The sequence below is a fragment of the Saccharopolyspora halophila genome (genome assembly GCF_039531955.1).
In the GTDB taxonomy this organism is placed as follows: domain Bacteria; phylum Actinomycetota; class Actinomycetes; order Mycobacteriales; family Pseudonocardiaceae; genus Saccharopolyspora; species Saccharopolyspora halophila.
In genome coordinates this window covers 57,672-114,741 of record NZ_BAAARA010000009.1, presented here as the reverse complement: position 1 = coordinate 114,741, position 57,070 = coordinate 57,672, and the positions used below count along the sequence as shown (strand labels likewise).

At 70.3% G+C, this 57,070-nt stretch carries 48 protein-coding genes (2 of these 48 only partly in view); 27 read left to right on the top strand and 21 right to left on the bottom strand.

The annotated features are described in order from the left end of the window. The 3 genes from ABD289_RS15580 to ABD289_RS15570 all read right to left on the bottom strand — a co-directional run. Positions 1-559 carry the 5' portion of a VOC family protein gene (locus ABD289_RS15580; RefSeq protein ID WP_344132389.1) on the bottom strand. It extends 269 nt beyond the left edge of the window, so the window shows 559 of its 828 coding nt (coding positions 1-559); its start codon is at positions 557-559; its stop codon lies off the left edge, out of view. 319 nt (positions 560-878) lie between these two features. Next, positions 879-2,270 (bottom strand): GH1 family beta-glucosidase, encoded by a 1,392-nt coding sequence (locus ABD289_RS15575; RefSeq protein WP_344132386.1) that lies wholly within the window; start codon positions 2,268-2,270, stop codon positions 879-881. A gap of 21 nt (positions 2,271-2,291) precedes the next feature. Beyond that, complete coding sequence (locus ABD289_RS15570; protein WP_344132383.1) at positions 2,292-3,239, bottom strand: aldo/keto reductase; 948 nt, start codon at positions 3,237-3,239, stop codon at positions 2,292-2,294. A gap of 349 nt (positions 3,240-3,588) precedes the next feature. On the opposite strand from ABD289_RS15570, the gene ABD289_RS15565 reads away from it, so the two are divergent. The 4 genes from ABD289_RS15565 (at position 3,589) to ABD289_RS15550 (ending at position 8,669) form a co-directional block, all read left to right on the top strand. Next, positions 3,589-4,860: an ROK family protein gene (locus ABD289_RS15565; protein WP_344132380.1), complete on the top strand. Its 1,272-nt coding sequence runs from the start codon at positions 3,589-3,591 to the stop codon at positions 4,858-4,860. A 65-nt stretch (positions 4,861-4,925) separates the two neighbouring features. Further along, positions 4,926-6,086 (top strand): xylose isomerase, encoded by a 1,161-nt coding sequence (gene xylA, locus ABD289_RS15560; RefSeq protein WP_344132377.1) that lies wholly within the window; start codon positions 4,926-4,928, stop codon positions 6,084-6,086. A 147-nt stretch (positions 6,087-6,233) separates the two neighbouring features. Beyond that, on the top strand, positions 6,234-7,643 hold the full coding sequence (xylB, locus tag ABD289_RS15555; RefSeq protein WP_344132374.1) for a xylulokinase: 1,410 nt from the start codon (positions 6,234-6,236) through the stop codon (positions 7,641-7,643). A gap of 126 nt (positions 7,644-7,769) precedes the next feature. After that, positions 7,770-8,669 carry a hypothetical protein gene (locus tag ABD289_RS15550; RefSeq protein ID WP_344132371.1) on the top strand — a complete coding sequence of 300 codons (900 nt, stop codon included), beginning with the start codon at positions 7,770-7,772 and terminating at the stop codon, positions 8,667-8,669. A gap of 228 nt (positions 8,670-8,897) precedes the next feature. Here the strand turns inward: ABD289_RS15550 and ABD289_RS15545 are convergent, their stop codons facing one another. Then, positions 8,898-10,130, bottom strand: a complete 1,233-nt coding sequence (locus ABD289_RS15545; protein ID WP_344132368.1) for an MFS transporter — start codon at positions 10,128-10,130, stop codon at positions 8,898-8,900. A gap of 220 nt (positions 10,131-10,350) precedes the next feature. Between ABD289_RS15545 and ABD289_RS15540 the strand changes: the two genes are divergently transcribed. The 6 genes from ABD289_RS15540 (at position 10,351) to ABD289_RS15515 (ending at position 18,325) form a co-directional block, all read left to right on the top strand. Beyond that, a complete protein-coding gene (locus ABD289_RS15540; protein ID WP_344132365.1) occupies positions 10,351-11,190 on the top strand; it encodes a potassium channel family protein in 840 nt (279 codons plus the stop codon). 657 nt (positions 11,191-11,847) lie between these two features. Continuing rightward, entirely contained in the window at positions 11,848-12,942 is a 1,095-nt protein-coding gene (locus tag ABD289_RS15535) for an endo-1,4-beta-xylanase (RefSeq protein ID WP_344132362.1), read from the top strand. A gap of 189 nt (positions 12,943-13,131) precedes the next feature. Further along, on the top strand, positions 13,132-14,484 hold the full coding sequence (locus ABD289_RS15530) for a sigma-70 family RNA polymerase sigma factor (protein ID WP_344132359.1): 1,353 nt from the start codon (positions 13,132-13,134) through the stop codon (positions 14,482-14,484). A gap of 680 nt (positions 14,485-15,164) precedes the next feature. Further along, positions 15,165-16,520, top strand: a complete 1,356-nt coding sequence (locus tag ABD289_RS15525; RefSeq protein ID WP_344132356.1) for a Gfo/Idh/MocA family oxidoreductase — start codon at positions 15,165-15,167, stop codon at positions 16,518-16,520. Next, positions 16,504-17,442 carry a carbohydrate ABC transporter permease gene (locus ABD289_RS15520; RefSeq protein ID WP_344132353.1) on the top strand — a complete coding sequence of 313 codons (939 nt, stop codon included), beginning with the start codon at positions 16,504-16,506 and terminating at the stop codon, positions 17,440-17,442. The genes ABD289_RS15525 and ABD289_RS15520 overlap by 17 nt, the downstream gene beginning before the upstream one ends. After that, the gene (locus ABD289_RS15515) at positions 17,432-18,325 is read left to right on the top strand and encodes a carbohydrate ABC transporter permease (protein WP_344132350.1); all 894 of its coding nucleotides are present in this window, start codon (positions 17,432-17,434) and stop codon (positions 18,323-18,325) included. Before ABD289_RS15520 ends, ABD289_RS15515 begins: the two co-directional genes overlap by 11 nt. A 389-nt stretch (positions 18,326-18,714) precedes the next feature. On the opposite strand, the gene ABD289_RS15510 is transcribed toward ABD289_RS15515, so the two are convergent. Then, complete coding sequence (locus tag ABD289_RS15510) at positions 18,715-19,671, bottom strand: AraC-like ligand-binding domain-containing protein (protein ID WP_344132346.1); 957 nt, start codon at positions 19,669-19,671, stop codon at positions 18,715-18,717. A 198-nt stretch (positions 19,672-19,869) separates the two neighbouring features. On the opposite strand from ABD289_RS15510, the gene ABD289_RS15505 reads away from it, so the two are divergent. Genes ABD289_RS15505 through ABD289_RS15490 form a run of 4 tightly spaced genes read left to right on the top strand, consistent with a single transcriptional unit; the run spans position 19,870 to position 23,651 of the window. Next, positions 19,870-20,823, top strand: a complete 954-nt coding sequence (locus ABD289_RS15505) for a VOC family protein (RefSeq protein ID WP_344132343.1) — start codon at positions 19,870-19,872, stop codon at positions 20,821-20,823. A gap of 36 nt (positions 20,824-20,859) precedes the next feature. Then, positions 20,860-21,843, top strand: a complete 984-nt coding sequence (locus ABD289_RS15500) for an alpha/beta fold hydrolase (protein WP_344132339.1) — start codon at positions 20,860-20,862, stop codon at positions 21,841-21,843. 18 nt (positions 21,844-21,861) lie between these two features. Continuing rightward, complete coding sequence (locus tag ABD289_RS15495) at positions 21,862-23,037, top strand: acyl-CoA dehydrogenase family protein (protein WP_344132336.1); 1,176 nt, start codon at positions 21,862-21,864, stop codon at positions 23,035-23,037. Positions 23,038-23,039: 2 nt separating this feature from the next. Continuing rightward, a complete protein-coding gene (locus ABD289_RS15490) occupies positions 23,040-23,651 on the top strand; it encodes an alpha/beta hydrolase (protein ID WP_344132333.1) in 612 nt (203 codons plus the stop codon). A 349-nt stretch (positions 23,652-24,000) separates the two neighbouring features. Here the strand turns inward: ABD289_RS15490 and ABD289_RS15485 are convergent, their stop codons facing one another. The 3 genes from ABD289_RS15485 to ABD289_RS15475 all read right to left on the bottom strand — a co-directional run bounded on the left by ABD289_RS15485 (position 24,001) and on the right by ABD289_RS15475 (position 27,426). Further along, positions 24,001-24,996, bottom strand: a complete 996-nt coding sequence (locus ABD289_RS15485; RefSeq protein WP_344132330.1) for a LacI family DNA-binding transcriptional regulator — start codon at positions 24,994-24,996, stop codon at positions 24,001-24,003. A 134-nt stretch (positions 24,997-25,130) separates the two neighbouring features. Next, positions 25,131-26,624, bottom strand: coding sequence for a long-chain-fatty-acid--CoA ligase (locus ABD289_RS15480; protein WP_344132327.1), 1,494 nt, complete (start codon positions 26,622-26,624; stop codon positions 25,131-25,133). 328 nt (positions 26,625-26,952) lie between these two features. Continuing rightward, complete coding sequence (locus tag ABD289_RS15475; RefSeq protein ID WP_344132324.1) at positions 26,953-27,426, bottom strand: Lrp/AsnC family transcriptional regulator; 474 nt, start codon at positions 27,424-27,426, stop codon at positions 26,953-26,955. Between the two features lie 159 nt (positions 27,427-27,585). Between ABD289_RS15475 and ABD289_RS15470 the strand changes: the two genes are divergently transcribed. Next, on the top strand, positions 27,586-28,233 hold the full coding sequence (locus ABD289_RS15470; RefSeq protein WP_344132321.1) for a YitT family protein: 648 nt from the start codon (positions 27,586-27,588) through the stop codon (positions 28,231-28,233). 36 nt (positions 28,234-28,269) lie between these two features. Here the strand turns inward: ABD289_RS15470 and ABD289_RS15465 are convergent, their stop codons facing one another. From ABD289_RS15465 to ABD289_RS15445, 5 genes are read right to left on the bottom strand one after another with little or no spacing between them, the layout of a single operon-like run. Then, the gene (locus tag ABD289_RS15465; RefSeq protein WP_344132318.1) at positions 28,270-29,238 is read right to left on the bottom strand and encodes a cyclase family protein; all 969 of its coding nucleotides are present in this window, start codon (positions 29,236-29,238) and stop codon (positions 28,270-28,272) included. Then, complete coding sequence (locus ABD289_RS15460; protein ID WP_344132315.1) at positions 29,235-30,389, bottom strand: alpha/beta hydrolase family protein; 1,155 nt, start codon at positions 30,387-30,389, stop codon at positions 29,235-29,237. Before ABD289_RS15460 ends, ABD289_RS15465 begins: the two co-directional genes overlap by 4 nt. A 39-nt stretch (positions 30,390-30,428) precedes the next feature. Further along, positions 30,429-31,382: a fumarylacetoacetate hydrolase family protein gene (locus ABD289_RS15455; protein WP_344132312.1), complete on the bottom strand. Its 954-nt coding sequence runs from the start codon at positions 31,380-31,382 to the stop codon at positions 30,429-30,431. An 11-nt stretch (positions 31,383-31,393) separates the two neighbouring features. Beyond that, positions 31,394-32,332, bottom strand: coding sequence for a VOC family protein (locus tag ABD289_RS15450; protein ID WP_344132309.1), 939 nt, complete (start codon positions 32,330-32,332; stop codon positions 31,394-31,396). 17 nt (positions 32,333-32,349) lie between these two features. Then, on the bottom strand, positions 32,350-33,468 hold the full coding sequence (locus tag ABD289_RS15445) for an FAD-dependent monooxygenase (protein ID WP_344132306.1): 1,119 nt from the start codon (positions 33,466-33,468) through the stop codon (positions 32,350-32,352). Between the two features lie 114 nt (positions 33,469-33,582). Here ABD289_RS15445 and ABD289_RS15440 point away from each other — a divergent pair, with 114 nt between their 5' ends. From ABD289_RS15440 to ABD289_RS15420, 5 genes are all read left to right on the top strand, one after another. Next, complete coding sequence (locus ABD289_RS15440) at positions 33,583-34,524, top strand: LysR family transcriptional regulator (protein WP_344132303.1); 942 nt, start codon at positions 33,583-33,585, stop codon at positions 34,522-34,524. Positions 34,525-34,786: 262 nt separating this feature from the next. Next, positions 34,787-35,548, top strand: coding sequence for an IclR family transcriptional regulator (locus tag ABD289_RS15435; protein WP_344132300.1), 762 nt, complete (start codon positions 34,787-34,789; stop codon positions 35,546-35,548). Positions 35,549-35,612: 64 nt separating this feature from the next. Then, positions 35,613-36,554: a PDR/VanB family oxidoreductase gene (locus tag ABD289_RS15430; protein ID WP_344132297.1), complete on the top strand. Its 942-nt coding sequence runs from the start codon at positions 35,613-35,615 to the stop codon at positions 36,552-36,554. Positions 36,555-36,565: 11 nt separating this feature from the next. Further along, the gene (locus ABD289_RS15425) at positions 36,566-37,765 is read left to right on the top strand and encodes a cytochrome P450 (RefSeq protein WP_344132294.1); all 1,200 of its coding nucleotides are present in this window, start codon (positions 36,566-36,568) and stop codon (positions 37,763-37,765) included. Between the two features lie 44 nt (positions 37,766-37,809). Next, positions 37,810-38,460, top strand: coding sequence for a class I SAM-dependent methyltransferase (locus tag ABD289_RS15420; protein ID WP_344132290.1), 651 nt, complete (start codon positions 37,810-37,812; stop codon positions 38,458-38,460). 50 nt (positions 38,461-38,510) lie between these two features. Here the strand turns inward: ABD289_RS15420 and ABD289_RS15415 are convergent, their stop codons facing one another. The 3 genes from ABD289_RS15415 to ABD289_RS15405 form a co-directional block, all read right to left on the bottom strand. Next, positions 38,511-39,758 (bottom strand): PrsW family intramembrane metalloprotease, encoded by a 1,248-nt coding sequence (locus ABD289_RS15415; RefSeq protein ID WP_344132287.1) that lies wholly within the window; start codon positions 39,756-39,758, stop codon positions 38,511-38,513. A 63-nt stretch (positions 39,759-39,821) separates the two neighbouring features. Beyond that, positions 39,822-41,315, bottom strand: a complete 1,494-nt coding sequence (locus ABD289_RS15410) for a CoA-acylating methylmalonate-semialdehyde dehydrogenase (protein ID WP_344132284.1) — start codon at positions 41,313-41,315, stop codon at positions 39,822-39,824. Between the two features lies 1 nt (position 41,316). Beyond that, positions 41,317-42,612: an aspartate aminotransferase family protein gene (locus tag ABD289_RS15405; RefSeq protein ID WP_344132281.1), complete on the bottom strand. Its 1,296-nt coding sequence runs from the start codon at positions 42,610-42,612 to the stop codon at positions 41,317-41,319. A 462-nt stretch (positions 42,613-43,074) separates the two neighbouring features. Here ABD289_RS15405 and ABD289_RS15400 point away from each other — a divergent pair, with 462 nt between their 5' ends. Then, on the top strand, positions 43,075-43,311 hold the full coding sequence (locus tag ABD289_RS15400) for a hypothetical protein (RefSeq protein ID WP_344132278.1): 237 nt from the start codon (positions 43,075-43,077) through the stop codon (positions 43,309-43,311). Here ABD289_RS15400 and egtD read toward each other — a convergent pair whose 3' ends face one another. The 4 genes from egtD to egtA are packed head-to-tail and all read right to left on the bottom strand — an operon-like array spanning position 43,312 to position 47,565. Beyond that, positions 43,312-44,319 carry an L-histidine N(alpha)-methyltransferase gene (egtD, locus tag ABD289_RS15395; RefSeq protein ID WP_425564692.1) on the bottom strand — a complete coding sequence of 336 codons (1,008 nt, stop codon included), beginning with the start codon at positions 44,317-44,319 and terminating at the stop codon, positions 43,312-43,314. Beyond that, positions 44,259-45,005, bottom strand: coding sequence for an ergothioneine biosynthesis protein EgtC (egtC, locus tag ABD289_RS15390; RefSeq protein ID WP_344132272.1), 747 nt, complete (start codon positions 45,003-45,005; stop codon positions 44,259-44,261). The genes egtD and egtC overlap by 61 nt, the downstream gene beginning before the upstream one ends. Then, positions 45,005-46,327, bottom strand: coding sequence for an ergothioneine biosynthesis protein EgtB (gene egtB / locus ABD289_RS15385; protein WP_344132269.1), 1,323 nt, complete (start codon positions 46,325-46,327; stop codon positions 45,005-45,007). Before egtB ends, egtC begins: the two co-directional genes overlap by 1 nt. Next, positions 46,324-47,565, bottom strand: coding sequence for an ergothioneine biosynthesis glutamate--cysteine ligase EgtA (gene egtA / locus ABD289_RS15380; protein ID WP_344132266.1), 1,242 nt, complete (start codon positions 47,563-47,565; stop codon positions 46,324-46,326). Before egtA ends, egtB begins: the two co-directional genes overlap by 4 nt. 182 nt (positions 47,566-47,747) lie before the next feature. Here egtA and ABD289_RS15375 point away from each other — a divergent pair, with 182 nt between their 5' ends. The 3 genes from ABD289_RS15375 to ABD289_RS15365 all read left to right on the top strand — a co-directional run bounded on the left by ABD289_RS15375 (position 47,748) and on the right by ABD289_RS15365 (position 52,101). Further along, a complete protein-coding gene (locus tag ABD289_RS15375; protein WP_344132263.1) occupies positions 47,748-48,341 on the top strand; it encodes a TetR/AcrR family transcriptional regulator in 594 nt (197 codons plus the stop codon). 71 nt (positions 48,342-48,412) lie between these two features. After that, positions 48,413-50,506, top strand: coding sequence for an FUSC family protein (locus ABD289_RS15370; RefSeq protein WP_344132259.1), 2,094 nt, complete (start codon positions 48,413-48,415; stop codon positions 50,504-50,506). Positions 50,507-50,613: 107 nt separating this feature from the next. After that, positions 50,614-52,101: an alpha/beta hydrolase gene (locus ABD289_RS15365; RefSeq protein ID WP_344132256.1), complete on the top strand. Its 1,488-nt coding sequence runs from the start codon at positions 50,614-50,616 to the stop codon at positions 52,099-52,101. A 306-nt stretch (positions 52,102-52,407) separates the two neighbouring features. On the opposite strand, the gene ABD289_RS15360 is transcribed toward ABD289_RS15365, so the two are convergent. Beyond that, on the bottom strand, positions 52,408-53,883 hold the full coding sequence (locus tag ABD289_RS15360) for a peptide MFS transporter (protein WP_344132253.1): 1,476 nt from the start codon (positions 53,881-53,883) through the stop codon (positions 52,408-52,410). 441 nt (positions 53,884-54,324) lie between these two features. On the opposite strand from ABD289_RS15360, the gene ABD289_RS15355 reads away from it, so the two are divergent. The 3 genes from ABD289_RS15355 to ABD289_RS15345 all read left to right on the top strand — a co-directional run. Continuing rightward, entirely contained in the window at positions 54,325-55,662 is a 1,338-nt protein-coding gene (locus ABD289_RS15355) for a hemolysin family protein (RefSeq protein ID WP_425564695.1), read from the top strand. Continuing rightward, on the top strand, positions 55,659-56,699 hold the full coding sequence (locus tag ABD289_RS15350; RefSeq protein WP_344132247.1) for a hemolysin family protein: 1,041 nt from the start codon (positions 55,659-55,661) through the stop codon (positions 56,697-56,699). The genes ABD289_RS15355 and ABD289_RS15350 overlap by 4 nt, the downstream gene beginning before the upstream one ends. 67 nt (positions 56,700-56,766) lie before the next feature. Then, on the top strand, positions 56,767-57,070 hold the 5' end (the start) of the coding sequence (locus ABD289_RS15345) for a protein kinase domain-containing protein (protein WP_344132244.1). 1,346 nt of this gene lie beyond the right edge of the window; only the first 304 of its 1,650 coding nucleotides appear in the window; its start codon is at positions 56,767-56,769; its stop codon lies off the right edge, out of view.

Sequence of the window (57,070 nt, the reverse complement as noted above, 5' to 3'; positions counted from 1 at the left end):
CGAACCGGAGCCGTCCGATCACCTCGGCTCCCGCGGCGCGCACGTAGAAGTCCAGGGCCTGCTCCATATCCGGTGCCGTGACGGCCACGTGGTCGAAGACCGGATCCGACTCGGGCGTCAGCGAGGCGTGCAACGCCCGGTCGCGCTCGACCAGCTCGGGTGCGCACACCTCGTCGTGCTCGACCGAACCGGCCACGAGCTCCAGCAGCGCACCATCCGGGTCGGTGAAGAACGCGATGCGCACGCCGCCGTGCGCATCGCGCGGCTCGGTGGTGAACGCGACGCCCGCTTCGCGCAACCGGGCGGCATGCGCGTCGACGTCGCCGACGCGCATGCCGAAATGCCTCATGCCGCACTGCAGATCGTCCGCGGCCCAGCCGCCCAGATCACCGGTGGGCACCTCGACGAGCTTCAGCATGGCCTTGCCCGCGTCCAGCCAGCACACCCCCGGTTCCTCGGCGACCGGCCGAAAACCCAGCAACCCCCGGTAGAAGTCCAGCGATCTCGAAATGCTCCGGCACCCGATCTCCAGGAACCGGATCGCGGCGGCCTCGGTCATGCGCCGCATCCCCTGCTCAATCCCCACGACTTCCCCCATCGAAACTTCAGGCGTCAGTAGGGCTGACGCACCGCACCCGGAGAAAGGTTGCTTCACGTCACCTAAGCGGCGTAAGCATCCAGCGACTCGCCACGAATCGGACGCCTTTCTGCTACAGGACGCGAAGGCGCGTCGCCCGGAGCTTCGTCAGATCCGGGCGACGCGCCGCAACAGCGCTCTCGGCAACCGAGAGCACGCGCCTCGCGGGATGGACGCCGGTTCCGGTCGAGGAGATGTTTCCGTTCGCTGCTCGCGTGGCGGTGCGGGCGGCGGACGGCTGCTAGTCGGGCTCGACCGCGTTCGCCGCCGCAGCAGCGCGGAACCAGTGGCCGCTGTCCTTGACGGTGCGCCGCTGCGTCTCGTAATCGCAGTGGACCAGGCCGAACCGCTTCGAGTAGCCCAGCGCCCACTCGAAGTTGTCCAGCAAGGACCACACGAAGTACCCGCGCAGATCGACGCCGTCGGCGATGGCTCGATGCGCGGTCCGGAAGTGCCGCTGGAGGTAGTCGACCCGGTCGGCGTCGTGCACCCCGCCGTCCTCGTCCACCTCGTCCGGGCAGGCCATGCCGTTCTCCGTGACGTAGAGCGGGATCGGGCCGTAGTCGCGCTGCAGGCGCCTCAGCACCTCGCCGAGGCCCGCCGGGTCGATCTCCCAGCCCATCTCGGTCGTCGGCCACCCGCGGCTGACCGAGATCATGTCCGAGCTCCCCGGCCACGGGCTCGGCTCATCGCCCGGCTGCCAGACCCGTTGCTGCTCGCCGACCGAGAGCACGTGGCGGAAGTAGTAGTTGACGCCGAGGAAGTCCAGCGGCTGGTTGATCGTCTTCTCGTCGCCGTCCTGGATGTGCGCGAGGTCGGTGACCGGCCGGACGTCGTCGAGCAGATCGTCCGGGTAGCGTCCGCGCAGCAGCGGATCGAGCCACTGCCGGTTCATCAGCCCGTCGATGCGCCGCGCCAGGTCCTCGTCGGCCGCGCTGTCGGTGGCAGGATCGACCGGGAACAGGTTGAGCGTGATGCCGTAATCGGCGTCCGGATCGCTCCTGCGCATCTCGGCGACGGCGAGCCCGTGGCCGAGCATCAGGTGGTGCGCCGCGCGCAGCGCCGCGGGGTGGTCCTGCCTGCCCGGCGCGTGCCGCCCTTCGGCGTAGCCCAGGAACGCCGAGCACCACGGCTCGTTCAGGGTCGTCCAGTGCCGGATGCGGTCGGACAGCGCGGAGTGGACCTTCGTGGCGTAGTCGGCGAAGCGGTACGCGATGTCGCGCTCCGGCCAGCCGCCCTGCTCCTCCAGCACCTGCGGGAGGTCCCAGTGGTAGAGCGTCACCCAGGGTGTGATCCCGTTGGTGAGCAGTTCGTCGACCAGCCTGGAGTAGAAGTCCAGGCCCGCCGGGTTGAGCTGCCCGCTGCCGTCCGGCTGCAGGCGCGGCCAGGCCATCGAGAACCGGTAGTGCGTGACCCCGAGGTCGGCCATCAGCGCCACGTCCTCGGGATAGCGGTGGAAGTGGTCGCAGGCCACGTCCCCGTTCTGCCCTTCGAACACGTTTCCTTCGGTGTGGGAGAAGCGGTCCCAGATCGATTCACCCCGACCGCCCTCGAACGCGCCGCCCTCGATCTGGTAGCTCGCCGTGGCCACGCCCCACGCGAATCCGTCCGGGAACCGCATCGACTCGCCCATTCACTTCCTTTCGGGTTGTGCTCACCACTGCCAGCACTCGGGTGGTGCGGCCAGCGGCAATAGCTCCGCCCAGAGTTCCTCCGGGACGGGGTGTTCGGCCAACCGGATGGTTTCGGCCACGCGTTCCGGGCGGGAGGTCCCGACGATCGTCGAAGCGATCCTGCTGTCGCGCACCGAGAACTGCAGCGCCGCCGCCGCGAGCGGAACCTCGTGGCGCTCGCACGCCTCGTGCATCCTGCGCGCGCGGTCCAGGATCTCCTCGTCGGCCTCCCGGTAGGCGTACTTGCCGGATTCGCCCGGTCCTCTGGCGAGCATCCCGCCGCCGAAGACCGCTCCGTTGAGCACCGCCACGCCGCGTTCGACCGCCTCGTCGACGAGGTCGTCGGCGCTGCGGTCCAGCAGGCTCCAGCGGTTGTGCGTGAGCAGCACCTCGAAGGGGGCCTCCCGCAAGAACCTCGACATCAGCCCCACCGGGCCACCGGCCAGGCCGATGTGGTCGGCGATCCCCTCGGCTCGAAGCTCGAAGAGGGCTTCCACGGCACCGCCCGGTGCCATGGCCTCCTCGAAGGAGATGTGCTCGGGATCGTGCAGGTGCAGCAGCGGGACCCGGTCCACGCCGAGCCGCTCGAGGCTCTCCTCGGCCGAACGGCGCACGCGGTCACCGGAGAAGTTCCCCTCCGCGTCTCGATCCACTTTGGTCGCCAGCACGAAATCATCCGGTGGCCCGCCGATTTCGGCCAGCGCAGCACCGATGCGCCGCTCGCTTCCGCCGTCGGCGTAGATGTTCGCGGTGTCCAGGAAGTTGATGCCGCTGTCGAGCACCGCGCGCACGGTGGCGATCCCGCGCTCGGCGGGGGTTCGGTAGCCGAACTGCTGCGGCATGCTTCCCAGCGGAGCACCACCCGCGCACAGCGGGGCGACCGCGAGGCCGGTGCCGCCGAGCGGGCGGCGGGACAACATCGAGCTCATCGGGAGCTCCCCATCCTCGACGGCAGTGGTGCGGGTCGACGATCGACGCGGATCGTCGCCCGCGGGTCGATCGCGGTGGTGCGGGCACCGGCCGATGATCACGTGGCGGGACCGATGCTGCCGCCCCGCGCGCACCTGGGCAACGAGGCATCGGCGATGCGAATCCCCCCTATCCGCCTTGCCCGAAGCGTCCGGACATTCGTAAACAAGTTCAACTAATAGGGTCGTGACGTTGTGCCGCGCGCCACTAGTAATGCGGCCGCGCACGGACCTCGCACCGCATCGACCCACTCTTGCGCACCCCATCCCGAGGTATTAGTTTGTCGACTGAACTTATTGGGAGGTGAACGTGGCCGACCGGGGACACGCGGACGCCGGGCGACTCGGCGGCCCATCGGGCGTCGACCAGACCGCCGTGCGGCGGGCCAACCTGGCGCGCGTGCTCGACGAGGTGCGCCGCGGTGAGGTGGTCTCGCGAGCCGAGATCGCCGCGCGGAGCGGGCTGACCAAGGCCACCGTCTCGAGCCTGGCCGGCGAGCTCATCGACCGCGGCCTGATCCGCGAGACCGGGCTGCGCCGCGAAGGCGCGGTCGGCCGACCAGGTCGCTCGCTCGAGCTCGACGGCAGCGGGATCACCGCGCTCGGGCTCGAGATCAACTCCAAGTACCTCGCCGCGCGCGGCACCGATCTCGCCGGCCGGGTCATCGTGGAGCGCCGCCTCGGTTTCGACGCGATGCACACCCGCCCCGAGGACACCCTCGACCGGCTGGCCGGACTGGCTCGCGAGGCCATCGCCGAGCTGTCCGACCAGGGCAGTGCGCACTCCTTCCTCGCGGGCATCGCCGTGGCCGTGCCCGGTCTCGTCGACGCCGACACCGGCCGCGTCCGCTACGCCCCCAACCTGGAGTGGCACGGGGTGGCGGTCACCGAGTCGCTGCGCGACCGGCTGGGCAACGACGTGCCGATCGCGGTGGACAACGAGGCCAACCTCTCCGCGCTGGCCGAGCTGCACGCGATGGAGAAACCGGCGGCCGATCTCGTCTACCTGACCGGCGAGGTCGGCGTGGGCGCCGGACTGATCACCGGGGGCCGCTTGCTGCGCGGTTCGAGCGGGTTCTCCGGCGAGGTCGGGCACGTTCCGGTGGACCTGGACGGCGGGTTGTGCGGCTGCGGGAGGCGCGGCTGCCTGGAGACCAAGATCGGACTGCCCGCGGTGCTGCGCGCCGCCGCACCCGATCTGATCGCCGCCGATGCCGACCCGCAGGACCAGGCGCACGCGCTGCGACGTCGCGCCGAGGACGGCGGGCCGGAGGCGCTGGCCGGCTTCGACGAGATCGGCAGATGGCTGGGCATCGGAGCCTCGATGCTGGTCAACCTGCTCAACCCGGAGGCCGTCGTGCTGGGCGGCTACCTGGGCACGGTAGCTCCGTACGTGGTGCCCTCGGCGATGCGGCAGCTGCGCGAACGCGCGGTGGCCGGGGATGCGGCGACCTGCCGGATCACCGCATCGGCCTTCGGCTTCTCCGCCGCGGTTCGGGGTGCCGCCAGCATCGTGGTCGAAGAGGTCTTCACCGACCCGCTGCGCATCCCCTCCGGCGACGAGCCCTCCACCGCCGACTGAAATCCCGTCGGCACGAACGGTTCCGAACGATCCCCGTGGGAACACGACGAAGTGAAAGGAAAGTCATGACCGACTTCACCCCGAAGCGCGAGGACAAGTTCTCCTTCGGTCTGTGGACCGTGGGCTGGCTCGGACGCGACCCGTTCGGCGAGGCCACCCGCAGCCCGCTCGACCCGGTCGAGGCCGTCAAGCGGCTCTCCGATCTGGGTGCTTGGGGCGTCACCTTCCACGACGACGACCTCATCCCGTTCGGCTCCAGCGCCACCGAGCGCGAGTCGATCGTCAGCCGCTTCCGCGGTGCGCTCGACGAGACCGGCATGACGGTCCCGATGGTCACCACCAACCTGTTCGCCCACCCGGTGTTCAAGGACGGCGCGATGACCGCCAACGACCGCGACGTCCGCCGGTTCGCGCTGCGCAAGGTGCTGCGCAACGTCGAGCTGGCCGCCGACCTGGGCGCCAAGACCTTCGTCGCATGGGGCGGTCGCGAGGGCGCCGAGTCCGGTGCTGCCAAGGACGTGCGGGCCGCGCTGGACCGCTACCGCGAGGGCATCGACACGGTGTGCTCGTTCATCAAGGAGCGCGGCTACGACCTGAAGCTGGCCCTGGAGCCCAAGCCGAACGAGCCCCGCGGCGACATCTTGCTGCCGACCGTCGGCCACGCGCTGTCGTTCATCAACGAGCTCGAGCACTCCGAGATGGTCGGCGTGAACCCGGAGACCGGCCACGAGCAGATGGCCGGGCTGAACTTCGCGCACGGCATCGCGCAGGCGATGTGGGCGAACAAGCTCTTCCACATCGACCTCAACGGCCAGAACGGCATCAAGTACGACCAGGACCTGCGCTTCGGCGCCGGCGATCTGCGCAACGCGTTCTTCCTGGTCGACCTGCTGGAGACCGGTGGTTATCAGGGTCCGCGGCACTTCGACTTCAAGCCGCCGCGCACCGAGGACTACGACGGCGTCTGGGCCTCGGCCGCGGGCTGCATGCGCAACTACCTGATCCTCAAGGAGCGGGCCGCGTCCTTCCGCGCCGACCCGCGGGTCCAGGAGGCCTTGAAGGCATCCCGCCTGCACGAGCTGTCCACCCCGACCCTGGGCTCGGGCGAGTCGGTCTCCGACCTGCTGGCCGAGGACGGGTTCGACGTGGACGCCGCCGCGGCCCGCGGAATGCACTTCGAGCGCCTCGACCAGCTGGCCATGGACCACCTGCTGGGCGTCTCCTGAGCCGACCCGGTCCGATCCCCGCGGCTGGGTCCGATCGAGCACAATCGGAGCCAGCCACGATCGAATCCGGCGTTGGCACGCCGCAAATCCCCGGCCCGGGCGGCTGCGCAGTCGCCCGGGCCGCGCGAGCATGAAGGATGATCCGCAATGCTGGTGCTAGGCATCGACTCGTCGACCCAGTCCACCAAGGCGCTGGTCGTCGACGCCGACAACGGCGCCGTGGTCGCCGAGGCCAAGGCGTCGCACCCGGAGGGCACCGAGGTGAATCCGGCCGCCTGGTGGGAGGCCGCTCAGAGCGCCATCGCCGAAGCCGTCGAACGGGCGCCCGGCCGCATCGAGGCGGTCTCGGTGGGCGGCCAGCAGCACGGCATGGTCGCACTGGACTCGTCCGGGGAACCGGTCCGCGACGCCCTGCTGTGGAACGACACCCGCTCCGCGCCGCAGGCCGACGAGCTCATCGAGCGGCACGGCGCCGAGCAGCTGGCCTCGCGCACCGGACTCGTTCCGGTCGCCAGCTTCACCATCACCAAGCTCGCCTGGCTGACCCAGAACGAGCCGCACAACGCCGACCGCGTGGAACAGGTGCTGCTGCCGCACGACTGGCTCGGCTGGCAGCTGGCCGGACGCCCGGAGCAGGCCTGGACCGACCACGGTGACGCCTCCGGAACCGGCTACTACTCCCCCGCCACCGGCGAGTGGATCCCGGAGCTGCTCGCCGAGGCGATGGGCGGGCGCACCCCGAAACTGCCGAAACTCCTGGCCCCCAACGCCAAGGCCGCGGAAGCGACGCTGCCCGGCATCGAGGGCGCCACGATCGGCGCGGGCACCGGCGACAACATGGCCGCCGCGCTCGGTTTGGGCCTCAAGCCGGGTGACGTGGTGGTCTCGCTGGGGACCTCGGGTGCGGTCTTCGCGCCCGCCGAGCAGCCCAGCGCGGACCCGAGCGGCATCGTCGCGGGCTTCTGCGACGCCACCGGCCGCTACCTGCCGCTGGTGTGCACGCTCAACGCCGCGCGCGTGCTCAGCTCCACCGCGCAGATGCTCGAGACCGACCTCGAGGGCCTGTCCGAACTCGCGCTCGCCGCCGAGCCGGGCGCGGCCGGGCTGAGCCTGCTTCCCTACCTGGAAGGCGAACGCACGCCCAACCTTCCGGACGCCACCGGCACGCTGACCGGGCTCAGCGGCGCGAACATGACGCCGCAGAACCTGGCCCGCGCCGCGGTGGAGGGAATGCTCTGCGGCATGGCCGACGCCATCGACGCGATCCGCGACACCGGCGCCGAGGTCCGCCGCGTCCTGCTGATCGGCGGCGCCGCGCGTTCGGAAGCCGTGCAGGCCATCGCCCCGGGGCTCTTCGGCGTCGACGTGGACATCCCGGATCCGGCGGAGTACGTGGCCCTCGGCGCGGCCAAGCAGGCGGCGTGGGCGCACTCCGGTTCGGCTGCCCCACCGGAGTGGGAGGTCGCGGGCACCCGCAAGGCGGTCGGCGCGGACACCAGCCACGAAGTGGTACGCACCGCCTACACCCTGGCCCGCAAGCAGGTCCACGGCATCTGATCGAGCCGGTGGTGACGCGAGAGCGGTTCTCGCAGGAGCCTCCCTCGCGTCACCGCGTGTTGGGCTCATCGGGGGATTCGGGCGAATCCTCCGGTCGTGGTGATCTTCGGCTGCGAGACTGGTCGGGTGGCCGCACATCCGCTTCGCCAGGTCCTCGGAGTGCGCGGGCCGTTGCTCGGCGGACCCGCGCTGCTCGTGCGGTGCTGGTGGCTGGTCCCGGTGGCGCTGTCGCTCGTGGCGCCCTTCCAGCTCGCCGCGTGGTCGGTGACCTGCCACCTCGGTTCCTGCGCCGAGTCGCTCTCCGTGATCGAGCTGCTCCGGGTTCCCGATTCGCTGGTCGGCAAGATCAGCGCCCACGTGTACCGCGGTGTCATCCAGGCCCCGCCGCTGATCCTGATCGTCGCCGCCACCTCCGCCGCGCTGACCGCGGCCGCCGCGCACCGGCCGTCCGGCCCGCGCCTCGCCTGGCGCCGCGTCATCGAGCGCGCTCGCCCGCTGAGTGCGCTGATCGCGCTCGCCGTGGCCATCCCGGTGATCGCCCTGCTGGTGCCGGTCCTGCTGTGGCGCGCGATCTTCGGGCCGCTCTCGGAGAACCTGGCCACGAGCAGCCCCGACGTCATCGCGATCAGCGCGCTGCTGCTCGTCATGCTCGGCGGTGCACTGGCCGCCTTCGCCGCGACGATCGCGACGCTGGTCTCGGCCGTGCCCGTCCTATTGGAGCGGTGCTCGGCCCCGATGGCCCTGCGGCGGACCCTGTCGCTGGCGCTCAAGCGGGTGTTCCCAACGCTCGGAACCGTGCTGCTGGTGATGGTGCTGACGGAGTTCGTCGACGTGGCCGTGGACGTGCTCTGGACCGCGGCGAGCCTCGAAGCACTGCCCTCGTGGCTCAGCGCCGCGCTCAACACCGGCCTCAGCGATGCCATCTCGCTGCCCCTGACGGCGGCGATGTACTACGTGCGCTACATCGACCTGCGGACCCGCGAGGGATTCGCTCGCGGCGACCTCGTGCGCCTGGCGCGTCGGTGACGAGGGCCGCTCCCGGTACCGCACCGGGAGCGGCCCTCGTTCGCACCGCCCAAGGGGCCCTTTCGGCGCGCGGCGGTAGCCGCACGCGGTGCGGCCGCACGCCGCGGGTACTCGGACTTCGTCGGACGAGGAGAGCCGCAGCGCCGCGCTTCGAGGTGCTCGAGTCGCGGACGGCGTCCGAGATTCCGCCACCCGCAGCGCAACGCGCACCGCGCACTGATTCATCCCCTAATCCCGCGCGGGTTCCGCGGTCTTGCCGGCGAAGGTGATCGCGACCAGCGCCACGAGCGCCACCGCGGCGAAGGCGTAGAAGCCCCACGGGTAGGCCAGCCCCGCGCTCAGCAGCGCGCCCCCGAGCAGCGGTCCGGAGATCGCACCGAGCCGGCCGATCCCGCTCGAGGCGCCCAGCGCGGTCGCGCGGGCCTGCGCCGGGTAGTGGTGGCTGACGTAGGCGTAGACCACGACCTGGCTGCTGAACACGAAAACGCCTGCCAGCAGCACGCTCACGTACACGCCGAAGCCCGGCAGCTTGACGCTGAGCAGTGCCAGGAACACCGCGGCCGCGCCGAACCAGATCAGCACGCAGTTGCGCACGCCGATCCGGTCCGAGACCCGCCCGGCCAGCAGCAACCCCAGCACCGCGCCGACGTTGAGCGTGAGCAGCAGCGCCAGCGCCGCGCCGAGCTCGTAACCGGCCTCGCGCATGATCTCCGGCAACCAGGTGTTGAGGCCGTAGACCAGCAGCAGACCCATGAACGAGGTCACCCAGAACGCGAGCGACGAGCGAAGGTAGCCGCCGCGCACCAAGGTCGACAGCGGATTGCCCCGGGCGGCGCGCTGTTCCGGCGTGATCGGCATGGACTCCGGCAACCGCTTGGCCAGCAGGGGAACCAGCACCACCGCGGGCAGCGCGCCGATGACGAACATGGCGCGCCAGCTCAGCGCCGGGATCACCACGATGCCCAGCAACGCGGTCAGCACCGCTCCGGCGTGATACCCGGTCATCAGGGTCGTGGTCGCGCTACCGCCCGCGGTCCGCTTCGCCTCGTTGACCATCGCGATGGACACCGGCAGCACACCCCCGAGCCCCAGTCCCGCGAGGAAGCGCAGCACGCCGAAGACCAGCGGACCGGTCGCCACCGCGCACAGCAGGGTCAGCACCGAGAACATCGTGACGGTTCCGATCATCATGGTGCGGCGGCCGAACCGGTCGGTCAGCGGGCCCACCCCGAGGGCGCCGATCATCACGCCCACCAGACCTGCCGAGGAGATCACCGAGGCGGTGGCCGGATCGAGCCCCCAGCTCGGGTCGTCGAGGAGCTCGGGCAGGACCACGCCGAGCACCACCAGGTCGTAACCTTCCAGCGCCACGACGGCCCAGCACAGCGCGGCCACCCAGCCCGCCGATCTCGCGGCCGGGGGTTCCGGGCCGGTGGACGAGTGCTCTGACGCCGTTGTCATCCGCGTTCACCTCTTCGCGCTCGGTGTTCATCGATGGCGCGCATCATGCGGCCACGCGGGCAGTTGCCGACCAGCGATGGTTTCCGCCCAGCGGGAGCCAATGCGGCTTCGTGACCTGCCGGACCCGACACCCCCGGCCCGGGCGTTCCGGTGATTCCCGACACGTCGGCCGGGCCCTTGCCCGCACGCGCGCGCAAGGCGGAAGGCATGATGGGTCGCCGTGGGACACCGACCTGATGCCGCTCCGCCCGAGCCCGTGACCGCCGAGGCCGCCGAGGCACGCGCGGAACCGGGGCTGTACCGGTGGGAGCGACGCACCGAATGGCCGATGGTGACCCTGTCCGTGCTCTTCCTGGCGCTCTACGCGTGGAACGTGCTGCAGCCGGACATGCCCGACTCGCTGAACCGGGCCATCTCCACGGGCATGTGGGTCACCTGGGTCGCGTTCGCCATCGACTACGTCGTCAAGTTCGCGCTCGCGCGCGAGCGTGGCCGGTTCTTCGTCCGGCACCTGTTCGACCTGGCCGTGCTGGTGCTGCCGCTGTTGCGCCAGCTGCGCGTGCTGCGCGTGGTCATGGTGCTGCTGATGCTCAACCGCAAGTCCCAGGGCCAGGTGCGCGGTCGCGTCGTGCTCTACGTCTCCGGCGCGGTGGCGCTGCTCGGCTTCAGCGCCGCGCTGGCCGTCCTGGAGGTCGAGCGCCGCGCCCCGGACTCGACGATCAAGACCTTCGGCGACGCGGTGTGGTGGACGATGACCACGATCACCACCGTGGGCTACGGCGACTACTCCCCCGTCACCGACCGGGGCAAGTTCATCGCGGCCGGTCTGATGATCGCAGGCATCGCCATGCTCGGTGTGGTGACCGGTTCCATCGCCTCCTGGTTCGTCGACCGCTTCGGCGGCATCGAGCGACAGCTGGAGCAGACCAGCTCGGACTCCCGGCGCCTGGACGACGACAGCGAGGCGCTGCGCGCGGAGATCGGCGTGCTTCGCGAGGAGATCGCCAGCCTGCGCCAGGAGCTCACCGCGAGCAAGGCCGAGACCCGCGGCCACGACTGACCCGCGCCGTCCGCTCGCCCGGCCCGCGGGTCAGGACGGCGCACCGGCCGGGAGCGCGAATCGCCGGCTCCCGCGCGACCGCGGGACGAGCCGGTCCACCGCCGCCACCGCGGCCCGCGAGCGGTCACCCCCGCACCTGTGGCCGCGCAGCACGTGCCGTAGGGCTGCGATCCAGCACACCGGCTCCGGACTCTTCCGGACGTGTCGCCCCAACAGGCGGAGCACCGAGTCGCCCCCGCTGCCGTCGCAGCACCCCGAGCAATGCGGGCGGCCTGTTGGGGCCCGTGACGTCCTCGAATGTCAGCGCCACCGTTCCGCCCGTCGTCCGGGCGGACGACGATCTCCGATGCGGTCGCGGCGGGGCTGGTCGTGCCGGGATCACCAGGTCCGCGATCGAAGAACGAACCGGAACTCGACGCGCCAGCCTCCGCCGACTCGGGCACCTGGACCCCGCAACTTTTCAGAAAGCAAAACTAGAGACCTGCCGGTCAGCTTTCCACATCGTCGCGCTGCACCCAAAGTGCGATCTGCGCGAAAGCTTTCGGGGTACTCCGATCGTCCTGCGAGCCTTGACTCCTCACGTGCAGCGGCAATAGCCTTCTGACTCATCCGAGGAACGAAACTTTCCGAAATGTTCGGCAAACCTGGGAGTCAGCGATGAAGCCGATTCGCCTTGCCACCACCGCCGCCATGGCGCTGACCGTGTTCGCCGGCCCCGCCGCCCACGCCACACCGCCCGCACAAGCCGACACGTTGCGCGACGCCGCCCCCGGCGGGCTGGCGATCGGATCCGCCGTCGCCGGCGGCGGGCATCACGAGGACGCGCAGTACCCGGACCCGTTCACCTCCGACCAGCCCTACCGCGATGTGCTCTCCAGCGAGTTCAGCTCGCTGTCGCCGGAGAACCAGATGAAGTGGGAGTACATCCACCCGCAGCGGGACACCTACGACTTCGAGGCCGCCGACCGGATCGTCGATTTCGCCGAACGGAACGTGCAGGAGGTGCGCGGGCACACCCTGCTGTGGCACAGCCAGAACCCGGACTGGCTGGAGAACGGCGACTTCACCCCCGAACAGCTGCGCGACATCCTGCACGAGCACATCAGCACGGTCGTGGGCCGCTACGCGGGCCGGATCGAGCAGTGGGACGTGGCCAACGAGATCTTCGACGGCAACGGGCAGCTGCGCACCCAGGACAACATCTGGATCCGCGAGCTCGGGCCCGGCATCATCGCCGACGCCTTCCGCTGGGCGCACGAGGCCGACCCGAGCGCGAAGCTGTTCTTCAACGACTACGGCGTGGAAGCGATCAACGCCAAGAGCGACGCCTACTACGAGCTGACCCGGCAGCTGCGGGCCGAAGGCGTTCCGGTGGAGGGCTTCTCCGCGCAGGCCCACCTCAACCTCGAGGACGGGTTCCCGGCGGACCTGACCCGGAACCTGCAGCGCTTCGCGGACCTGGGCCTGGAGACCGCGATCACCGAACTGGACGTGCGGCTGACGCCGCCCGAGAGCGGGACGCCCACCGAGGAACAGCTGGCGGAGCAGGCCGACTACTACGCCCGCACGTTGCAGGCCTGCCTGCGAGTGCGGACCTGCCACTCGTTCACCGTCTGGGGATTGCCGGACAAGTACTCCTGGGTGCCGAGCACCTTCCCGGAGCAGGGTGCGGCCACGATCATGTGGGACGACTTCACCCGCAAGCCCGCGTACCACTCGCTGCTGGACACCCTCGCGGCTGCCCGCAGCTGACCTCCGCGCTTCAACCGCGCCGCGTCGACACGAGCGGTGCGGTCGAAGCATTTTCGACCGCATTTCCGCCGTTTCATCGCACCGCGATCCCGCACCGCTCACGAAACCACAACAGAACAATTCGATACGATACGTTCTCGAAGTATTCGCGGTAGCAGTGTCGGGGACCGAATACAGGGGGCGACATCGATGGCGGCATTACCCACGGACTCGGAGTCCCAGGAACGCGGCGACGCCGAACTGATCGAAGCCGTGCGCGAAGGTGACACCGCCGCCTACGGCGTGCTCTACGAGCGGCACATCGCCGCCGCCTACAACATGGCGCGGCAGGTCGCCAGCTCCACCACCGAGGCCGACGACCTCGTCTCGGAGGCCTTCGCCAAGGTGCTGGACCTGCTGCGCGCGCAGAAGGGCCCCACCAGCGCCTTCCGCGCCTACGTGCTGACCGCGGTGCGCCACGCCGCCTACGACCGCACCCGCAAGCAGCGGAAGGTGCAGTACTCCGAGGATCTGGAAACGGTCCCGAACATCGACATCTCGCAGCCGTTCAAGGACACCGCGGTCGAGGGAGAGGACCGGTCGCTGGTCGCTGCGGCCTTCGCCGAACTTCCGGAGCGCTGGCAGACCGTGCTCTGGCACGTCGAGATCGAGGGCGAAGCCCCGTCCCGGGTCGCGCCGCTGCTCGGGATGACGGCCAACGGCGTCTCCGCACTGGCCTACCGCGCCCGCGAGGGCCTCAAGCAGGCCTACCTGCAGATGCACCTCGGCAAGCTCACCGCCGGGCAGGAACGATGCCGCGCCACCGTCGAACGGCTGGGCGCCTGGACCCGCAGCGGATTGGCCAAGCGGGAAACCTCGCAGGTCGAGGGGCATCTGGACGACTGCGACCAGTGTCGCGCGCTGGCCGCGGAGCTCGCCGAGATCAACGGAGCGCTCCGCGTGTTCATCGCTCCTCTGGTGCTGGGCGGCGGCGCCACCGGTTACCTGGCCACCGCGGGCACCACCACCGTCGGAGGCACGGCCGCGGGCGGAGTCCTCGGCGCCATCGGCGGACCGAAGCGGGCCGCGCTGACCGGAGCCGCGGCGGCGGCCATGTTCGCCGCGCTGGCCTTCGCGATGACCTCCGGCGAGCAGGAGATCCCCCCGGTCGCCGAGGCCGAGGACCAAGCCCCGTCACCCGCGCAGCCGCCCGCCGCACCACCACCAGCCCCTCCCGCAGCACCGCCTGCGGCACCGCCCGCGGCACCCCCTCAGGCCCCCGCGCCGGAGCAGCCGGCCGCACCGCCGAGCCCGCCCGCTTCGGAGCCCGCGCCGCCGATCCCGCTGCCCATCCCGCCGGAGACGCAGGTCCTCGACAGCGAGGCCCGGACCGGCGTCGACCTGCTCGGCGTCGGCGTGGACGCGCGGCCGCACCTGCGCATCGACCGCGACGGCATCGAAGCGGGCGCGGAGCTCGAGCTCAGCCCGGACGGCGAACTGCTCAAGATCGACGAGCCGCGCGGAAACCTCGACGTCCTGGAAAATCCGATCGTGGAGAACTGACGCGCCTTCGGAGGTGCCCGCGGCACCTCCGAAAACGGAGCGCGAAGCATCGTTCGGACGCGCCCCGTCGCGCCCGAACGCGCTCGAATCCGCCCGCCGAACGCGCGGCAGGCGATGAACCGCCGCGCGGCCGAAGCACTTCTCGCGGACCAGTTCGGCGGCGCGGAACACCGCGAACTCGCGGTGCGCGAATCCCGGGACACCTTCCCCCGGGCGAAGAACGGGTCGCTCGAACGCGAACCGCCGCCGCCCGCCGGACTGGGCCGAATCGGGGCTCGCTCTCGGCGGCTCCGTTCGCGTCAGCGAGCCGCGCCGACCGGGCGCGCGCAGTGCGCCGGTGATCCGAGCACCTGCAACGACGGAGTCTGGGACATCCCGGCTCTAGTCAGGGCAGGCACTCGGCTGCAAGAATCGGAAAGCGCTCTCCAAGCTCCCGACAGGTACGCCGAAGAACACCTACCTCCACGACGGACCCGACCGCCGGGTCGGCAATCTGCCGGCCCGCGCCCGGGAACGGTGCACCATCCGGCCGCCGTCGCCCTGCCCGGGCGACGGACGGGATGACGTTGCCACCGTGCCGCCCGGGCCTTGCTCGCCACGACGGCCGGAGGCGGTGCGCGGCGAAGGTTTCGCCCCCACACCCGAACGACCGGTTCCCTCCCAGAAACGGTGGTGATTTGATGCTCCGACGGTACGGGGTGGTGGGCACCGGAGCCCGCGCCCAGATGTACATCCGCGCGATGCTCGGCGAGCACGCTGACGTCGCCGACCTCGTCGCATGGTGCGAACCGAACCCCGGCCGGATGGACCACGCGGATCGGCTGGTCGCCGAGCTGGGCGGATTCACCCCCTCACGGCACGCACCCGCGGACCTGGAGCGGATGATCGAGGCCGAGGCGCTGGATTCGGTCGTGATCACCGGACCCGATCACAGCCATGCCGACGCGGTCGCCCGCGCGCTGCGCGCAGGCGCCGACGTCGTGGTCGAGAAGCCGCTGACCACCACCGCCGACGGGTGCCGGGAGATCGCCGAGGCGGTCGCCGAGACCGGCCGAACCCCGGTGCTGACGTTCAACTACCGCTATTCGCCCCGAAACTCGGCGCTCAAGCGGATCATCGCGGACGGCCGGGTCGGTGCGGTGACCTCGGTGCACTTCGAGTGGGCGCTGGACACCATGCACGGCGCCGACTACTTCCGCCGGTGGCATCGCGACAAGACCAATTCCGGCGGCCTCGCGATCCACAAGGCCAGTCATCACTTCGACCTGCTCAACTGGTGGCTCGGCGACACCCCGGACCGGGTGTTCGCCGACGGCGGCCTGCGCTTCTACGGCGCGGAGAACGCGCGTGCGCGCGGGCTGGGCGCTCGCCCCGAGCGCGGCACCGTCGACCCGCCGAGCACCGATCCGTTCGCGCTGGACCTGCGCCGCGATCCGATGCTGCGCTCGCTGTACCACGACGCCGAGTGCTACGACGGATATCGCCGCGACCAGGACGTCTTCGGCTCCGGCATCACCATCGAGGACAACATCTCCGCGCTGATCGGCTATCGGGGCGGCGCGACGGTGACCTACTCGCTGAACGCGCACAGCCCGTGGGAGGGCTACCGGGTCACCGTCAACGGCACGCGGGGGCGAGCCGAGCTCGAGGTCGTCGAACGGGCCGCGGTGCTGCCCGGTCCGGACGGCCGGATCGTGCTCGACGCGGGCGCCGAGCACGACGACACCACCGGCACCGCCCGCGCGCCGGGCACGCGGCTGCTGCTGCAGCGGCACTGGGAGCACGCCGAAGAGGTGCCGATCGAGATGGGCGCGGGCAGCCACGGCGGCGGGGACGCGCTGTTGCTCGACGACGTCTTCCGGGGCGCCGCACCGGATCCGCTGGGGCGCCGGTCCGGGCACCGCGACGGCATGGCTTCGGTCGCGGTGGGCCTGGCGGTGAACCGGTCGATGGAGACCGGCGCGGCCGTGCGCGTCGACGAGCTCGGATTGCCCGAACTCGCCCCCGCGGGGAGGTCTCATGTCGGTGCTGAGTGAACTGGCGACGCTGCGCCGATCCAGATCCGCCCGCGGTACCAGCCCCGCCGAGCGCGGCGACGGCAAGGCGGCCGCGCTGTTCCTGACGCCTTGGTTCCTCGGTCTGGCGCTGATCACGGTCGGCCCGGTGCTGGCCTCGCTGTACCTCTCGTTCACCGACTACAGCCTGCTGGCCGCACCGGAGTGGACCGGGCTGGACAACTACGTCGAGATGTTCGGCGACGAACGGCTGCTGACCTCCCTGCGCGTGACGTTCACCTACGTGTTCGTGTCCGTGCCGGTGCAGCTGGCGGCCGCCCTGGCGCTGGCGCTGTTCCTCGATCGCGGGTTGCGCGGCCTGGCCTTCTACCGATCGGCGTTCTACCTGCCGTCGCTGCTGGGCTCCAGCGTGGCGATCGCGATCCTGTGGCGGCAGATCTTCGGCAACGGCGGGCTGGTCAACCAGGTGCTGGGCTGGTTCGGCATCGAGGGCGTCGGCTGGATCAGCCACCCGGACTACGCGCTGGGAACGCTGGTGATCCTCAACGTGTGGACCTTTGGCTCGCCGATGCTGATCTTCCTCGCCGGGTTGCGGCAGATCCCGCAGCACTACTACGAAGCCGCGGCCATCGATGGCGCGAACAAGCTCCGGCAGTTCTGGAGCGTCACGCTACCGCTGCTGACGCCGATCATCTTCTTCAACCTGGTGCTGCAGATCATCCACGCCTTCCAGTCGTTCACCCAGGCGTTCGTGGTCAGTGGCGGCACGGGCGGCCCGGTCGACGCGACGCTGTTCTACACGCTCTACCTCTACGAGCAGGGCTTCACGAACCTGAACATGGGCTACGCCTCGGCGCTGGCCTGGCTGCTGCTGGTGATCATCGCAGCGTTCACCGCGATCAACTTCTCCCTCGCCAAGTTCTGGGTGTTCTATGACGACTGAGGCGCCGACCAAGCCACCCACCACCGACGTCCCGCCGGTCCCCGCCGCCTCCGCGCGATTGCGGCTTCGCCGGATCATCAAGCACCTCGCGCTGATCGCGGCGGCGCTGGTGATGCTGTACCCGCTGCTGTGGATGATCGCCAGCTCGTTCAAGCCGAACGCGCTGATCTTCCGCGACCCGTCGCTGATCCCGACGCAGCTGGACCTGTCCAACTACCCCGGCGGCTGGGTCGCGCTGGCGCACCCGTTCAGCCACTACCTGCTGAACTCGGCGATCATCGTGATCGGCTCGGTGCTGGGCAACCTCATCTCCTGCTCGATGGCCGCGTACGCGTTCGCGCGGTTGAACTTCCGCAGCAAGAGGCTGTGGTTCGCCATCATGCTGATGTCGATCATGCTGCCGATCCACGCGGTGATCGTGCCGCAGTACGTGCTGTTCTCGAACCTGGGATGGATCAACACGTTCCTGCCGCTGATCGTGCCGAAACTGCTGGCGACCGACGCGTTCTTCATCTTCCTGATGGTGCAGTTCTTCCGCGGCATCCCGGCCGAGCTCACCGAGGCCGCCAAGATCGACGGTGCCGGGCACTTCCGGATCTACTGGCGGATCATGCTGCCGCTGTCGCTTCCCGCGCTGGCCACCGCGACGATCTTCACGTTCATCTGGACCTGGAACGACTTCTTCAGCCAGCTGATCTTCCTGACCGATCCGGAGATGTACACGGTTCCGGTGGCACTGCGCACCTTCGTGGACTCGACCGCCGAGAGCTCCTGGGGCTCGCTGTTCGCGATGTCGGTGGTGTCGTTGCTCCCGATCTTCCTGCTGTTCCTGTTCGGCCAGAAGTACATCGTGAAGGGAATCGCGACCACCGGGTTGAAGTAGCCGCCGCGGGGTTCCTCCAGGCTGCGGAACCCCGCGGCGGCAGTCGGAGGAATCCCGGTGAACCTCGCAAACCGCCTTCTCCAGCGCATGTTCGGGTTGTCCGCACCCGGCACGCGCGACGTGCTCGTGCCACCCGATCTGCGCGTGCCGATGCGAACGCGGCTTCCAGGATCTGGTCCAGAGCACTCGCGGCGGGTTCGGTTCCGGCGAGTTCGAACCGCTGGTGCGCGAGCGCGCGGACGCTCTGGACGTGCTCGCGCACGACGATCGATCACCGCGCTGGTCGGTGATCGATCGCAGGCATCTCGTCGGCGAGATCACCTTCGGGTGCGCGACCGAGCGCGCCCGGCGGCGCGGCGTCTCCGCGGGGCACGTGCCCGGGCACCTTCCTAGGGCCTCGACGCCGCGTGCCGGTACGCCTTGGGCGAGCGGCCCGTGGTCCGCTTGAACAGCTGCGCGAAGTGCGAGGGGTTCGTGAAGCCCCGGCGGGCGGCGAGCGTGGAGATCGGCACCGAGCTGTTCGCCGGGTCGGCCAGATCGCGCTTGCACAGCTCGATTCGGCGGGTGCGGATCCAGCGCGCCACGCTCGACCCGGTGCGCTCGAAGAGGCTGTGCAGCTGGCGCAGCGAGATGTAGTGCGCGGCGGCGATCTGGGCGGGCCCCAGCTCGGGGTCGTCGAGGTGGGCGTCGATGTGGGCGCGAATCCGGTGCAGCAGCATCTCCTGGTCCGATCGGACCACCGCCCCCGCGGCGGTGCGCAGCATGACCCCGACCATGTCCATCACGTTGTGCACGGCGAGGCCCGCGTGCGGACCCATCGCGTGCAGGTTGCGGTTGAGGCTGATCAGGGTGTCCCACACGACCGACGGAAGTCCCGGCTCGTAGGCGAAGGCGGTGGCGGTGACCTCGGCCAGCGGCTCGGGGTGGGGCCCGCCGAGCAGCTCCTTCGGGAACCGGACGCAGGTCGAGCGGTAGTCGTCGCTGGAGACCAGCCGGGCCGGGCGCGACGAGTCGTAGACGGCGAACTCCCCCGGCCGCAACCGGGCCGCCCGCTCGTCCTGCTCCATCCGCAGCGAACCGGACAGCTGCAGCGTCAGCACGTAGTAGCCGGCCTCGGCCGCCGCGCGCCCGTCGCGGTAGGCGGCGTGCCTGCCGCAGGCCATGTTCACGAAGTTGACCTCGCCGAGCGATCGGTCGTTGAGCGCACCGCCGAACTCCTGCGGCCGCTCGCAGTCGAACTCGAAGCTCAGCACGCTGCGTCGCACCGCGGTGGTCCACGAACCGAACGAGACCTCCGGGTCGGCCTCGCTGACCAGGTCGCGCGTGCGTTGCGCCAGTGACGGCATCGTCGCCTCCGCACCCAGCCCGGTGAAGGGAACTGATCCGGCCGCGTCCGACCGTACAGCCGCGGTGTGATGGCGGCCACAGACAAATGTCCTGCACGCATCCGACAGGTCCGTGCACGCAGTCAGGAGGGCGGTCGGCGCCGTCGTTCCTAGGGTCGGGCGACGAGCTGTTCACACCTCAACGGGGAGGTCGCGCCCATGGCATATCTGGAAGGTTCGCACCACGTCACGCTTTCCGTCGGCCACGCCCAGGAGGACGTCGACTTCCACGTCAAGGTGCTGGGGATGCGCTTCATCAAGCGCACCGTGCTCTTCGACGGATCGCTGCCGATCTACCACCTGTACTACTCCAACGCGACGGGCGATCCGTCCAGCGTGGTCACCACCTTTCCCTGGGCACAGGCGGGCTTCTTCGGCAAGCGCGGCACCAACCAGGCCCGCGAGGTGCTGCTCTCGGTGCCGCACGACTCGTTGAACTTCTGGCACGAGCGGCTGACCGCGCACGACATCGAGGTGACCAACATCGAGCGCTTCGGCAAGCGGCGGCTGAAGTTCGAGCACCCGTGCGGCATCGAGTACGTCCTGGTGGGCAACGAGGCCGACCCGCGCGTCGGCCACCCCGGCCACGGGGTGCCGCAGGAGTACGCGATCAACGGCATCCACGGCGTCGGGCTGCACGTGGCGACCCCGGACCGGATGGTGGAGTTCGCCGACGAGGTCTTCCACTCGCGGGGCAGGCTCCTCGAGGAAGGCGATGTCGCCGCGCTGCAGGTCGGCGACGACAAGCACGGCAACCACCTCGAGATCACCGTCAACCGCACCGACGAGCAGGGAACCTGGCGCTACGGCGCCGGAACGTTCCACCACTTCGCGTGGAACGCCGCCACCCTGGAGAACCAGGACGCGGTGAAGTTCGCCATCGAGGGCAACGGCTACACCGACATCTCGGAGCTCAAGGACCGCAAGTACTTCAAGAGCGTCTACGTGCGCACCCCGGGCGGCGCGCTGTTCGAGCTCGCGGTCACCCACGCCGACGGCGGCTGGACCTGCGACGAATCACCGCACGAGCTCGGCACCCGCTTCCAGCTGCCGGAGGAGTTCGAGCACCGCCGCGAGGAGATCTTCAGCAGGTTGGAGGACATCGACATCTGAGCGGGCCGGGGAGCCGAAGCCGAGCGGGAGGCGACGATGCCACCACCTCATCGGTCCGCAGGCGAAGCGATCACCATCCGCCGCGGTCAGTTCTGGATCCCGGGTGAGCGGGTGCGCCTGCCGAGCGGCACCGCCCAGCGCGGCCCGATGTTCGTGCACTGGGAGGCACCCGCCGATGGCGCCCACCGGTTGCCGCTGGTGCTGGTGCACGGCGGCGGCGGTCAGGGCAGCGACTGGACGGGCACCCCGGACGGCAGACCGGGGTGGGCCCCGCGGCTGGTCGAGGCGGGCTTCGCCGTGTACGTGGTGGACCGCTGCGGGCACGGGCGCTCGCCATACCACCCCGATGTCATCGGACCGATGGGCGCGCAGTTCCCGTACGAGGCGGCCAAGGAGTTGTTCGTCCCGGAGGATCCCGAGGGCGGGCACACCCGCTGGCCGTTCGGCCGGGACATCGGTGACGCCGAGCTCGACCAGATGGTCAGCGCGATGGGCCCGCTACCCGTCGATCTGGCCGAGTCCCAGCGCATCGACGCCGACCGGCTGGCGCGGTTGCTCGACGTCCTCGGCGAGTCGGTGCTTCTGACCCACTCGCTCGGTGGCGCGGCCGGTTGGCTGGCCGCCAACCGCAGGCCCGGCGCGGTGGCCGGGATCGCGGCGGTCGAACCCGTCGGCCCGCCGTTCGCTGAGCTGCCCGGCATCGGCGAGCTGCGCTGGGGCCTGACCGCCGCCGAGATCACCACCGAGCCGGTGGCCGCCACCCCCGAGGAAGTTCCCGGCAAGGCGATCCCCGGTCTGACCGGCACCCCGATAGCGCTGTTCTCCGGCGGCGAATCGCCCTTCGCGGGGTTCGCCGATCGGATCGCGGACTTCCTCGACGCGGCGGGTGCGAGCGCCGAGCACGTACACCTGCCGGAGCTGGGCATCACCGGCAACGGTCACGGCCTGCTGTGGGAGACCAACTCAGACCGGACTGTGAAACCCGTCATCGACTGGATCAGGACGGTTCAACACGCCTGAGACGTGAGGACACCCATCATGAGCGAGTTGCACGTCAGCAAGGAGTTCCCCGCGCTGCTCGAACGGCTGCGCGCGATCGCGCCCGTGCTGGAGCAGCACGCCGAGCACAGCGAGCAGATCGGCAGGCTCGACGACGAATCGGTCCGCGCGCTGCTCGGCACCGGCGCGATGCGCATCGGAATTCCGCATCAGCTCGGCGGTTACGAGTTCTCCCCGCTGCAAGCCATCGAGACCATCGCCGAGATCAGCTACGCGGACGCCTCGGCGGGCTGGTCGTTCATGGCGGTGCAGCTGGCCACCGGCACCACGCCCGCTTACCTCGGCTGGGACTGCGCGCAGGAGCTCTACCCCTCGGTCGCCGACGGCGAGCACGCCATCATCGCCGGTCAGGGAACCAAACCGGGCAAGGCCGAGCCGGTCGAGGGCGGTTACCTGGTCAGCGGCGACTGGCAGTTCGCCTCCGGCATCTCGATGGCCACGCACGTCCACACCGCCGCGCACTGCGCCGAAACGGGCCAGACGCTGGTGTGCACCTTGCCGATGGAGCGCGCCACGCTGCACGACAACTGGGACGTGATGGGGCTGCGCGCCACCGGCAGCATCGACTACGCGATCCGCGAGGCGTTCGTCCCCGCCGCCCGCACCTACGAGGTCGCCACCACCGACGCGCGGCTCGGCGGCGGTCTGTACCGGCTGGGCCTGGCGAACATGGCCGGGATCTGCCACGTCGGCTGGGCGCTGGGCGTCGGCCGCCGGATGCTCGACGAGATGCGGGCCCTGGCGGGCAAGAAGACGGGTGCCCCGCGCGCCACGGTCGACACCGGTCACTTCCACGCCGAGTACGCCAAGGCCGAGGCCAAGTACCGCGCCGCCCGGGCGTTCGCCGCGCAGCTCTGGGCGAGCTGCGAGCGAACCCTCGACGCCGGCGAGCGGCTCAGCACCGAGCAGGAGACCCTGACCAGGTTGATGCTCAACCACGTCACCTGGTCGATCCACGAGGTGGGCCAGACCGTGTACAAGTGGGCCGGGACCACGGCGTTGCGGCGCGGTGTGCTGCAGCGGTTCTTCCGGGATCTGCACGCTGGTACCCAGCACATGACTTCGGGGCCGGTGGTCCTGCAGAACTGCGGCAAGGTGCTCGGCGGGCTCACCGAGGGCCACTGGGCGTTCTTCGATCTGGTCGAGGAGGAGTAGGCATGCCGTCGATGCTGGAGTGGGGTGCCGGACGCGACGCCGCCGAGATCGCGGTTCTGGCCGTGCACGGACGCGGCGGAAACCCCGAGTCCATGCGCGAGATCTCCGACCGGTTCGGTCCCACCCCGGCGCAGTTCTTCGCCCCCGAAGCGCCCGGCAACACCTGGTACCCGCAACCGTTCCTGCAGTCCCTGGAGGCGAACGAACCGGCGCTGTCCGGCTCGCTGGCCACCGTCGACGAGTGCCTGGAGGAGCTGGCCGCGAGCGGGTTCGGGCCGGAACGCGTCGTGCTGTGGGGCTTCTCGCAGGGCGCGTGCCTGGTGTCGCACCGGGTGCTCACCGCACCGCGGCGCTATCGCGGCCTGATCGCCTTCACCGGTGGCTACATCGGACCGGACGAGATCACCGCACCCGGTGCGGTGCCGCTGGCCGGGATGCCCGCCCTGCTGCGCAGCGTCAGCGAGGACCCGTGGGTGCCGAGCCACCGCGTCGAGGCCACCGCGGAGGCGCTGCGGGCGGCGGGGGCGGAGGTCGACCTGCGGATCGCACCGGGCGATCAGCACATCGTCACCGACGAGGCGTGCGCGGCCGCTACCGAGTTCCTGGCTTCCTAGGTTTCCAGCAAGCGGTGCGGGACTCAGCCGACGCCGCCGCGGGTTCTGAAGACGTCGCCGGGCGAGAACAGCCGCAGCGCCGCGCAAGTCGCTGCTCGAGCCGCGGATCCCGGAGCCCGACGGCTTCCGAGGTTCCGCCACCCGCACCGCCGCGCGACCGGCAAACTGAAAATCTCCCCTCAATTTCTACAACGGCAACTGTCACATTGGTAGGTAGCACCGCGGTGCGCGGTTAGCACTGTCCCACTCCGGTCATCCGACCGACCGGGCCTACCCGCGACTACCGGGGAGGGCGAGAGCACGCGGTACGCTCCCGCCCTCCCCGGTCGTTCACCGCGGTGTCCGCGGTTCAGCGGCTGACGCGGGTGGACTCGCGCACGACGAGTTCCGGTTCGAAGACCACCTGGCGGTGTTGCGGCCGGTCGGTCGAGGTCTCGGCGATGAGCAGCTCGGCGGCCGTGCGCCCGAGCCTGCGCGCCGGTTGGCGCACCGAGGTCAGCGGGACCGCGGCCGCCCCGGCGAACTCGATGTCGTCGTAGCCCACGATCGCCATCTCCTCGGGCACCTTCACCCCGGCACCGACCATCGCCTGCAGCACTCCCAGCGCCAGCAGGTCGTTGGCGCAGAACACCGCCGTGGGACGCGGGCTCATGCCCAGCAGGCGCGCCCCGGCGTCCCGTCCGCAATCCGCGTTCAGGGCCGCCGACTCCAGCACCGACAACCGCACGTCGCCGTCCGCCAGCGCCGAACGCACCCCGGCTTCGCGGTCGCGGCACTGCACGAGCATCTTGGGCCCGTTGACGAAGGCGATCTCGGTGTGCCCGGTCTCCAGCAGGTGACGAGCGGCCAGCGCTCCCCCGGCGACGTCGTCGACCGAGACCGAACTGCCCTCCAGCTCGGGCACCTTGCGGTCGACGAACACGTACGGGATGCCGCTGCGCGCGAAGGTCTGCAGCCGGTCGCCGACCGATTCCACCGGGCTCAGCAGCACGCCGCGGACCCGCTGCTCGGCGAGCATCGACAGGTACGAGGTCTCCAGGTCGACCCGCTGCCCGCTGTTGCAGGTGATCACGTTGAGCCCGGCCGCGTGCGCGGCCTCCTCGGCACCGCGGGCCAGATCGACGAAGAACGGGTTGCCGAGGTCCAGCACCAGCAGCGCCATGATCCGGCTGCGCCCGGCGCGCAGCTGCCGAGCCGATTCATCCCGGACGTAACCCAGTTCGTCGATGGCGGTCTGCACCCGCCGGCGGGTGTCCTCGGAGACCAGGTGCGGCCGGTTAACCACATTGGACACCGTGCCGATGGAAACTCCCGCCTGGCGGGCCACGTCCTTGATTCCGACCATCTCTTGCTCACCCTCGCTCACGAACTGCTGGTGAGCCTAGTTGCCGGAACGAGCCCGGGCTCGCACCGGGCGAGCCCGCGGCGCCGAGCGGTGTCCATCGTGGATCCGCCCGGCGCCGTCAGCAGCCCGGGACCTCAGGAGGTGCGGGGCATCTCCTTGACCTCGCGGCGGAGGATCTTGCCGGTCGGCCCCTTCGGCAGCTCCGGCACGATCCAGATCTCGCGCGGGTACTTGTAGGCGGCGATCCGCTCCTTGACGAACTCCTGCAGGTCGTCGGCCGAGACCTCCTGGCCCGGCTTGAAGGCGACGGCGGCGCCCACTTCCTCGCCGAGTTCCGGGTGCTTGACGCCGATCACCGCGGCCTCGGCCACGGCCGGGTGCTCGTAGAGCACTTCCTCGACTTCGCGCGGGTAGACGTTGTAACCGCCCCGGATGATCATGTCCTTCTTGCGGTCGACGATGAAGAAGTAACCGTCGGAGTCCTTCGTCGCGATGTCGCCGGTGTGGAACCAGCCGTCCCGGATCGCCTCGGCCGTGGCCTCCGGACGACCCCAGTAGCCCTTCATCACGTTCTCGCCGCGGATGACGATCTCACCCGGCTCGTCGATGCCCAGCTCGTTGCCGTCCTCGTCGACGACCCGCATCTCGCAGCCGCGCACCGGGAAGCCGATCGAACCCGGCTTGCGCTCGTAGCCGGGTTGGTTGAACGACGCCACCGGCGAGGTCTCGGACAGGCCGTAGCCCTCGAGGACGTGGCAGTCGAACTTCGCCTCGAATCCGCGCAGCACCTCGACCGGCATCGCCGAGCCGCCGGTGGCGCAGGTGCGCAGCGTGTGCATGTCCGCGGAATCGGCGTCGGGGTGGTTGAGCATCCCGGCGTACATCGTGGGCACGCCCTCGAAGATGGTGACCTGGTCGCGCTGGATGATCTCCAGCGCCTTGCCCGCGTCGAACCGCGGCAGCAGCGTCAGGCACGCACCGACCAGCACCGAGGTGTTCAGCGCGCAGGTCAGGCCGAAGACGTGGAACAGCGGCAGGCAGCCCATCACCACGTCGTCCGCGGTGACCTCGAACAGCGTCTCCACCGACATCTTGGCGTTGGAAGCCATGTTGGAGTGGGTGAGCTCGGCGCCCTTGGGGTGCCCCGTGGTGCCCGAGGTGTAGAGCAGCACCGCCGTGTCGGACTCGGCGCGCTCGACGGGCTCGGTGATCGGTTCGCCGGAGAGCTCGGTCGGCCCCATCGCGCCGACGACCACGCCCGGGATGCCCACCGAGGCGGCGGCCTCGGTCACGGCGTCGCCGCCGCCGTCCCAGCCGAAGACCAACGACATGCCGGAGTCCGACAGGTAGTACTCCACCTCGCGAGCCTTGAGCAGCGGGTTCATCGGCACGACGACGGCCCCGGCCAGCAGCGCACCGTAGAACAGCACCGGGAACGCCGGCACGTTGGGAAACACCAGACCGACTCGGTCGCCCGGCTTGATACCGCGTTCGCGCAGGTCACCAGCCACAGCGGCGGCCGAGGCGTGCAGCTGTTCGTAGCTGAGCACGTGCTCGTCGAGGCGCACCGCGGGGCGATCGCCGTGCCGACGTGCGGTGGCGACCAGGTTCGCTGCCAGGTTCGTCATGTTCCGTTCCCGTCATCGTTGAGTGGTTCGGACCCGGCGTGAGCCGTTGAGATCGAAGATCTCAGGCAGAGATAGTCCATGTTCCGCAGCCCGGTGGCAATCCATCGGGTGCACATTTAGGTAACACGTACATCGTGAACCAGGTAAGTCCCCGATGCCGTCCGGATCGGTCGAGCTGCCGCGCGGCGACCGGTGGCTCGGCCACGTCGGAGACCCTCGGTGCGCGCTGCGAAGGCGGCACGGTGCGATCATGCCGCGTCCCGCCCCGAGCGTGCCGCGCCGGAACGACACGGTTGGATCTCGATCCGGACCGGTGGCGCGAGGCCGCTCACGCCGGCCCGGCGGCGACCTCCAGCAGCGCGCGCATCCGGGTCGTCATCGCCTCGTGCAGCGAGATCACGGTGCTGCTGCGCACCACGCTGTCGATGGCCAGGATGGCGTTGGCGATGCGGTGCATGTCCTGGGTGTCGCGGGCGACGACCTTGACCAGCATGTCGGCGTCGCCGGTCGTCGCGTGGATCTCGACGACCTCGGGCAATTCGCGCAGCGCCGCCGTGGTGCTGGGCTGCTTGGACTGGCTGATCTCCAGGGACACGAAGGCGACCATCTGAAAGCCCAGCGCGGTCGGATCGACGCGGCGGCTGAAGTCACCGAGCACGCCGTTGCGCGCGAGCTTCTGCAGCCGCGCGTGCACCGTGTTGCGCGCGACGCCCAGCTGCCGGGACAGCGCGAGGATCGTCAGCTCCGGGTCGTCGTCCAGCGCCAGCAGGATCCGCGCGTCCAAGGGATCGATCCCGCTCACCCGTTGCCTCCGCTCCTGTGCGCACCGCCACAACCAGGACTGTGACGAGAACCTGCCAAATGAGCACATTGGCACATCGAAGGCTGCTATGGCGAATTCTGTCGCAGTGATCGAGTCCTGTGTTGCCCGTTCAGCCCCTTCGATCTGAAAATTTCAGACATGACCGCACCCGTGAGGGCCGCCGAACGCGGCCCCGAGACACCTGCCCAGACCGTGCTGCCGCACTCCCGCACCGAGGACGTGGCCGGCCTGCTCTCCGGCACGTTCGTCGTCTCGCTCGGGCTCTACCTGCTGCAGAGCAGCCAACTGGTCACCGGCGGCACCGCCGGGCTGTCGCTGCTGCTCAGCTACGGGCTGCCGACCCCGTTCGCGGTGCTGTTCGTGCTGGTGAACCTGCCGTTCATGGCGCTGGCCGCCCGGCACAAGGGCTGGGACTTCACGCTGCGCACCATCGTGTCGATCGCGCTGGTGTCGGGTTTCTCGCCGCTGCACGCGCGGTTGTTCGACGGCCTGCACCTCGATGCGCTCTACGGCGCGATCGCGGGCAACCTGCTGGTCGGCATCGGCCTGCTGATCGTGTTCCGGCACCGGTCCAGCCTCGGCGGTTTCAACGTGATCGCGCTGATCGCGCAGGATCGCTTCGGCTGGCGCGCTGGCTACGTGCAGATGGGCATGGACGTGGTGGTCATCCTCGCGTCGCTGACGGTCACCTCGATCACCGGCGTGCTGCTGTCCGCGCTGGGCGCGGTGGTGCTCAACGGCGTGCTGGCGCTCAACCACCGCCCGGGCCGCTATCTGGGCGCGTGACCGGTCCGCCGCCGCGCGGACGGCGGTACCCGCGGGCTACTTCACGGCGATCGGGTTGACCGGCGCCCCGACCGCCCCGGTGATCGGGATCGGGGCGGCCGCGAGCAGGAAGTCGTAGCGGCCGTCCCACGCGCAATCGGCGGCCAGCGCGTCGAGGTCCCACATCTCGCCCAGGAACAGCCCGATGTGCGGGATCGCGATCTGGTGCAGCGGCTGGAAGGCGTCGGCGAACTCGTTGGGCCGCACCTCCACCCCCCAGGTGTCGGTCGCGATGGCGGCGATCTCAGTACCGTGCAACCACTCCGCCGTGCCGAACGACAACCCCGGCGCCGGCCCGCCCGCGTAGTCGCCCCACCCGTCCCGGCGGGCTCGGGTGAGCTGCCCGGTGCGCACCAGCACGATGTCGCCGCGGCCCACCGCGCTGCCCTGCCGGTCGGCGATCTCGGTGAGCTGCTCGGCGGTGATGGCGAACCCGTCCGGCAGCTCGCCGTCTTCGCCCAGCGCGCGTCCCGCGTCGAGCAGCACCGCCCGGCCGGTGAAGCCGTCGGCCGCGGTCTCGATACCCGTGACCTGATCGCCCGCGGCCGTGACCACCTCGCCCGCGGGACGTCCGTTCCAGGCCCGCGCGCGGTCGAAGATGTGGCCCAGCCCGTCCCACTGGGTCGAGCACTGCAGCGGCATGCTGACCACGTCGTCGGCACCGCCGATCCCGTGCGGGAAGCCCTGGCTGCCCGCGGCGGCATCGGTACCGGTGTCGAGCATGGTGTGCACCGGGTTGGTGCGGCGCCGCCAGCCCTTCTGCGGCCCGTCCGTGTCGAAGCGCTGCGCCAGCGAGAACACCGCGCCGCGGTGGACGAGCTCGGCGGCTTCGCGACGCTTGCCGTCGTCGAGGTGGTTGAGCGTTCCGCGCACGTCCCGATCGCCCCAGCGCCCCCAGTTCGAGCAACGCTCGGCCGCTTCCGCGATGGCAGCTTCCGGATCGTTCCGATCGAACTGGAAGGTCACGACAGCTCCTCGAAGGTGTCCCGGATCCAGTCGGCGGTGAAGGTGAGCACGTGGTCGAAGTGGTCCAGGCCGATGTGCTCGGCGCCGCCTTCGGCTTCGGTGAAGATGCGGAGGTCCCGCTTCGGGCTGTGCACCGCCTGCTCGTAGCTGCGGTGGGCGTAGCGCAGCGGGATCTGCCGATCTTTCTCCCCGTGGGTGATCAGGAACGGCACGGTGATCTTCTCGACCACGCCGTCCAGGCACACCGCCTCGACCTCGTCGATGAAGGCGTCCAGGTCCTGCTGGCCCCACACCCACTGCACGTGGTTCCAGTAGTGCGGCACGGGATTCTCGCCCTCGCGCTCGAGCCTGCGCTTCTGCACCGCGCCCCAGTCGTGGTTGGCACCCCAGGCCACGCACAGCGCCAGCCGCTTCTCGAAGGCCGCTGCCCTCGGCGCGAAGTAGCCGCCCAGCGACCAGCCGACCAGACCGATGCGCTCAGCGATCACCTCGGGGCGCGCCTCGAGGTAGTCGACGCAGGCCTCGGCCCAGACCTCGGTGTCCACCCGCGCGGTCAGCCCGCGCATGCGCAGCGCCTCTCCGCTGCCCGGGCAGTCGACCATCAACGTGGAGATGCCGCGCGCGGCCAGCTCGCGGCCGAAACCGGAGACGTACATGTGCTCCTTGGTGCTGTCCAGGCCGTTCCACATGATCACGCACGGGGCCGGGTCGCCGCCTGCCGAGGCGTCGGTGAAGTAAGCCGGTAGCGAGGTGTCCCGGTAGGGAACCTCGACGCGGGTGGTGGCCGGGTCGATGAGCTTGAAGGTGTTGCCCATCAACGTCAGACAACGCTGGTAGATCCGGTTGCGGTCCGGGGCGTCGGCGCTCTGCATGCGCTCGGCGTGCACCAGGTAGTTGGTCGCGCGGTGGAACTTGCGACCCGCCGTGCGCGCGTGGCCTGCCGCGCGATCGTGCTCGGCCTGTTCCACCAGGTCGTCGACCACGGCGGTCCAGGACTTCAGCAACTCGCCGGTGCCCACATCGGACCCCTGCGCGCCCGCCTCGCGGATCGGTCGGCAAGCCCGGTCGACCTCGTCGATGAGCCCGCCGCTGTTGAGCGCGGCGACTACCGACAGGTTCCACACGTAGTTGCCGGGAAAGTACTCGAACATGCTGTGCTCCGTTTCGTTCGTCGGTGCGGACCGCCGCCATCAGCGTTCGCGGTCCCGGGGGCGTGCTGTGGCCGGGCGCACGGGCGGGAGCTCGGCGCCCTCGACGACCCGGTTGCGGAGCGTGCCGATGCCTTCGACGGTCATCTCCACCTCGTCGCCCGGTTCCAGCGCGGGCGGGTCGGCGCGGTCCGGCCTGCCCCACAGCTCGGCGAGGCAACCGCCGTTGCCGCAAGTGCCGGAACCGAGCACGTCGCCCGGCCGGACCTCGGCTCCGCGCGAGGCGTAGGCGAGCAGGTCCTCGAACGGCCAACCCATGTTGGACAGCAGATCGCGGCCGATGACCTCGCCGTTGACCGCCACGCGCATCTCGAGCCGCAGGAAGCCGTCGGCGTCCCGGTAGGGCTCCAGCTCGTCGGCTGTGACCAGGGACGGGCCGAGAGTGCTCGCGAAGTCCTTGCCCTTGGCAGGGCCCAGCCCCACTTTCATCTCCGCCGACTGCAGGTCTCGCGCGGACCAGTCGTTGAGGATCGTGTAGCCGGCGATGTGCTCCGGCGCCCGCTCCGGGCCGAGATCGTGCCCGCCGCGGCCGACGACGGCGGCGACCTCCAGCTCGAAGTCCAGCACCCGGCATCCGGGGGGCCGTGCGACCTCGTCGAACGGGCCCGCGATCGCGTACGGGTTGGTGAAGTAGAAGGTGGGCGCGGCGTACCACTCCGGGGCCACCCCGGTGCCGCTGACCGCGCGGGCCACGCCCTCCACGTGCTCTTCGAAGGCCACGAAGTCGCGGATCGTCGGTGGTCGCAGCGGCGCCCGCAGGCGCACCGAGTCCAGCGGCATCCCGGCGCGCGAGACCGCTCGCTTCCCGGCCGCGACGAGCTCGCCGGAACGCAGCACCTCCAGCAGATCGACGCCGTCCTCGAACGGGTGGAAGAACGGCTCCTCGATGACCCCGCAGACCTCAGCGCCGTCGATCTCAGCGGTGGCGAAGCGCAATTCGCCCCCCTCTACACCGGCGGCGCGACGAACAGGCCGCGGTCCGGGTCGTTGAACGACTCCGCGGCCACGAACTCGTCCATCGGGTTCGCGGTGCCCCACTGGTCGGAGACCTCCGGGTCGCTGAAGTCGTAGAGGTGCGGATGCCAGGTGTCCTCGTCGAGCAGCTCCAGCTCGGTGGTGTACTCGACGGTGTTGCCGTGCGGATCGAGGAAATAGCTGAAGGTGTTGTTGCCCGCCAGGTGCCTGCCCGGACCCCACACCTTCTTGATGTCGTTGCGCAGCAGCCTGCCGGTCCCCCGCATGTACTCGTCGATGCCACGCATCTCGAAGGAGGCGTGGTGCAGCGACACGTGCGGCCCGCGGGCGATGGCGAGGCTGTGGTGCTGCGGGTTGCAGCGCATGAAGTACATCGCCTCCCCCATGTTCGGGTGGAACAGCGTGTCCGAGAGCGCGAAGTCGAGGTACCGCTCGTAGAACCGCCTGGTGCGTTCCGGATTCGGCGAGTTGATCACCACGTGGGAGAGCTTGATCGGAACGGATTCCTGCTCCTCGATGCGGCGGTGCCTGCGAACCGCCACGTCGCAGGAGATCTCGATGGTTCGGCCGTCGACGTCGAAGAACCGGAACCCGTAGCCGCCTCCAGGCGTCTGCAACGTCCCCGGTTCGCTGACCAGCTGAACTCCGGAACCGGCCAGCCGCTGGGCCATGGCGTCGACCGACGTCTCGTCGGCAGCGCCGAGGGAGATGAGGTCCAGTCGCTTCTCCTGCGCCTCGCGCAACCGCACCACGTACTGCTCCGGCGAGCCCTCGGCGGCCAGGAAGCTGATCCCGGGCTCCTCGGCGACCGGGGTCAGCCCCCACAGGTCGGTGTAGAACTCGTGCTGCTTCGCGTAGTCGGGCGCTGCGATGTCCAGGTGCCGCAGATGGGTGATGAGTCGATCGTTCACGTCCGGTCTCCTTCGTGCTAAGCGGGTTGGCTGACCAGTTCCGATACGCGCGCCATCAGTCCGGGGACGTCGCCCGGCTCGCCGTCGAGCAACCACTGACCGAGCTGGTTGGACGCGTCCACCACGGTTTTCGCGCGGTCGAACCGACGTGCGGCGTAGGCCTGCAGGGCGCTCTCGGTGGCGTCGCCCTCCTCGATCACCTCCTCAGCCAGCACCGCGGCGTCCTCGAGCGCCTGCGCCGCACCCTGCGCGACGGTGGGCGGGCAGACGTGGACGGCGTCTCCGACCAGCGCGACTCGGCCGCGATGCCAGGGTTTCTCGAGCAGGTGGGTTTCGAAGTGGGCGTAGTTGACCTTGCCGGGGTCGGTGAGGGCGCGCCGGATCTCGTCCCACGTCCCGTGGTAGTTCTCGGCGAGATCGCGCATCACCCGGAGCGAGTCCTGGCCGCTGAGCCCGGAGCGGTCCTGCGCCCGCTCGACCAGGTAGGCGTAGATGTTCTCCCCGGTCGGGCAGTAACCCGCGATGTAGCAGGGGCCGCCGTAGTACAGATCGGTGCGGGTCACCGAATCCGGACGTGGCACGAAGGCACGCCAGATGCCCATGCCGGTTCCCCGCGTTCCCGCCTCGATTCCCAGCATCTCCCGGGTGGCCGACCGCACGCCGTCGGCGCCGACGACCAGGTCGTAGCGCTGGGCGGTTCCATCGGTGAACGTCACCGCCGCCTGCCGGTCGCCCGCCTCCAGCCGAGCGCAGGAGACTCCGAAGTGCACCCGCACGCCGACTTCCCCGGCCCGCTCGATGAGCACGCGGGCCAGTTCCGGGCGATACATGCCCAGCGTGGCGGGCAGGTCGGGTCCACCGGTGCGCACGTCGTCGATCTCGGCCTGCAACTCGCCGCCCGGGGCGCGCAGTCCGAGGCTGTCGAAGGCGTACCCGCGTTCGCGCGCCCGCTCCCAGACTCCGAGCCGCCGCAGCACGCGCAGGGCGTTCCCCTGCAGCGTGATGCCCGACCCGATCGCGGCGACGACCGGGTTGATCTCGACGAGATCGACCTCCCAGCCGCTTTCGGCGAGCAGGATCGCGGTGGCGGTACCGGCCGAACCGGCGCCGATCACCAGCGCATTGCGCGTTGTCATGGGGCTCTCTCCGACGTGCCGACTTGGTTTCGAACTCCACTTTGCGGCCTGGACCACTATCGGAGAAGATCCAGTTGACTATGCCGCTTATCGGCTGCGGCTATAGTCCCGGTCATGGATGTGCGGGGGCTGCGTAACCTGGATCTGAATCTGCTGCTGTCGCTGGACGCACTGCTGGAGGAGCGCAATGTCTCCCGCGCCGCCGAGCGCGTCGGCGTGAGCCAGCCGAGCATGAGCGCGGCGCTGGGCAAGCTGCGCAGGCATTTCGGCGACGAGCTGCTGCAGCGCAGCGGCAATCGCTACCACCTCACTGCGCTGGCGGCGCAGCTGGCCGGGCGGACCGGCGCGGCGTTGGCCGGGGTGGAGCGCGTCTTCGACGCGGCACCGGATTTCGACCCGGCCCGCGCGGAACGCGAGTTCACCGTGCTCACCAGCGACTACGCGACGCTGGTCTTCGGCAGGACGTTCAGCGATCTGGTCGCCGCGCGCGCACCGCATGTCCGGCTGCGCTTCGAGCAGAACGTCCCGCAGGTCGTCGAGCACATCGACGAAGCGCTGCGCACGGTCGACGGCATCGTGATGCCGCACGGATTCCTCGACGACCTGCCCAGCACCGATCTCTACACCGACGAATGGGTCTGCCTGGTATCCGAGGACAACGATCGGGTCGGCGACGAGCTCACCCTCGACGACCTCGCGGAGATGCCGTGGGTGGCCACCTACCGCGGCCCGAACGCCCACACCCCGGCGATCCGCCAACTGCAGATGATCGGCATCGAACCACGGGTGCAAATCGTGGTCGAGAGCTTCCTGGCGATCCCCTTCCTGGTCAGCGGAACCTCTCGAGTCGCGGTGCTGCAAGCCGCCCTCGCGCGGCGACTCGGCCCGGCTTCGGGAGTGCGAGCGCTGCCGTGCCCGTGGGGCGTCGTCCCACTGCGCGAGGCTTTCTGGTGGCACCCGCTGCACGAGCCCGATCCGGCGCACGCGTGGCTGCGCGAGGTGCTGCGCGAAGCGGGCCGCGAGGTCACCGAGCAGTACGGCCTCTCGACCGCATAGCCGCGTGCCGAGCCGGCGACGCTCAGGCCGGAGCCGCACGCGGTGCGGGACTCGGCCCGCACCGCTGCGGGTTCTCAGCGGCCCGCTGGCGAGGACACCCGCAGCGCCGCGCAGGTCGCCGCTCGAGTCGCGGACCCCGCAGCCCCGCGGCGTCGGAGATTCCGCCGCCCGAACCCGCCACGCCAAACCCGAACTGAAACATCCCTCATCCAGCGAGCACGAGGTGTCGACAAGCCGGTCCCTGGTGCGCATCATGCCGGGCATGGCAAAGTCGCCGAGCGGGGAATCCGTGCTTACCAGGGCGGTTCGCATCCTGGACGCCTTCGGCCCGGACGATCAGGTGCTCACGGTGACCGAGATCAGTCACCGCGCGCAGCTGCCGCTGCCCACCGCGGGACGCATGGTCGGCGAGCTGGTCCGGCACGGCCTGCTGCGCCGCGACGAGGACCGGCGAGTCCGCATCGGTGTGCGGCTGTGGGAGCTGGCGCAGCGCGCCTCGCCGACGCTGCGGCTGCGCGAAGTGGTCATGCCGTTCATGGAGGACGTCCACGCGGTCGTCGGGCACAGCACCCAGCTCGGCGTGCTGGACGGCGACGAGGTCCTGTTCGTGGAGCGGCTCAGCGCACCCGGCGCGGTCATCAACCTGACCAGGATCGCCGGAAGGCTGCCGCTGCACGTGTCCTCCGCGGGCCAGGTGCTGCTCGCGCACGCACCCGTGGAGCTGCAGGAACGAGTGCTGCGGCAGCCGATGCACGCCCGCACGCCCGAGACGATCACCGATCCCGGAGCACTGCGCGCGGTTCTGGCGGGGGTCCGCGAACGCGGCTACGCCTGCTGCCCGGGGCACGTGCACCCCGACGCCACCGGCGTCGCGGTACCGCTGCGCGGCGCCGACGGGCGGGTCCTGGCCGCCCTCGGCCTGGTGATCCCCAACGACGACCGCGCGTGGTCTCGGGTCGCGCTCCTGCAGTCCGCCGCGCGCGGCATCGACCGGACCCTGCGAAGCGGAACGCTCATTCACTGAGAATCCCGTCGCCCCGCCCGCGTCCTGCCGCGCACCCTCGGTCACCACGACGAAGGGAGGGCACATGGACGGCACGGTCGGGCTTCGAGTGACCCGCAAGGAGCGCCTCGCCTCCGGCGTCGTCGGGCTGCGGCTGGAGCATCCGGACGGGCGCAGGTTGCCGGACTGGACCCCGGGCGCGCACATCGACCTGGTGCTGCCCAACGGGATGACCCGCCAGTACTCGCTGTGCGGGGACCGCTGGGACGCGCACTCCTACCGCATCGCGGTGCTGCGCGAGGACGGCGGACGCGGCGGATCGGTCCACGTGCACGACGAACTGACCGAAGGCGCGCTGGTGCGGATCGGCGGGCCGCGGAACAACTTCGGGCTGGCTCCCGCGAACCGGTACCTGTTCATCGCCGGTGGCATCGGGATCACCCCGCTGCTGCCGATGCTGGCCGCCGCCGAGCGCCTGGACGCCGACTGGCGGTTGCTCTACGGCGGGCGGAGCCGGGATTCGATGGCCTTGCTCGACGAGCTCGCCACCTACGGCGAGAAGGTCTCGGTCGCACCGCAGGACGAGTGCGGCCTGCTGGATCTTCCCGCCTGGCTTCCCGAACCGGACGACGGGTCCAAGGTGTACTGCTGCGGCCCAGCACCGCTGCTCGACGCCGTCGCCCGGGCGTGCGCGGACTGGCCAGCGGGATCCGTGCGCACCGAGCGGTTCGTCGCGGAGCGGGTAGCCGACGTCGAGGACCGCTCGTTCCGGGTCGAGCTCGCGCGCTCCGGGCGATCGGTGACGGTCGGAGCGGACGTCTCGATCCTCGATGCGGTGCGCGATGCGGGCGCGAGCGTGCTGTCCTCGTGCGGTCAAGGTCTCTGCGGCACCTGCGAAACCGGGGTCTTCCGAGGCGAACCCGAGCACCGGGACGCCATTTTGGACGACGCGGAGCGGGCTCGCGCGGACTGCATGTTCATCTGCGTGTCCCGGTCCCGTTCCGAGCGATTGGTCCTCGACCTGTGAAGGAGGATTCCTTGATCCCCAGCACCGATGCCGACCCGTTCTCCCCGGAACTGCTGGCCGACCCGCTGCCCTGGCACGAGTGGCTGCGCGACGCGGGCCCGGTGGTGCACCTCGCACAGTACGACGCCTTCCTGCTGGGCCGGCACGCCGAGGTGCACGCAGCGCTCTCCGACTGGCAACGCTTCCAATCGGCGGCCGGCGTGGGCGTGGCGAACTTCCTGATCGAGAAGCCGTGGCGGCCACCAAGCCTGTTGCTGGAGGCCGACCCTCCGCGACACGACGCTCCCCGCGCCGTGCTGAGCAAGATCCTCGGACCTCGCGCGTTGCGGCGGCTGCGCGAGCAGTGGTTCGCCGACGCCGAAGCGCTCGTCGACGAGGTCGTCACCGACGGCGAGCTGGACGCCGTGCCCGCGCTGGCCGAGCCGTTCCCGCTGCGGGTCTTCCCCGACGCGGTCGGCCTGTCCGAGCAGGGGCGCGAACACCTGCTGCCCTACGGCGACTTCGCGTTCAACGCCTTCGGCCCGGCCAACGAGCTGGTGCGGCGCGGGCAGGACGGCATCGCCGAGCACGGTTCGTGGGTCGGCGAGCAGTGCCGCCGCGAGATGCTCCGGCCCGGCGGGTTCGGCGCGGCGATCTGGGCGGCCGCCGATCGCGGCGATCTCACCCACGAGCAGGCGCCGCTGGTGGTCCGGTCGTTGCTGACCGCGGGCGTGGATACCACGGTGCACGGCATCGGCGCGGTCCTGCACGCGCTGGCCCGCTCCCCCGAGCAGTGGGCGCGCCTGCGGGCGCGGCCGGAGCTTGCGCGCACCGCCTTCGACGAGGCCGTGCGCTGGGAGTCACCTGTGCAGACCTTCTTCCGCACCACCACCGAGCAGGTCGAGATCGGCGGCGAGGTGCTGCCGTCCGGTTCGAAGGTCATGCTGTCGCTGGCCGCGGCCAACCGAGATCCGCGTCGCTGGTCGCGACCGGACGACTTCGACCTGTCCCGCGATCCCTCCGGGCACGTCGGCTTCGGCATGGGAATCCACCAGTGCATCGGTCAGCACATCGCGCGGCTGGAGTCCGAAGCCCTGCTGACGGCGCTGGTCCACCGGGTGGAACGGCTGGAGCTCGCGGGCGAGCCGGTCCGGCACCTGAACAACACCCTGCGGGCCCTGGCCTCGCTGCCGCTGCGGATCGAACCGGTTCGCCCTCGCGCCGCGTGCTAGTTTCGGCAGGAAACGTCAGGATGCCGATGGGCCGTGGGGGTCGAGTGAGCGCCGAACTTCCCGACTTCGACGCCGTCTACCGGGGCGACGAGCTCGCCGAAGGTGCCCAGCAGGTGCCCTGGAACATCGGCGTGCCGCAGCCCGCCATCGCCGCGCTGCTCGACCGGGGAGTGCGTTCCCCGGTGCTGGACGCCGGTTGCGGCGTCGGGGTGACCGCTTTGGAGCTGGCCGCTCGCGGCTACGAGGTCGTCGGGCTGGACTCCTCGGAGTCCGCCATCGCGCAGGCCGTGGCGGATCGCGACTCGCGGCAGGTCTCGGCGACCTTCGAGGTAGCCGACGTCACCTCCTTCAGCGGCTACGACGACCACTTCGCGACCATCGTCGACAGCACGCTGTTCCACTCGCTGCCGGTCGATCGCCGGGACGCCTACCTGGGCTCGATCGCCCGCGCTGCCCAGGACGGAGCCGTGCTGCACATGCTCGTGTTCGACACCGGCGCATTCCCAGCGGGCGGCGGCCCGAACACCGTGAGCGCCGAGGAACTGCGCGCCGCCGTGGAAGCGCACTGGACGATCGACTCCATCGAGCCCAGCAGCATCGCCGCCTTCCTGCCCGAGGAGATCGGGGCGCACCACCCCCTCGACGAGTCGGGCCGGAGGCGCATTCCGGCCCACCTGCTCGTCGCCCACCGCTGAACCTGCGAACGAGCCCGCAGCCGTCGTCGCGGTGACGGTGCGCCGGGCGATCAGCGCTGCCCGGGATTTCCGTCCTGCCGGTAGGTCGGCATCTGGTGGAGCTGCTGCGGCAGCGTGAAGAACCCCGAATCCTCGCTGCGCGACCACGGCGGTTGCGGAGCCTGCGGCCTGCGCCGGAAGAACGCGTCCCTGGCCACCCGCATCAGCCCGACGATCGCGTCGCGGCGGGCGAAGAAGCGCTGCGGCGTGATGGTGCCCCGCTCGGCGCGGGCGTGCAGCAGCGCGAGCTCGGTGGCCGCGAGCTGGTAGTCGCCCATCGCCTGCGCCCCGCTCGCCCCTGCGGTCTGCCGGGCCCACGCGCGGGCCCGCCTGCGTCCCGGCATCGTGGCGAGCATCCGCAGGTCGTTCGGGGCGACCAGGCCGCTGGGCACGTAGGCGGGCAGGAACCGGCCGATCTGGTGCACCAGGCGGCGGCGGTCGGCCACCAGGACCACGAGCAGCACGAGCAGCACTGCGGCTTCGGCGAGGTAGACGAACACCAGTCCCGGAACGCCGCCCAGGGTCAGCCCGCCGTTCCACAGCGCGTGCAGCGCCACCGCCCCGCACCAGCCGAGCACGACCGCGAGGAACCGGCCCGGGCCCCGGTGAGTGGCCGCGTAGGCCACTCCCAGGCCGGTCAGCGCGGTGTAGAGCGGGTGCCCGAACGGGGCGATGACCCCGCGCAGCAGGACCGTGCCCCACACGTCGCCGGGCGCGGCCAGGCCCTGCATGTAGTAGAGGACGTTTTCGACCAGGGCGAAACCGACGCCGCACAGCGCGGCGTAGACGATGCCGTCGGTGGGGCCGTCGATCTCGTGGCGGCGCACGATCAGCAGGAACAGCAGCAGCGCGCCCTTGAAGCTCTCCTCCACCACCGGGGCGACCGCGGTCGTCGTCAGCACGGCGGCCGGTTCGGGACCGAACACCACGGCCAGCACCGATTCGCTGATGCTGTTGACGATCAACGCCCCGAGCAGTGCCACACCGGCGCCCCAGGCGAACGCCACGCACAGCATCAGCCGCGGTTCCGGCTCGAGGCGGTCGATCCACAGCACCAGCGCCACCAGCACGATCGCGGTGGGCAGCGCCAGCAACATGCCGACGACCACGTTGCCCGGCGCGCCGGGCACGAGCAGCACGTAGGAGGGCAACGCGAGCAGCAAGCAGACACCGGAGACGGCGAGGCCGATGATCAGCGGAACCGGCGCGCGGTGGGAGCTGCGTCCTTCCAGTACGGATTTGGGGCTCGGGGCGGGCATGGCCGGCAGGGTATGAGATCTGCGGCCACGCCGCGCCCAGAACCGCGTCGAACGTGACCGATGTCAGTCGTTCTGCGGGAACCCGAGGTTCACGCCGCCGTGCGAGGGATCCGGCCAGCGCGTCGTGATCGCCTTGGTCCGCGTGTAGAAGTGCACGCCGTCCGGCCCGTAGGCGTGCGAATCGCCGAACAACGAGTCCTTCCAGCCACCGAAGGAGTAGTAGGACACCGGAACCGGGATCGGGACGTTCACCCCGACCATGCCGACCTCGACCTCCTCGCAGAACTGCCGCGCGGCGCCGCCGTTCTCGGTGAACACCGCAGTGCCGTTGCCGTAGGGGTTATCGTCGAGCACCTTCAGCGCGTGCTCGTAGGTGGGCGCGCGCAGCACCGACAGCACGGGTCCGAAGATCTCGTCGGTGTAGATGGACATGTCGGTGCCGACGTGGTCGAACAACGTCGGTCCGAGCCAGAAACCGTCTTCGGCGCCGTCTACCCGCACCCCGCGCCCGTCGACGACGAGCTCGGCGCCCGAGCGCTCACCGGCCTCCACGTAGGACGTGACGCGGTCCCGGTGCGCCGCGGTGACCAGCGGCCCCATGTCGCTGCCGCGGCGACCGTCGCCGATGTCGAGCTTGGCCATCCGCTCGGCGATCTTGGTCACGAGCTCGTCGCCGACCGGGTCGACCGCGACCACGGCCGAGACGGCCATGCACCGCTCCCCCGCCGAGCCGAACCCGGCCGAGACCGCGGCGTCGGCGGCGAGGTCCAGATCGGCGTCCGGCAGCACGACCATGTGGTTCTTCGCCCCGCCCAGCGCCTGCACGCGCTTGCCGTTGCCGGTGGCGGTCTCGTAGACGTACCGGGCGATCGGGGTGGATCCGACGAACGAGACCGCCTTGACGTCGCGGTGTCCCAGAACGGCGTCCACGGCGACCTTGTCCCCGTGCACCACGTTGAGCACGCCGTCCGGGAGTCCCGCCTCCCGCCACAGCTGCGCGATGAACATCGCCGCCGAGGGATCCTTCTCGCTCGGTTTGAGCACCACGGTGTTGCCGCAAGCGATGGCGGTGGGCACGAACCACAGCGGCACCATGGCCGGGAAGTTGAACGGCGAGATGACCCCGGCCACGCCGAGCGGCTGGTGCACCGAGTGGACATCGACCCCGGTGGAGGCGTTCTCCGAGAAGCCGCCCTTGAGCAGGTTCGGGATGCCGCAGGCGTACTCGACGTTCTCCAGCCCGCGCTGCACCTCGCCCGCGGCGTCCGGGACGACCTTGCCGTGCTCGGCGGTGATGATCTCGGCGAGCTCACCCGCGTGCCGGTTGAGCAGCTCGCGGAAGGCGAACAGCACGTTGGTACGGCGGGACAGCGAGGTGCGCCGCCAGGACTTGAACGCCTCGGCCGCCGAGGCCACGGCCGTGTCCACATCGGACGCCTCGGCGAAGGCGACCCGGTCGCGGACCTGCCCGGTCGCGGGGTCGAACACGTCCCCGGTGCGCTGCGGGGTGCTCTCGGCGTTCGCGCCGCCGATCCAGTGGTCGATCAGATTCGCCATCTCAGTGGTGCTCCTGCTCTGCCTGTGCCAGGGAATCGGCGAGTACCTGCAGCGCCTGTCCCGCCTCGTGCTCGGTCAGCGTCATGGGCGGCGCCAAGCGCAGGACGTTGCCGTGCAGCCCGCCCTTGCCTATCAACAGCCCGTGCGCCTTGGCCAGTTCCATCACTCGCGTGGCCGCGGCGGGCGCGGGCGTTCCGTCGGCTTCGACCAGTTCCACGCCGATCATCAGGCCCTTGCCGCGCACATCACCGATCAGCGCGCTGTTCTCGGCCCGGTCGCGCAGGTCCTGCAGCAGCTGCCCGCCGAGCTTGGCCGCGTTCGCCTGCAGGTCCCGGTCGAGCAGGTAGTCCAGAGCGGCGGTGGCGCCGGCCGTGGAGACCGGGTTGCCGCCGAAGGTGGAGATGGAGTTGGCGTCGATGTCGTCCATCAGCTCGGCCTCGGCGACCAGCCCGCCGATGGCCAGGCCGTTGCCCAGGCCCTTGGCGAAGGTCATCGCCGCCGGGGTGACGTCGTGGGCCTGGATGCCCCAGAAGTGCTCGCCGGTGCGACCCCAACCGGTCTGCACCTCGTCGGAGATGAGCGGAATGCCGTAATCCCCGAGAACTTCGGCGAAGGCGCCGAACAGCCCGTCCGGCGGCGTGGCGAACCCGCCGACGCCCTGGATCGGTTCGACGATCATGCAGGCCACGTCCCCGGAGGTGGTGGTCTCGATGATCTCGCGCAGGTCGTCGGCGCAGGCGGCGATGTAGTCCGCATCGGACAGATCCCGGAACGGGCTTCGGTAGCGGTAGCCGCCGTGCACGTAGCTGACCTTCACCGGTGACAGCGAGGTCGCCGACCAGCCGCGGTTCCCGGTGACGCCGACGGTCCCGAAGGCGCGCCCGTGATACGAGTTGCGCAGCGCGAGCACCTGGTTGCTGCGCCGGTGCTGGGTGGCCAGCATCAGCGCCGTCTCGTTGGCCTCGGTGCCGGAGTTGGTGAAGAACACCCTCGGGTCGGACAGCCCGGACAGCTCCGCGATCCGCTCGGCCAGCTCTACCTGCTGCCGGATCAGGTAGAGCGTGGACGTGTGCAGGACACCGGTGTCGACCTGGCGGCGCACCGCGTCGCTGATCTCGGCGATGTCGTAACCGATGGCATTGGTGAGGATTCCCGCGAAGAAGTCCAGGTACGTGTTGCCGTCGGCGTCGGTGACGTGTCTGCCGGAGCCGCTGACGATCTCGATCGGCTCCTCGTAGTACAACGACAGCCAGGACGGCAGCACCGCGCGGTGCCGGGCCAGCAGCGATTCCGACATCAGCTCCTCCTCGGGGTCGACGCACCCAGTCTCACGTCCCGCACGCGGGGAGGCCACACCCCCGGACGAGCGGTGTTCCGACAATTCGGCGACGCCACCGACACCCTTGATGACCACGCGCTCACCGGGTGTAGCCTGTGCGCGTCGGCCACGCCTCGTCAGCACCTCCCCCCAGTCGCTGATGCTGGCGTGGCCGGCTTTTTCACTCGCGGTGACTGCGAGCGCAACCGTGACTCTTTCCGGTGATCCGATCGACGTTCTGCCCCACAAGCATTGCGCCGAACGGGTCACACCCGTCTAGCCTCGCGTCACGCGAGCTCCCCACCCGCGTCTCGTTCGCGGAGGTGGGGAAATGATCGACAACAACCGAGTCCACACTGCACCGCTCGGCCGTCCGCGCCTGGGCGATCCGGTCGATACGAGCTTCCGCCCGCGGGAGCGAACACCGGGAGGGAGGATCTGATGGGCGGCACGGTCGCGGTCCGTTTCGCCGCGGGAGTGGTCGGCGAAGCGCGTCGGCAGGCGCATCTGGCCTTCCGCCCCGAGATCGGCGTCCCAACGGCTTGGCGCACGTTGTGCGGCCAGGAGATCCCGGCGCACCTGGCCGAGGTCGCCGATCGCCCGGCGGGAATGCCGTGCTTCGGTTGCCTGTCCCGGCTGCCCGCGCCCCAACCGGGCGCGGAGCTTCCGCCCGCGTGATCAGACTGCTCGGCACAGCGAGAGGGCGAAGTCCCCGGCCTCATCGGTCCACCAGTGCTCGAGGGCGAATCCCTCGGCGGCCAGTTCGTCCCGAACCCGGCCCCGCCGGAACTTCGCCGAGATCTCGGTGCGGATCTCCTCACCGGCGACGAAGTCCACTTCGAGGTGCAACCGCGCCACCCGCACGCGCATCGCGCGCCGCGCCCGCAACCGCATCTCGATCCACTCCTGCTCGGCGTTCCACAGCGCGACGTGGTCGAACTCCTCGGGGACGAAGTCGGCATCGAGCCGGTCGTTGAGCACGCGCAGCACGTTGCGGTTGAACTCAGCGGTCACCCCGGCCGCGTCGTCGTAGGCGCGCACCAACCGGTCGGGGTCCTTGACCAGGTCCGTTCCCAGCAGCAGCCACTCCCCCGGTCGCAGCGCCTCGCGCAGCGCGGCGAAGAATCCGGCGCGCTCCTCCGGCAGCAGGTTTCCGATGGTGCCACCGAGGAACGCGACCAGGCGGTCGGCCCCGTCGTCGAGCCGGCCGGTGGTGAAGTCGTCCACGACACCGCGCACCTCGAGCCCCGGGTAGTCGGCCTCGATGGCCGTCACCGCCGCGCGCAGCGCCGACGCCGAGACGTCCAGCGGCACGAACCGTTGCAGGAATCCCGTTTTGCGCAGCGCGTCGAGCAGCAGCCGGGTCTTCTCCGAGGATCCGGAGCCGAGCTCGACCAAGGTCGAGGACCGGGTGGTCTCGGCGATGGTCAGCGCGCGTTCGCGCAGGATCCGCGCCTCGGTGCGCTTCTGGTAGTACTCGGGGAGCTCGGTGATCCGCTCGAACAGCTCGCTGCCCGCCGCGTCGTAGAACCACTTCGGCGAGAGCCACTTCGGCTCATCGGTGAGCCCTTCGCGGACATCGGCGCGCAGTTCGGCGGCAGCGTCGGCCTCGGTGAACCTGGTCTTCAAGAGTCCTCCTCGAGGGAAGTGACCTCGACGTGCTCGGTGTCGGCGATCAGCAGGCATCGGTCGGGCACCTCCGCCCACCGCTGCGGTGGCCCGGAGGGCTCGGAAGCGACCGTGACCGTCCCGGTGCTGCGACGCACCCGCAGCGAGTGCGTCCAGGTGGTGGCGATGAGCCGATGCCCGTCGCACAGCAGCAGGTTCAGCCGTGAGTCGGGTGCGACGGCCAGCACCTCGCGCACCAGCTCGCGCACCGCCCGGTCCGGTGGCTCACCCGCGTCCAGCCGCTGACGCAGCAGCGCCCACAGCACCGCAGAGTCGGTCGGTGCGGCCGTGAGCATATCGGTGATCTCCAGTCGCCCGGCGAGTTTGGCCAGCGAGTCGGGCCAACCGCCGACCTTGCCGTTGTGGCTGAACAGCCACCGGCCGTCCGAGAGCGGGGCGCACGCCTCCGCGGCCACCGGCATGCCGACGGTGGCCGAACGCACGGCCGCTACCACGGTCGGCGCCCGGATCTGCGTGGCCACCTGCGGGAACGACACGTCCGTCCACATCGGCACGGCGGCCCGGTAGGCCACCGCGCGCCCGTCGTCGCCGAACCAGCCCGCACCGAACCCGTCGGCGTTGACCGTGCCACCACCGCGCATGTCGTGCGGATCCCAGGACTGCTCGAGCAGCGAGTGCGCGGGCTCGAGCAGCAGCTCGGCCAGCGAGCGCTCCGGACCGAGGTAGCCCAGATGCCGGCACATCAGCCCTCCACCGGGGTACGGGCGCAGCGGAAGCCGGCGAAGATCTGCCGCCGGATCGGGAAGTCCCAGTTCCGGAACGTACCGCGGCAGGCGGAGCGATCGGTGCCGAAGGAGCCGCCGCGCAACACCTTGTGCTCGGTGCCGAAGAACACCTCGGAGTACTCCCGGTACGGGAACGCCACGAACCCCGGGTACGGGGTGAAGTCGCTGGCGGTCCACTCCCACACGTCCCCGATGAGCTGCCGCGCCCCGCACGGGGCTGCACCGGCCGGGTAGGCGCCGGCGGGCGCGGGCTGGAGGTGCCGCTGACCGAGATTGGCCTGCTCGGGACCGGGATCCGCATCGCCCCACGGGTAGCGGTGCACGCGGCCATCGGCCGGATCGAAGCGCGCGGCCTTCTCCCACTCCGCCTCGGTGGGCAACCGCTTGCCCGCCCACGCGGCGTAGGCCGCGGCCTCGTGGAAGCTGACGTGCACCACCGGCTCGTCGTCCGGCAGCGGCTCGACGTGCCCGAAGCGACGGCGCATCCAACGACCGCCGTCGCGGATCCAGAAGCGCGGGCTGCGCAGGTCGGCCTTCCTCCGGTAGGCCCACCCGGCCTCGCTCCACCAGCGTCGCTGGTCGTAGCCGCCGTCGGCGATGAAGCGCCGGAACTCCCCGTTGGTCACCGGTGTGGTGTCCAGGTAGAACGCGTCGACGTGCACTTCGTGCGCGGGACGTTCGTTGTCCAGGGCCCACGGTTCGGCGGAGGTCCCCATGGTGAACGGTCCACCCGCCACGAAGACCTCGGCGGGCAGCCCTTGCCGCTCGGCGCGCGGCGGAGGCGGGGCGGACAGCGCTGGCGGGCCGTCGCGGAGCTGGTGGGTGGCCAGCATGGTCTCGTCGTGCTGCTGCTCGTGCTGCACGATCATGCCGAACGCGAAGGCCTGCTCGACCAGCTCGCGCCCCTCGAGCGGAGTGCGCTCGAGCAGGTCGAACACCTTCTCCCGCACGGTGCCGATGTAATTGCGGGCCTCCGACGGGCCCAGCAGCGGCAGTTGCGGGCGGTCGGCGCGGGAGTGCTGGAAGGCGTCGTAGAGGTCGTCGATGTCCGGACGGATCGCCTCGATGCCGCCGACGCCGCGCACCAGCCACTGCTCTTCCTGGCTGCCGACGTGCGCGAGGTCCCAGACCAGCGGGGACATCAGCGGCGAGTGCTGCCGGACCAGGTCCTCGTCGTCGACGGCATCGGTGAGTTCGGCGCTGCGCCGCCGGGTCCGGTCGAGCTCATCGGCGACGTGCTCGCGCAACCGGTCGTGGGTGAGTTCGTTCAGGTTCTTCACCGGGACCTACCTCCTGGTGCTCGGCTTTCTGCGGCGGCGAGCCGCCGCGCCAGGTGATCGGCCAGCCGCTCGGCCAATTCGGGCGACTGCCCGGAATCGGAGAGCAGACCTCGGGCCAGGTCGAGGATTTCCCGCGCCGCACCGGCGAGCGCGGGATCGCGCAGGCCGTGCTCGGCGGCCCGCATCCACTGCCCGGCCACCGGGGCAGCCAGCGCCGCCACCTCGTCCACGACGGATTCATCGCTGAACAGCACCGCCAGCACCGCGGTGGGTAGCATCCAATCGGTACCGGGTTGCGCGTCCAGGTAGCGGACCTCCAGGTAGCCGCGCGGGCGCACCGGAGGGAACACCGTGGTGAGGTGGTAGTCGAGGTCGTCGTGGGTCGGCCCGCCCCGGCGGATCCACTCGGCGAAGCTCAGCTCGCCGGGCGCGCTCCAGTCGTCGCCGTCGCGACGCTGGCACAGCACCGAAACGTCGAGCATCCGGCGCGCCCATCCCCGCACCGGATCCCCATCGGTCGGACCGGGCAGCGTGCGCGGCGGGTCGGTGTCCAGCAGCACGCGCGTGCGAGCCGACTCCCAGCCGGTGTCAGCGCCGATCAGCCGCGGCGAGTTGCCGAACACCGCGATCATCACCGGGCCCAACGCGTGCAGCGCGGACCAGCGGGCGGCCACCCGGCTGGACTCCCCCGCGTCCAGGCACACCTGGATGCCGGCGGTGCTGCACATCATCAACCGGCCGTTGAGCCCGACGCGGTCGAAGGCCGCTTCCATCGCCGCGTACCGCGGCACCCGCAGGATCCGGTTCGGCGCGCGGTGCGGGTCCAGCCCGTGTTCGCCCAGCATCAGACCGGCCTCGTCCAGCCTGCGGCTCAGGTAGCGGGCGTCGGCTTCGACGTTGCCGAGCAGTGCGGTCAGCGAAGTGGCGGGAAGGCTGGAGATCTCGACCTGGCCACCGGGTTCGACGGTGAGCACCGAGCCGTTCGGCAGATCTCGGTGCGGGCTCTCCGGAGCCAGGGAGGGTGGGGCGTGCGGGCCCAGCGCGCTGATCAGAGTCGCTGCGTCGAGGGCGTGCCCGGGATCGGATCGGTGGTGCACGGTCCATTCGAGTTCGACGCCGAGCAGCCGCGGAGGCCCGTGTTTGAAGCACACCGACGCCACGTAAGCCTCCGCCTCCGCGCGGGTGCGCAATCGGGAGGTCGGAAACTCCGCGGCTGCCGGATCGGTGGATATCGACATGTAATCACCGCCCGTGGTCGGCCGGTCACCGACGCTACCGTCCTGAACCGACAGTCGCGAGCCTCGCAATTGCCCCCGCGGTCTGCGGGGAAACCACCCTTTCAGTGGACTCCGCGGACGAGAAGCCAACAAAACGTACGTACGGATTGCATCTATCGGGCCTCGCCTGGGAATATCGACCCATGCCTCGCGTCAGTCAGGACCACCTGGACGCCCGGCGTCGTCAGATCCTGGACGGCTCCCGGTCCTGTTTCGCGCGCTTCGGCTACGAGGGCGCGACCGTGCGGCGGCTGGAAGAGGCCACCGGGCTGTCCCGTGGTGCGATATTCCACCACTTCAAGGACAAGGAGTCGCTGTTCCTGGCCCTCGCCGAGGACGATGCGACCCGAATGGCCGACGTGGTCGCCGAGCAGGGCCTGGTGCAGGTGATGCGCAACCTGCTCGACGAGTCCACCGGCGTCGAGGAACCCGCGCTCGGCGCGGACTGGCTGGGCACCCGCCTGGAGGTGTCCCGGCGATTGCGCACCGACCACGAGTTCCGGCAGCGCTGGGCGCAACGCTCCGAACTGCTCACTGCGGCCACCCGGGCCCGGCTGCAGTGGCAGCGCGACTCCGGCAACCTTCGCGACGACGTCGACATCGACGTGCTGACCGCCTATCTCGAGCTCGTCCTGGAAGGACTGGTCTCGCACCTGGCGATGGGACTGCCCGCCGATCACCTGGCATCGGTGCTGGTTCTGGTCGAGGAGAGCGTGCGACGCCACCGAGGCCGGTGATCCGCCCGCGCTGCCCGCTCGCCACGTAACCTCGGCGCGCGGGCACGATCGAACGAAGGAGCCAGCGGCGCATGTTGAGCGAGTGGTGGAATCGCTTCCTGGCTTCCGACCCGTCGCTGCGCCGGCTGCGCACCGCCGTCCGGGTACTGCTCTCGGTCGCGTTGACGCTGGGCGTGAGCCTGCCGCTGCTGACGGTCTGGGGGCAGCCCGCGCCGCTGGGCATGATCGGCGCGGTGGTGGCGATCAACGCCGCGATGGGGATCAACGAGCCCGACAGGCGATCCGAGCTGATCACCTTCGCGCTGATGCCGCTACCGGTGCTGGCCGCGCTGCTGCTGTCCATCACCACCCAGCAGTGGCCGCTGCCGCACAGCCTGCTGTTCCTGGTCGTGAGCTTCGCCGCCGTCTACGTGCGACGTTTCGGGGCGCGGTACTTCCCGCTGGGCATGGTCGCGTTCATGGGCTACTTCTTCGCCATGTTCCTCAAGCCGCAGATGGCGCAGCTGCCCGCCCTGCTGGTCGCGGTGGTGACCGGGGCGGCCGCCGCCGCGGTGCTCAAGCTCGTGCTCATCCGCGACGCCCCGGAGGGGATCCTCGGACGGGGCAGGCGCACCCTGCGCGCGCAGGTGCACGGGCTGCTGCACGCGGTGCGCGACGTCGCCGAGCACCCGCGATCCGCCTCGCGCAGGCGCAAGCTGCACAACCACTCGGTGCGGTTGAACGAGACCGCGCTGATGCTGGAGAACACCATCGGCCGCCTGGACGCGTTCCCGGAGCCCACGCGGGACCTGGTTCGCCAGCGCGTGCTGGACGTGGAGCTGGCCGCCGAGAACATGGTGACCAGGCTGCTGCGCCTGATCGACCACCCCAGCGGTGGTGACGGCGAGGTGGGACGCGCGGTCGGCGCGCTGCTGGCGGTGCTGGAGAGCCCGCACGCCCAGATCCGCGAGACCACCCGGCGGGTGTCCGAAGACGTCGAGCGGCGCGGTGCCGTGCAGCTGGCGATGGCCATCCGCCGCGTCGGCGGGTCGCTGGCCGAGCTCGCCGGCGCCACCGACGAACTCGGTGCCCAGCGGACCGGGGAGGACGTCGCGACCGGACGCGCCGAGGAGGACGAACCGGGCCAGGAGACCGAGACCGGGCTGGCGCGACCGGAGGTGCGCACGGCCATCCAGGTGACCGTCGCCGCCGGGCTCGCGATCCTGTTCGGTCAGATGGTCTCTCCCAATCGCTGGTACTGGGCGGTGATCACCGCGTTCGTCGTGTTCATCACCACCAACAGCCGCGGCGAGCTGCTGGTGCGCGCCTGGCACCGCACGCTGGGCACGTTGCTCGGCGTGCTCGCCGGAATCCTGGTGGCGGCGAACATCTCCGGCGACCTGAGCGCGGAACTCGTCGTGATCCTGTGCTGCGTGTTCCTGGCGTTCTACTTCGCCGGGTACTCCTACGCGGCGATGACCTTCTTCATCACCACCATGCTCGGGGTCCTCTACGGGATGCTGGGCGTGTTCACCGTCTCGGTGCTCGGCGTGCGGCTGGTCGAGACGCTGGTCGGCGCGGCAGCGGGAGTGCTGGCGGCGATTCTCGTGCTGCCCACCCGCACGCGCGCGCTGGTGCGGGACAACACCGCGGAATTCCTCGGCGCGCTGCGAGACTTCCTGCACAGCACCGGAACCGAGCTCGAGACGCACGGAACGGTCACCGACCTGCGAGAACCAACCCGCAAGCTGGACGATGCGCTGCAGCAGGTGCTGGCCAGCTCCCGCCCGCTGACGCTGTACCGGCTGCGCTCGCGCGAGAGCCAGGTGCAGCGAATGGCGATCAAGCTCAGCGGATGTGCCTACTACGCGCGCAACATCGCGGTCGTGCTGGCGCAGGCGGTGCCGATGGTCGATGCCGACACGCGCGGGCGGCTGGCCGAGCTGACGAACGCGCTGGCCGACGCCGCCGAAGCGCTCAACGACCGCAACCGGGAGTCCTTCGACGAGGCGGTGGCCACCGCGCAGCGCACCAGCGATGTGCTGCACGACCTGGCCGAATCCCTCACCGACGGCCCGACCTCGCTGCACCGCACGATCACCTGGCTGGACCGCGTCACCCAGGTCCTCGACGACCTGGCTCAGGAGCTGGCCCTGGAATCGCACTCCGTTCACTCCGGCGCGTGAAACCCGAAGACACACCCCGGAACGCGCGTTGACGGCCCGGCTCGGCGCTCTAACGTCCGAGATCGTCCGGCTCTCTCGGCGTGCGGAGGTCTGTGGTGAAGCGTTCCATGGCGCTCGTTCTGGCCGCGGCGACCGTGTTCACCACCGCCCCGGCCGCGACGGCCGAGCCGGGTTCGCTGGTGTTCGGGGACTGCCCGGAAGACGTGGCCGAGCCCTACCCCGACATGCGGTGCGCCGAGCTGAACGTGCCTCTGGACTACTCCGACCCGGACGGCGAACAGGTCCGGCTGCTGGTGTCCAAAGTGCCCGCGCGGAAGCCGGAGGCACGCCGGGGGTCCTTGGTGGTCAATCCCGGCGGGCCCGGTGGCCCGGGGGTGCCCTTCGCCGGCGGGCTGGCTTCGCGACTGCCCGCACCGGTGCGCGACTCCTACGACCTGATCGGTTTCGACACCCGAAATTCCGGGCACAGCACCCCGATCACCTGCGTGGAACCGAAGACCTACTGGCAACCCCCGCTGCCGGATCCCGATTCGCCCGCCGCGCGCGAGGCCAACTGGCAGCGCGCGAAGCAGTACGCGGACGGATGCGCCGCCAGGGCGGGCAATTACCTGCCGCACCTGACGACGCCGAACAACGCCCGCGACCTGGATCGGATCCGCGCGGCGCTCGGCGAGCGGCGGATCAGCTTCCTCGGCTACTCCTACGGAACCTATCTCGGTGCCGTCTACGGGGAGATGTTCGGCAGGCGCGTGGACCGCATGATCCTGGACAGCTCGGTCAACCCGGACCCGTCGCAGGTCTGGTACGGCAACAATCTCGCCCAGGACGTCGCCGCGCAGCGCCGCTTGGATGACTTCTTCGCCTGGGTCGCGCAGCACGACGCGCACTTCGGGCTGAGCACCGATCCCGCGCAGGTGCGCGCGGCCTGGCGCGGCGTGCGGGACCAGCTGCGCGAGGCCCCGCACGGCCCGCTCGGTCCGGCTGAGTACCTCGGGATCACCTTCGACGCCCTCTACAGCGATTCCCGGTGGCAGCCCCTCGCCGAGGCGATCGCCGAGTTCCGGCTGCGCGGGAACGACGAGCAGCTCGTCGGGATGGTCGAGCACAAGGACGCCGCCGCCGAGACCTCGAACGCCATCTACACCGCAGTCGAGTGCGCCGACGCGCCCTGGCCGGACAGCAAGGCCGAGTGGGAGCGCGATTCCGCGCGGATGGCCACCCGCTACCCGTTCGCCGCTTGGTACAACAGCTGGACCGTCGCGCCCTGCCGCACCTGGCACGCACCGTCGCGGTCACCGGTACGGATCACCGGTGCGGGCCTGCCGCCGATCCTGATGTTCAACTCCGAGCACGACGCGGCCACGCCGTACCGGGGCGCGCTCCGGATGCACCGCTCGCTGCCGTCGTCGGTGCTGGTCACCGAGCGCGACGCGGGCCAGCACGGAGTCTGGGCGCTGGCGGGCAACGCGGAGGCCGACCGGATCGGCACCGACTACCTCACCACCGGCGCCCTGCCCAGCGGCGACGTCGACGTCCCAGGCCACCCGCTGCCGGACCCGAGCACGCCGGAGACGCGCACCCTCGAACTGCGCTGAGCGTCGGCGAGCCGTACCGGCGCGTTCCGCGCACCCGTCCGAAACGGCCCTTGCAGTACGCGGCCAAGCCGCCGTTTCGAGTGTGAGACTCGGCCCGCACCGCTGCGGGTTCTGCCGCGTCGTGTGGCGAGGACAGCCGCGACGCCACGGTGGCTACTCAAGGAGTGGATCTCGCAGCCACGCGGCGCGTCGGGTTCCGCCACCCGCACCGCACCGCAAACCCAAACTGAAACATCTCCTAAAAAGCCGATGGGCCGGCTCCGGGATCGCCGGAGCCGGCCCATCGATGCGTGCGGCGCGTGGGTGTCAGTTCACGCCGTGCATGTACTTCTTGATGCTGCGGGAGGCGACCAGCAGCAGGACGGCGCAGGCGATGGTCGCCACACCGAGGATGGCGAAGTACGTCTGCTGGTTCTCCACCGAGTACATCTTCACCACCTGAGCGCCGACGCCCTGCCCCATCGCCGGGGCGAGGAAGTACAGGCCCATGGTCTGCGAGGCGAACACCTTCGGCGCCAGCTTGGTGGTCACCGACAGGCCCACTGGCGAGAGCATCAGCTCACCGATGGTCATGATCACGAAGACCACCGCGAGCATCAGCGGCAGGTGCTCGGCGCCGCCCGCGGCGAACTTCGACAGCACGACCCACAGGAAGGCGAGACCGACGAATACCAGACCACCGACGAACTTCTGCGGCGTGGACGGCTGCTTGTCGGCCATCTTCACCCACAGCATGGCGAAGACCGGCGCCAGGACGATGATCGCCAGCGGGTTCACCGACTGGAACCAGGACGCGGGGAAGACGAAGCCGAGCACGTTCAGATCGGTGTCGGCCTCGGCCAGGTTGGCCAGGGTGTTCGGCTGCTGCTCGAAGAGCAGGAAGAACAGCGCGGTGGCCAGGAACAGCGGGATGTAGGCCAGCAGGCGGTCCCGCTCGACCTTGGTGATCTGCTTGCTAGAGAGCATCACCGAGAAGTAGACGACCGGCAGCACCGCGGAGATCACGCTGACCACGGTGACCATACCGCTCAAACCCATGACGCCGGTGGCCACCAGGGCCACCAGCACGACCACGAACGCGATCACGATGCCGCCCGCGCGGCCGAGCACGCGGCCCTTCTGGTCCGCGGGCAGCGGGTTGACCGGCGCGCTACCTGCGCTGCCCAGGTGCTTGCGGCCCAGCACGTACTGGATCAGGCCCAGCGCCATGCCGACCGCAGCGGCGCCGAAGCCGAGGTGCCAGCTGACCTTCTCACCGAGCGTGCCGACCACGAACGGCGCGAAGAAGGCACCCAGGTTGATGCCCATGTAGTAGATCGAGAAACCGGCGTCCCGGCGGGTGTCATCGGGGCCGTAGAGGCCGCCGACCATGCCGGAGACGTTCGGCTTGAGCAGACCGGTACCGATCACCAGCAGGATCAGACCGGCGAGCACAGCGGAGATGCCGCCCGGAAGGGCCAGCGCCAGGTGGCCCAGCATGATGATGACGCCGCCGTAGAGCACGGCGCGCTGCGCACCGAGAACGCGGTCGGCGAGCCAGCCGCCGAGGATGCCGGTCATGTAGACCGAGGCACCGTAGACACCGACCACCGACAGCGCGGTCGGTTCCGGGATCGCGAGACCACCTTCGGACACGGCGTAGTACAGGTAGTACGCCAGAATCGCGCGCATACCGTAGTAGGAGAAGCGCTCCCACATCTCGGTGAAGAACAGCGTCAACAAACCGCGGGGATGCCCGAAGAATCCCGTCTGCGGCGCGTCCGCAACCGTGGGGGTACTCACGATCACGTCCTCTCATGTTTCGAACAGGGGGCGGCCTTAACCGCTACAACGTTTGCGGCAGGTTACGTCCTTCCGAACTGGATCAGACCACCGGGTCGGATTCGTCACAGTGATCGTCACCATAGGGCCGCGACCTCGCCGAAACCGCCTGGGCGCAGGCGGATCGAGCGCTCGTAGAGGTCACGCGCACTGTCCGGAACTCGCCGATGCCGGCAATTGTGCGAATTGTGATCAGCGCATTACCGAACGCACCCGGAGCGAACCGCTACACTGGTGCGACAGCCATTTGCGGTTTTCGCCGTTTTCGAACACGGGAGTGAGCAACTAAGTGCCAGCGGCACAATCGCCAGACGGCCCAGCGGAGCCGAGCAGTATCGAGCCGGGCTCGCGACCCGGCCAACCCGTTCCGGTCCAGCACGATCGCAGGTGGGCCGAGGCTTGATCGAAGTTCTGCTCGCCGTGGCGGGGCTGCTGTTCGTCGGCGTGCTCACCCTGGGCACCGGCCTGGCCGTCGCCGCCGAGTTCTCCCTGACCTCGCTGGAGCGCAGCACCGTTGACTCGCACGTCAACACCGTCGGCGATCGCCGCTCGCACGCCGTGCAGCGAGCGCACCGCACGCTGTCGTTCCAGCTCTCCGGCGCACAGGTCGCCATCACCCTGACCACCCTGATCACCGGCTACGTCGCCGAACCGCTCATCGGCGATCTCCTCGAACCGGTGCTGTCCGCGCTCGGCCTGCCCGAGGCGCTGCTCTCCGGCATCGCGCTGGCGCTGGCGATCCTGCTGGCCACGGCTCTGTCCATGGTCTTCGGCGAGATGGTGCCCAAGAACCTCGCCATCGCGCGCCCGCTGCCGACCGCACGGGTCGTCTCGGGCTACCACGCCGGGTTCTCCAGGGTGTTCGGCTGGCTGATCAACCTGATGAACAACAGCGCGAACTACCTGGTCCGCAAGCTGGGCGTGGAACCGCAGGAAGAGCTGCGTTCGGCGCGCTCCCCCGACGAGCTGGGCTCGATCGTGCGCTCGAGCGCCGCGCACGGCACGCTCGACGAATCCACCGCGACGCTGATGGACCGCTCGCTGCGCTTCGGCGACCGGACGGCGGACGAGCTGATGACCCCGCGGGTGAAGGTCGGCTCGCTGGCCGTCGGCGACACGGTCTCGGATCTGCTGGACCTCGCCCAGCGCACCGGCTTCTCCCGGTTCCCGGTGCACGGCGCCGATCTCGACGAGATCCACGGCGTGGTGCACGTCAAGCAGGCGTTCGGCGTACCCGCCGACCAGCGCGAGCTCACCCGGGCGGAATCGCTGGCCCGTCCAGTGCCGACCGTGCCCGAATCGCTGTCCGGCGATGCGCTGCTGAACCGGTTGCGCGGATCCGGCCTGCAGATGGCCGTGGTCGTCGACGAGTACGGCGGCACCGCGGGCATCGTCACCCTCGAGGACGTGGTCGAGGAGATCATCGGCGACGTCCGCGACGAGCACGATCGCCAGGAGATCGCCGCGGTGCGCAGGCTCGGCGCCGACGTGTGGCTGATCTCCGGGCTGCTGCGCCCGGACGAGCTCGCCGAGGCCACCGGCTTCACCATGCCCGAAGGCGACTACGAGACCGTGGCCGGGTTCCTGCTGACCAGCCTGGGCCGGATTCCCGAGGTCGGTGACCGGCTCACCCTGGACGGCTGGCTGCTCACCGTGATGCGGATGGACAAGCGCCGGGTCGCCGAACTGCGCCTGACCCGCCAGCACACCACCGCCGACGCCGTGGAGGGCGCCCGATGAGCGACGGTTACGCGATGCTGCTGGGCGTGGTCCTGCTGCTGCTCAACGCGCTGTTCGTCGGCGCGGAGTTCTCCCTGCTCTCCTCTCGCCGGGACCGCCTGGAGGCGCTGCTGGCGCAGGGCGTGAGCCGGGCCCGCACGGTGATCAACGCCAGCCAGGAGGGCTCGCTGATGCTCACCAGCGCGCAGCTGGGCATCACGCTGTGCTCGCTCGGGCTCGGCCGGCTCGGCGAACCCGCCGTCGCCCACGCCCTGGAGGGGCCGTTCGAACTGCTGGGCTTGCCCGCAGCGATGCTGCACGCGGTCTCGTTCGCCATCGCGCTGACGGTGGTGGTCATCCTGCACGTGCTGGTCGGCGAAATGGTGCCGAAGAACCTGGCGCTGTCCGAACCGGAGCGCATGGCGCTGTGGCTGGTTCCGCCGCTGGTGGGGTTCGTGCAGATCGCCCGGCCGCTGATCGCCGTGTTCAACATGCTGGCGAACGCGGTGCTCAAGCTGCTCAAGATCGAGCCCAAGGAGGAGCTCGAGACCGCCTACACCTCCGCGGAGCTGGCCGAGCTGCTGGTCGAGTCCCGCCGCGAAGGCCTGCTGGAGCAGGCCGAGCACCGCAGGCTCGCGCAGACGCTGTCCTCGGTGGAGCAGACCGTCGCCGACGTGCTCGTGCCGTTGCCCGAAGTGACCTCCCTGCCGCCGCGCCCGACGCTGGACGACGTCGAGCGGGTCGTGGGCGCGACCGGGTTCTCCCGGTTCCCGGTGCGCGGTGACGACGGCGGTCTGCTGGGCTACCTGCACATCAAGGACGTGCTCGACCAGGCGGGCAACGACACCCGCACCCCGATCGCGGCGGCCCGCTGGCGGCGGTTGCCCACCGTGCCGGTGTCCGCGAGCCTGGCCGAGGCGATGGCCGCGCTGCGCCGCGCGGGCAGCCACCTGGCCGCGGCCGTGGACACCACCGGCGAGGCGGTCGGCGTCGTCGCGCTGGAGGATCTGGTCGAGGAGTACGTGGGCACCGTGCGGGACGGCACCCACGTCCGATGAGGAGGCCGCGGCTCCGGATGACCGGGGCTGTGGTCCCGCCCTCGGGACCAACCGGTAGTGTCTCGGCGTGCGCGATGATCAGCTGGTGCCGTCCCGCGCGGACGATGCCGAGTCGGGTCGCGTGATAGGCGGCCGGTACCGGCTCGACCGCACGATCGGCCGCGGCGGCATGGGCTACGTCTGGTCCGGCAGCGACATCCTGCTCAAGCGCCCGATCGCGGTCAAAGAGCTGCGCTTCCCGCCCGGGCTGCCCGAGGTCGAAGCCGCCGAGATGCGCGAGCGCGCGCTGCGCGAGGCCCGCGCGATGGCCACCCTGAGCCACCCCAACACGGTCATGCTCTACGACGTCGCCCGCGAGGACGACCGGCCGT

What these genes read in the sequence shown, in the direction of transcription:
- ABD289_RS15575 (WP_344132386.1), bottom strand. Translation starts at nt 2,270, where the DNA reads ATGGGCGAGTCGATGCGGTTCCCGGACGGATTCGCGTGGGGCGTGGCC.
- ABD289_RS15570 (WP_344132383.1), bottom strand. Translation starts at nt 3,239, where the DNA reads ATGAGCTCGATGTTGTCCCGCCGCCCGCTCGGCGGCACCGGCCTCGCG.
- xylA (WP_344132377.1), top strand. Translation starts at nt 4,926, where the DNA reads ATGACCGACTTCACCCCGAAGCGCGAGGACAAGTTCTCCTTCGGTCTG.
- xylB (WP_344132374.1), top strand. Translation starts at nt 6,234, where the DNA reads ATGCTGGTGCTAGGCATCGACTCGTCGACCCAGTCCACCAAGGCGCTG.
- ABD289_RS15545 (WP_344132368.1), bottom strand. Translation starts at nt 10,130, where the DNA reads ATGACAACGGCGTCAGAGCACTCGTCCACCGGCCCGGAACCCCCGGCC.
- ABD289_RS15535 (WP_344132362.1), top strand. Translation starts at nt 11,848, where the DNA reads ATGAAGCCGATTCGCCTTGCCACCACCGCCGCCATGGCGCTGACCGTG.
- ABD289_RS15530 (WP_344132359.1), top strand. Translation starts at nt 13,132, where the DNA reads ATGGCGGCATTACCCACGGACTCGGAGTCCCAGGAACGCGGCGACGCC.
- ABD289_RS15525 (WP_344132356.1), top strand. Translation starts at nt 15,165, where the DNA reads ATGCTCCGACGGTACGGGGTGGTGGGCACCGGAGCCCGCGCCCAGATG.
- ABD289_RS15520 (WP_344132353.1), top strand. Translation starts at nt 16,504, where the DNA reads ATGTCGGTGCTGAGTGAACTGGCGACGCTGCGCCGATCCAGATCCGCC.
- ABD289_RS15515 (WP_344132350.1), top strand. Translation starts at nt 17,432, where the DNA reads ATGACGACTGAGGCGCCGACCAAGCCACCCACCACCGACGTCCCGCCG.
- ABD289_RS15510 (WP_344132346.1), bottom strand. Translation starts at nt 19,671, where the DNA reads ATGCCGTCACTGGCGCAACGCACGCGCGACCTGGTCAGCGAGGCCGAC.
- ABD289_RS15505 (WP_344132343.1), top strand. Translation starts at nt 19,870, where the DNA reads ATGGCATATCTGGAAGGTTCGCACCACGTCACGCTTTCCGTCGGCCAC.
- ABD289_RS15500 (WP_344132339.1), top strand. Translation starts at nt 20,860, where the DNA reads ATGCCACCACCTCATCGGTCCGCAGGCGAAGCGATCACCATCCGCCGC.
- ABD289_RS15495 (WP_344132336.1), top strand. Translation starts at nt 21,862, where the DNA reads ATGAGCGAGTTGCACGTCAGCAAGGAGTTCCCCGCGCTGCTCGAACGG.
- ABD289_RS15490 (WP_344132333.1), top strand. Translation starts at nt 23,040, where the DNA reads ATGCCGTCGATGCTGGAGTGGGGTGCCGGACGCGACGCCGCCGAGATC.
- ABD289_RS15485 (WP_344132330.1), bottom strand. Translation starts at nt 24,996, where the DNA reads ATGGTCGGAATCAAGGACGTGGCCCGCCAGGCGGGAGTTTCCATCGGC.
- ABD289_RS15480 (WP_344132327.1), bottom strand. Translation starts at nt 26,624, where the DNA reads ATGACGAACCTGGCAGCGAACCTGGTCGCCACCGCACGTCGGCACGGC.
- ABD289_RS15470 (WP_344132321.1), top strand. Translation starts at nt 27,586, where the DNA reads ATGACCGCACCCGTGAGGGCCGCCGAACGCGGCCCCGAGACACCTGCC.
- ABD289_RS15460 (WP_344132315.1), bottom strand. Translation starts at nt 30,389, where the DNA reads ATGTTCGAGTACTTTCCCGGCAACTACGTGTGGAACCTGTCGGTAGTC.
- ABD289_RS15445 (WP_344132306.1), bottom strand. Translation starts at nt 33,468, where the DNA reads ATGACAACGCGCAATGCGCTGGTGATCGGCGCCGGTTCGGCCGGTACC.
- ABD289_RS15440 (WP_344132303.1), top strand. Translation starts at nt 33,583, where the DNA reads ATGGATGTGCGGGGGCTGCGTAACCTGGATCTGAATCTGCTGCTGTCG.
- ABD289_RS15435 (WP_344132300.1), top strand. Translation starts at nt 34,787, where the DNA reads ATGGCAAAGTCGCCGAGCGGGGAATCCGTGCTTACCAGGGCGGTTCGC.
- ABD289_RS15430 (WP_344132297.1), top strand. Translation starts at nt 35,613, where the DNA reads ATGGACGGCACGGTCGGGCTTCGAGTGACCCGCAAGGAGCGCCTCGCC.
- ABD289_RS15415 (WP_344132287.1), bottom strand. Translation starts at nt 39,758, where the DNA reads ATGCCCGCCCCGAGCCCCAAATCCGTACTGGAAGGACGCAGCTCCCAC.
- ABD289_RS15410 (WP_344132284.1), bottom strand. Translation starts at nt 41,315, where the DNA reads ATGGCGAATCTGATCGACCACTGGATCGGCGGCGCGAACGCCGAGAGC.
- ABD289_RS15405 (WP_344132281.1), bottom strand. Translation starts at nt 42,612, where the DNA reads ATGTCGGAATCGCTGCTGGCCCGGCACCGCGCGGTGCTGCCGTCCTGG.
- ABD289_RS15400 (WP_344132278.1), top strand. Translation starts at nt 43,075, where the DNA reads ATGGGCGGCACGGTCGCGGTCCGTTTCGCCGCGGGAGTGGTCGGCGAA.
- egtD (WP_425564692.1), bottom strand. Translation starts at nt 44,319, where the DNA reads ATGCCTGCTGATCGCCGACACCGAGCACGTCGAGGTCACTTCCCTCGA.
- egtC (WP_344132272.1), bottom strand. Translation starts at nt 45,005, where the DNA reads ATGTGCCGGCATCTGGGCTACCTCGGTCCGGAGCGCTCGCTGGCCGAG.
- egtA (WP_344132266.1), bottom strand. Translation starts at nt 47,565, where the DNA reads ATGTCGATATCCACCGATCCGGCAGCCGCGGAGTTTCCGACCTCCCGA.
- ABD289_RS15375 (WP_344132263.1), top strand. Translation starts at nt 47,748, where the DNA reads ATGCCTCGCGTCAGTCAGGACCACCTGGACGCCCGGCGTCGTCAGATC.
- ABD289_RS15370 (WP_344132259.1), top strand. Translation starts at nt 48,413, where the DNA reads ATGTTGAGCGAGTGGTGGAATCGCTTCCTGGCTTCCGACCCGTCGCTG.
- ABD289_RS15365 (WP_344132256.1), top strand. Translation starts at nt 50,614, where the DNA reads ATGGCGCTCGTTCTGGCCGCGGCGACCGTGTTCACCACCGCCCCGGCC.
- ABD289_RS15350 (WP_344132247.1), top strand. Translation starts at nt 55,659, where the DNA reads ATGAGCGACGGTTACGCGATGCTGCTGGGCGTGGTCCTGCTGCTGCTC.